Source organism: Sphingomonas sp., from assembly GCF_045810705.1.
Taxonomy (GTDB): domain Bacteria; phylum Pseudomonadota; class Alphaproteobacteria; order Sphingomonadales; family Sphingomonadaceae; genus Sphingomicrobium.
Window position 1 is genome coordinate 1 of the sequence record NZ_JBJMVI010000014.1, and the last position, 54,711, is coordinate 54,711.

The 54,711-nt window shown below is 65.8% G+C and carries 57 protein-coding genes and 1 tRNA gene (1 of these 58 only partly in view); 24 read left to right on the forward strand and 34 right to left on the reverse strand.

Annotated features, from left to right (window positions below; genetic code table 11):
* Positions 1-906: type I glutamate--ammonia ligase (gene glnA, locus ACJ8FR_RS06930; RefSeq protein WP_407827897.1), on the forward strand; the 906-nt coding region annotated here is incomplete at its 5' end.
* Between the two features lie 246 nt (positions 907-1,152).
* Here glnA and ACJ8FR_RS06935 read toward each other — a convergent pair.
* From ACJ8FR_RS06935 to ACJ8FR_RS06945, 3 genes are read right to left on the reverse strand one after another with little or no spacing between them, the layout of a single operon-like run.
* The gene (locus ACJ8FR_RS06935; protein WP_407827898.1) at positions 1,153-2,547 is read right to left on the reverse strand and encodes a hypothetical protein; all 1,395 of its coding nucleotides are present in this window, start codon (positions 2,545-2,547) and stop codon (positions 1,153-1,155) included.
* Positions 2,547-3,887: an MFS transporter gene (locus ACJ8FR_RS06940; protein WP_407827899.1), complete on the reverse strand. Its 1,341-nt coding sequence runs from the start codon at positions 3,885-3,887 to the stop codon at positions 2,547-2,549. Before ACJ8FR_RS06940 ends, ACJ8FR_RS06935 begins: the two co-directional genes overlap by 1 nt.
* Positions 3,835-5,250 carry an amino acid permease gene (locus ACJ8FR_RS06945; RefSeq protein ID WP_407827900.1) on the reverse strand — a complete coding sequence of 472 codons (1,416 nt, stop codon included), beginning with the start codon at positions 5,248-5,250 and terminating at the stop codon, positions 3,835-3,837. The genes ACJ8FR_RS06940 and ACJ8FR_RS06945 overlap by 53 nt, the downstream gene beginning before the upstream one ends.
* Positions 5,251-5,429: 179 nt before the next feature.
* Between ACJ8FR_RS06945 and ACJ8FR_RS06950 the strand changes: the two genes are divergently transcribed.
* Entirely contained in the window at positions 5,430-5,762 is a 333-nt protein-coding gene (locus ACJ8FR_RS06950) for a hypothetical protein (RefSeq protein ID WP_407827901.1), read from the forward strand.
* Positions 5,763-5,864: 102 nt separating this feature from the next.
* On the opposite strand, the gene ACJ8FR_RS06955 is transcribed toward ACJ8FR_RS06950, so the two are convergent.
* The 4 genes from ACJ8FR_RS06955 to ACJ8FR_RS06970 all read right to left on the reverse strand — a co-directional run bounded on the left by ACJ8FR_RS06955 (position 5,865) and on the right by ACJ8FR_RS06970 (position 12,788).
* Positions 5,865-6,272, reverse strand: a complete 408-nt coding sequence (locus tag ACJ8FR_RS06955; RefSeq protein WP_407827902.1) for an endonuclease domain-containing protein — start codon at positions 6,270-6,272, stop codon at positions 5,865-5,867.
* Between the two features lie 74 nt (positions 6,273-6,346).
* The gene (locus ACJ8FR_RS06960) at positions 6,347-10,519 is read right to left on the reverse strand and encodes a translocation/assembly module TamB domain-containing protein (RefSeq protein WP_407827903.1); all 4,173 of its coding nucleotides are present in this window, start codon (positions 10,517-10,519) and stop codon (positions 6,347-6,349) included.
* Complete coding sequence (locus ACJ8FR_RS06965; protein WP_407827904.1) at positions 10,519-12,513, reverse strand: autotransporter assembly complex protein TamA; 1,995 nt, start codon at positions 12,511-12,513, stop codon at positions 10,519-10,521. Before ACJ8FR_RS06965 ends, ACJ8FR_RS06960 begins: the two co-directional genes overlap by 1 nt.
* Before the next feature lie 65 nt (positions 12,514-12,578).
* Positions 12,579-12,788, reverse strand: coding sequence for a hypothetical protein (locus ACJ8FR_RS06970; RefSeq protein WP_407827905.1), 210 nt, complete (start codon positions 12,786-12,788; stop codon positions 12,579-12,581).
* A 110-nt stretch (positions 12,789-12,898) separates the two neighbouring features.
* Here ACJ8FR_RS06970 and ACJ8FR_RS06975 point away from each other — a divergent pair, with 110 nt between their 5' ends.
* Together ACJ8FR_RS06975 and ACJ8FR_RS06980 are read left to right on the forward strand one after the other, a co-directional pair.
* Positions 12,899-13,069, forward strand: a complete 171-nt coding sequence (locus ACJ8FR_RS06975; RefSeq protein ID WP_407827906.1) for a hypothetical protein — start codon at positions 12,899-12,901, stop codon at positions 13,067-13,069.
* Between the two features lie 55 nt (positions 13,070-13,124).
* Positions 13,125-13,574 (forward strand): hypothetical protein, encoded by a 450-nt coding sequence (locus ACJ8FR_RS06980; RefSeq protein ID WP_407827907.1) that lies wholly within the window; start codon positions 13,125-13,127, stop codon positions 13,572-13,574.
* A gap of 26 nt (positions 13,575-13,600) precedes the next feature.
* On the opposite strand, the gene ACJ8FR_RS06985 is transcribed toward ACJ8FR_RS06980, so the two are convergent.
* Complete coding sequence (locus tag ACJ8FR_RS06985; protein ID WP_407827908.1) at positions 13,601-14,248, reverse strand: helix-turn-helix transcriptional regulator; 648 nt, start codon at positions 14,246-14,248, stop codon at positions 13,601-13,603.
* 272 nt (positions 14,249-14,520) lie between these two features.
* On the opposite strand from ACJ8FR_RS06985, the gene ACJ8FR_RS06990 reads away from it, so the two are divergent.
* Positions 14,521-14,856 carry a hypothetical protein gene (locus tag ACJ8FR_RS06990; RefSeq protein WP_407827909.1) on the forward strand — a complete coding sequence of 112 codons (336 nt, stop codon included), beginning with the start codon at positions 14,521-14,523 and terminating at the stop codon, positions 14,854-14,856.
* On the opposite strand, the gene ACJ8FR_RS06995 is transcribed toward ACJ8FR_RS06990, so the two are convergent.
* Positions 14,853-15,404, reverse strand: coding sequence for a hypothetical protein (locus tag ACJ8FR_RS06995; RefSeq protein WP_407827910.1), 552 nt, complete (start codon positions 15,402-15,404; stop codon positions 14,853-14,855). The genes ACJ8FR_RS06990 and ACJ8FR_RS06995 overlap by 4 nt on opposite strands.
* Before the next feature lie 36 nt (positions 15,405-15,440).
* Positions 15,441-16,022: a DJ-1/PfpI/YhbO family deglycase/protease gene (locus tag ACJ8FR_RS07000; RefSeq protein WP_407827911.1), complete on the reverse strand. Its 582-nt coding sequence runs from the start codon at positions 16,020-16,022 to the stop codon at positions 15,441-15,443.
* A gap of 86 nt (positions 16,023-16,108) precedes the next feature.
* Here ACJ8FR_RS07000 and ACJ8FR_RS07005 point away from each other — a divergent pair, with 86 nt between their 5' ends.
* From ACJ8FR_RS07005 to ACJ8FR_RS07035, 7 genes are read left to right on the forward strand one after another with little or no spacing between them, the layout of a single operon-like run.
* The gene (locus ACJ8FR_RS07005) at positions 16,109-17,110 is read left to right on the forward strand and encodes a DNA topoisomerase IB (protein ID WP_407827912.1); all 1,002 of its coding nucleotides are present in this window, start codon (positions 16,109-16,111) and stop codon (positions 17,108-17,110) included.
* Positions 17,111-17,142: 32 nt separating this feature from the next.
* Positions 17,143-18,189, forward strand: a complete 1,047-nt coding sequence (locus ACJ8FR_RS07010; protein WP_407827913.1) for a mechanosensitive ion channel family protein — start codon at positions 17,143-17,145, stop codon at positions 18,187-18,189.
* Between the two features lie 47 nt (positions 18,190-18,236).
* On the forward strand, positions 18,237-18,692 hold the full coding sequence (locus ACJ8FR_RS07015) for a MaoC family dehydratase (protein ID WP_407827914.1): 456 nt from the start codon (positions 18,237-18,239) through the stop codon (positions 18,690-18,692).
* Between the two features lie 10 nt (positions 18,693-18,702).
* The gene (locus ACJ8FR_RS07020) at positions 18,703-19,878 is read left to right on the forward strand and encodes an acetyl-CoA C-acyltransferase (RefSeq protein ID WP_407827915.1); all 1,176 of its coding nucleotides are present in this window, start codon (positions 18,703-18,705) and stop codon (positions 19,876-19,878) included.
* Positions 19,879-19,904: 26 nt separating this feature from the next.
* Positions 19,905-20,687: a slipin family protein gene (locus tag ACJ8FR_RS07025; RefSeq protein WP_407827916.1), complete on the forward strand. Its 783-nt coding sequence runs from the start codon at positions 19,905-19,907 to the stop codon at positions 20,685-20,687.
* Between the two features lie 31 nt (positions 20,688-20,718).
* A complete protein-coding gene (locus ACJ8FR_RS07030) occupies positions 20,719-20,970 on the forward strand; it encodes a hypothetical protein (protein ID WP_407827917.1) in 252 nt (83 codons plus the stop codon).
* Complete coding sequence (locus ACJ8FR_RS07035) at positions 20,967-22,370, forward strand: MFS transporter (RefSeq protein ID WP_407827918.1); 1,404 nt, start codon at positions 20,967-20,969, stop codon at positions 22,368-22,370. The genes ACJ8FR_RS07030 and ACJ8FR_RS07035 overlap by 4 nt, the downstream gene beginning before the upstream one ends.
* On the opposite strand, the gene ACJ8FR_RS07040 is transcribed toward ACJ8FR_RS07035, so the two are convergent.
* Positions 22,367-23,596, reverse strand: coding sequence for a polyhydroxyalkanoate depolymerase (locus ACJ8FR_RS07040; protein WP_407827919.1), 1,230 nt, complete (start codon positions 23,594-23,596; stop codon positions 22,367-22,369). The two genes, ACJ8FR_RS07035 and ACJ8FR_RS07040, sit on opposite strands and share 4 nt — an antisense overlap.
* 107 nt (positions 23,597-23,703) lie before the next feature.
* Complete coding sequence (locus ACJ8FR_RS07045; RefSeq protein WP_407827920.1) at positions 23,704-24,657, reverse strand: hypothetical protein; 954 nt, start codon at positions 24,655-24,657, stop codon at positions 23,704-23,706.
* A 131-nt stretch (positions 24,658-24,788) separates the two neighbouring features.
* On the opposite strand from ACJ8FR_RS07045, the gene ACJ8FR_RS07050 reads away from it, so the two are divergent.
* Complete coding sequence (locus ACJ8FR_RS07050) at positions 24,789-26,573, forward strand: ABC transporter transmembrane domain-containing protein (RefSeq protein ID WP_407827921.1); 1,785 nt, start codon at positions 24,789-24,791, stop codon at positions 26,571-26,573.
* A 123-nt stretch (positions 26,574-26,696) separates the two neighbouring features.
* Here the strand turns inward: ACJ8FR_RS07050 and ACJ8FR_RS07055 are convergent, their stop codons facing one another.
* Positions 26,697-26,972, reverse strand: a complete 276-nt coding sequence (locus ACJ8FR_RS07055) for a hypothetical protein (RefSeq protein ID WP_407827922.1) — start codon at positions 26,970-26,972, stop codon at positions 26,697-26,699.
* 60 nt (positions 26,973-27,032) lie between these two features.
* On the opposite strand from ACJ8FR_RS07055, the gene ACJ8FR_RS07060 reads away from it, so the two are divergent.
* On the forward strand, positions 27,033-27,308 hold the full coding sequence (locus ACJ8FR_RS07060; protein WP_407827923.1) for a hypothetical protein: 276 nt from the start codon (positions 27,033-27,035) through the stop codon (positions 27,306-27,308).
* A 285-nt stretch (positions 27,309-27,593) separates the two neighbouring features.
* Here the strand turns inward: ACJ8FR_RS07060 and ACJ8FR_RS07065 are convergent, their stop codons facing one another.
* The gene (locus ACJ8FR_RS07065; protein WP_407827924.1) at positions 27,594-28,040 is read right to left on the reverse strand and encodes a hypothetical protein; all 447 of its coding nucleotides are present in this window, start codon (positions 28,038-28,040) and stop codon (positions 27,594-27,596) included.
* A 5-nt stretch (positions 28,041-28,045) separates the two neighbouring features.
* Complete coding sequence (gene phaR / locus ACJ8FR_RS07070; protein ID WP_407827925.1) at positions 28,046-28,567, reverse strand: polyhydroxyalkanoate synthesis repressor PhaR; 522 nt, start codon at positions 28,565-28,567, stop codon at positions 28,046-28,048.
* On the opposite strand from phaR, the gene ACJ8FR_RS07075 reads away from it, so the two are divergent.
* The 5 genes from ACJ8FR_RS07075 (at position 28,566) to argH (ending at position 32,582) form a co-directional block, all read left to right on the forward strand.
* Positions 28,566-29,636, forward strand: coding sequence for an alpha/beta hydrolase (locus ACJ8FR_RS07075; RefSeq protein ID WP_407827926.1), 1,071 nt, complete (start codon positions 28,566-28,568; stop codon positions 29,634-29,636). The two genes, phaR and ACJ8FR_RS07075, sit on opposite strands and share 2 nt — an antisense overlap.
* A complete protein-coding gene (locus tag ACJ8FR_RS07080; protein WP_407827927.1) occupies positions 29,633-30,217 on the forward strand; it encodes a DNA-3-methyladenine glycosylase I in 585 nt (194 codons plus the stop codon). Before ACJ8FR_RS07075 ends, ACJ8FR_RS07080 begins: the two co-directional genes overlap by 4 nt.
* 40 nt (positions 30,218-30,257) lie before the next feature.
* Positions 30,258-30,334: transfer RNA gene (locus tag ACJ8FR_RS07085), tRNA-Arg, on the forward strand.
* Between the two features lie 83 nt (positions 30,335-30,417).
* Positions 30,418-31,095 (forward strand): hypothetical protein, encoded by a 678-nt coding sequence (locus tag ACJ8FR_RS07090; protein ID WP_407827928.1) that lies wholly within the window; start codon positions 30,418-30,420, stop codon positions 31,093-31,095.
* Between the two features lie 77 nt (positions 31,096-31,172).
* On the forward strand, positions 31,173-32,582 hold the full coding sequence (gene argH / locus ACJ8FR_RS07095) for an argininosuccinate lyase (protein ID WP_407827929.1): 1,410 nt from the start codon (positions 31,173-31,175) through the stop codon (positions 32,580-32,582).
* On the opposite strand, the gene ACJ8FR_RS07100 is transcribed toward argH, so the two are convergent.
* The 5 genes from ACJ8FR_RS07100 to argC are packed head-to-tail and all read right to left on the reverse strand — an operon-like array spanning position 32,571 to position 37,684.
* Entirely contained in the window at positions 32,571-33,800 is a 1,230-nt protein-coding gene (locus tag ACJ8FR_RS07100; RefSeq protein WP_407827930.1) for an argininosuccinate synthase, read from the reverse strand. The genes argH and ACJ8FR_RS07100 overlap by 12 nt on opposite strands.
* Positions 33,800-34,651 (reverse strand): ornithine carbamoyltransferase, encoded by an 852-nt coding sequence (locus ACJ8FR_RS07105; protein ID WP_407827931.1) that lies wholly within the window; start codon positions 34,649-34,651, stop codon positions 33,800-33,802. The genes ACJ8FR_RS07100 and ACJ8FR_RS07105 overlap by 1 nt, the downstream gene beginning before the upstream one ends.
* Complete coding sequence (gene argB, locus ACJ8FR_RS07110) at positions 34,648-35,526, reverse strand: acetylglutamate kinase (RefSeq protein ID WP_407827932.1); 879 nt, start codon at positions 35,524-35,526, stop codon at positions 34,648-34,650. The genes ACJ8FR_RS07105 and argB overlap by 4 nt, the downstream gene beginning before the upstream one ends.
* Positions 35,523-36,683 (reverse strand): bifunctional glutamate N-acetyltransferase/amino-acid acetyltransferase ArgJ, encoded by a 1,161-nt coding sequence (gene argJ, locus ACJ8FR_RS07115; RefSeq protein WP_407827933.1) that lies wholly within the window; start codon positions 36,681-36,683, stop codon positions 35,523-35,525. The genes argB and argJ overlap by 4 nt, the downstream gene beginning before the upstream one ends.
* Positions 36,680-37,684, reverse strand: coding sequence for an N-acetyl-gamma-glutamyl-phosphate reductase (argC, locus tag ACJ8FR_RS07120; RefSeq protein WP_407827934.1), 1,005 nt, complete (start codon positions 37,682-37,684; stop codon positions 36,680-36,682). Before argC ends, argJ begins: the two co-directional genes overlap by 4 nt.
* A gap of 59 nt (positions 37,685-37,743) precedes the next feature.
* On the opposite strand from argC, the gene argR reads away from it, so the two are divergent.
* Entirely contained in the window at positions 37,744-38,199 is a 456-nt protein-coding gene (gene argR, locus ACJ8FR_RS07125) for an arginine repressor (RefSeq protein WP_407827935.1), read from the forward strand.
* Here the strand turns inward: argR and ACJ8FR_RS07130 are convergent.
* The 4 genes from ACJ8FR_RS07130 to ACJ8FR_RS07145 form a co-directional block, all read right to left on the reverse strand.
* Positions 38,191-39,396, reverse strand: coding sequence for a hypothetical protein (locus ACJ8FR_RS07130; RefSeq protein WP_407827936.1), 1,206 nt, complete (start codon positions 39,394-39,396; stop codon positions 38,191-38,193). The genes argR and ACJ8FR_RS07130 overlap by 9 nt on opposite strands.
* Positions 39,371-40,792, reverse strand: a complete 1,422-nt coding sequence (locus ACJ8FR_RS07135; RefSeq protein WP_407827937.1) for an MBOAT family O-acyltransferase — start codon at positions 40,790-40,792, stop codon at positions 39,371-39,373. Before ACJ8FR_RS07135 ends, ACJ8FR_RS07130 begins: the two co-directional genes overlap by 26 nt.
* A gap of 135 nt (positions 40,793-40,927) precedes the next feature.
* Complete coding sequence (locus ACJ8FR_RS07140) at positions 40,928-42,415, reverse strand: amidohydrolase family protein (RefSeq protein WP_407827938.1); 1,488 nt, start codon at positions 42,413-42,415, stop codon at positions 40,928-40,930.
* Positions 42,416-42,495: 80 nt separating this feature from the next.
* A complete protein-coding gene (locus tag ACJ8FR_RS07145) occupies positions 42,496-42,708 on the reverse strand; it encodes a hypothetical protein (RefSeq protein WP_407827939.1) in 213 nt (70 codons plus the stop codon).
* A gap of 177 nt (positions 42,709-42,885) precedes the next feature.
* On the opposite strand from ACJ8FR_RS07145, the gene ACJ8FR_RS07150 reads away from it, so the two are divergent.
* Positions 42,886-43,668, forward strand: coding sequence for a nucleotidyltransferase (locus ACJ8FR_RS07150; RefSeq protein WP_407827940.1), 783 nt, complete (start codon positions 42,886-42,888; stop codon positions 43,666-43,668).
* Positions 43,658-44,386, forward strand: coding sequence for a metallophosphoesterase (locus ACJ8FR_RS07155; protein ID WP_407827941.1), 729 nt, complete (start codon positions 43,658-43,660; stop codon positions 44,384-44,386). The genes ACJ8FR_RS07150 and ACJ8FR_RS07155 overlap by 11 nt, the downstream gene beginning before the upstream one ends.
* Here the strand turns inward: ACJ8FR_RS07155 and ACJ8FR_RS07160 are convergent.
* Genes ACJ8FR_RS07160 through paaI form a run of 8 tightly spaced genes read right to left on the reverse strand, consistent with a single transcriptional unit; the run spans position 44,383 to position 52,478 of the window.
* Entirely contained in the window at positions 44,383-45,573 is a 1,191-nt protein-coding gene (locus tag ACJ8FR_RS07160; RefSeq protein ID WP_407827942.1) for a dihydrolipoamide acetyltransferase family protein, read from the reverse strand. The genes ACJ8FR_RS07155 and ACJ8FR_RS07160 overlap by 4 nt on opposite strands.
* A gap of 15 nt (positions 45,574-45,588) precedes the next feature.
* A complete protein-coding gene (locus ACJ8FR_RS07165) occupies positions 45,589-47,646 on the reverse strand; it encodes a transketolase C-terminal domain-containing protein (RefSeq protein WP_407827943.1) in 2,058 nt (685 codons plus the stop codon).
* Positions 47,647-47,648: 2 nt separating this feature from the next.
* Complete coding sequence (locus ACJ8FR_RS07170) at positions 47,649-48,848, reverse strand: aromatic amino acid transaminase (RefSeq protein ID WP_407827944.1); 1,200 nt, start codon at positions 48,846-48,848, stop codon at positions 47,649-47,651.
* A 19-nt stretch (positions 48,849-48,867) separates the two neighbouring features.
* Complete coding sequence (locus tag ACJ8FR_RS07175; protein WP_407827945.1) at positions 48,868-49,941, reverse strand: 2Fe-2S iron-sulfur cluster-binding protein; 1,074 nt, start codon at positions 49,939-49,941, stop codon at positions 48,868-48,870.
* A gap of 8 nt (positions 49,942-49,949) precedes the next feature.
* On the reverse strand, positions 49,950-50,759 hold the full coding sequence (gene paaC / locus ACJ8FR_RS07180; protein WP_407827946.1) for a 1,2-phenylacetyl-CoA epoxidase subunit PaaC: 810 nt from the start codon (positions 50,757-50,759) through the stop codon (positions 49,950-49,952).
* A complete protein-coding gene (gene paaB, locus ACJ8FR_RS07185) occupies positions 50,759-51,043 on the reverse strand; it encodes a 1,2-phenylacetyl-CoA epoxidase subunit PaaB (RefSeq protein ID WP_407827947.1) in 285 nt (94 codons plus the stop codon). Before paaB ends, paaC begins: the two co-directional genes overlap by 1 nt.
* The gene (paaA, locus tag ACJ8FR_RS07190) at positions 51,040-52,020 is read right to left on the reverse strand and encodes a 1,2-phenylacetyl-CoA epoxidase subunit PaaA (protein WP_407827948.1); all 981 of its coding nucleotides are present in this window, start codon (positions 52,018-52,020) and stop codon (positions 51,040-51,042) included. Before paaA ends, paaB begins: the two co-directional genes overlap by 4 nt.
* Positions 52,021-52,052: 32 nt before the next feature.
* A complete protein-coding gene (paaI, locus tag ACJ8FR_RS07195; RefSeq protein ID WP_407827949.1) occupies positions 52,053-52,478 on the reverse strand; it encodes a hydroxyphenylacetyl-CoA thioesterase PaaI in 426 nt (141 codons plus the stop codon).
* 26 nt (positions 52,479-52,504) lie between these two features.
* Between paaI and paaG the strand changes: the two genes are divergently transcribed.
* Complete coding sequence (gene paaG, locus ACJ8FR_RS07200) at positions 52,505-53,284, forward strand: 2-(1,2-epoxy-1,2-dihydrophenyl)acetyl-CoA isomerase PaaG (RefSeq protein WP_407827950.1); 780 nt, start codon at positions 52,505-52,507, stop codon at positions 53,282-53,284.
* Here the strand turns inward: paaG and ACJ8FR_RS07205 are convergent.
* Entirely contained in the window at positions 53,281-54,237 is a 957-nt protein-coding gene (locus ACJ8FR_RS07205) for a threonine/serine dehydratase (protein WP_407827951.1), read from the reverse strand. The two genes, paaG and ACJ8FR_RS07205, sit on opposite strands and share 4 nt — an antisense overlap.
* 89 nt (positions 54,238-54,326) lie before the next feature.
* Between ACJ8FR_RS07205 and ACJ8FR_RS07210 the strand changes: the two genes are divergently transcribed.
* Positions 54,327-54,479, forward strand: coding sequence for a DUF3309 family protein (locus ACJ8FR_RS07210; RefSeq protein WP_407827952.1), 153 nt, complete (start codon positions 54,327-54,329; stop codon positions 54,477-54,479).
* Positions 54,480-54,486: 7 nt separating this feature from the next.
* On the opposite strand, the gene ACJ8FR_RS07215 is transcribed toward ACJ8FR_RS07210, so the two are convergent.
* Positions 54,487-54,711: the 3' end of a phosphotransferase family protein gene (locus ACJ8FR_RS07215; protein ID WP_407827953.1), read on the reverse strand. Its footprint extends 795 nt past the window's final position; only the last 225 of its 1,020 coding nucleotides appear in the window; its start codon lies off the right edge, out of view; it ends in the stop codon at positions 54,487-54,489.

Consider the following 54,711-nt stretch of genomic DNA (forward strand, 5'->3'; position numbering starts at 1 on the left):
CACAAAATCCCAAAAAGACCCACTTCCAATCTCGGCTACTTCCCGGTGGCGCCGGTCGACAGCACGATGGACATCCGCGGTGAGATGGTCTCGACGATGCTCGAGATGGGGCTGCCGATGGACAAGCACCATCACGAGGTCGCCGCGTCGCAGCATGAGCTCGGCCTCACCTACGGCAGCCTCGTCGAGACCGCCGACCGCATGCAGATCTACAAGTACGTCGTGCACATGGTCGCGCACGCCTATGGCAAGACCGCGACCTTCATGCCCAAGCCCATCGCCAGGGATAACGGCAGCGGCATGCACACCCACATGTCGATCTGGAAGGGCAAGAAGCCGCTGTTCGCGGGCAACGGCTATGCGGGCCTCAGCGAGATGGCGCTCTACTTCATCGGCGGCGTGATCAAGCACGCCCGGGCGCTCAATGCGTTCACCAACCCGACGACGAATAGCTACAAGCGCCTCGTCCCGGGGTTCGAGGCGCCCGTGCTGCTCGCTTACTCCAGCCGCAACCGCTCGGCCTCGTGCCGCATTCCCTACGGCGCGGGAGAGAAGGCCAAGCGGGTCGAGTTCCGCTTCCCCGACGCGCTCGCCAATCCGTACCTCGCATATTCCGCGCTGCTCATGGCCGGCCTCGACGGCATCCAGAACCGGATCCATCCGGGCGACCCGATGGACAAGAACCTCTACGATCTGCCGCCGCAGGAGCTGGTCAACGTCCCGACCGTCTGCGGTTCACTCCGCGAAGCCCTCGTCAGCCTGCAGAACGACCGCGCTTTCCTCACTCGCGGCGACGTGTTCAGCGACGACCAGATCGACGCTTACACAGAGTTGAAATGGGAAGAGGTCATGCGTTGGGAGACCACGCCGAGCCCGGTTGAATTCGACATGTATTATTCTTCGTAAAAAGGCGTAAACTACGTCTTTCGGGACGCCGATGGGGGGAACCCTCCCACCTTCCCTTTCCTCCCATCGGCATCGTCTCCATTTCGGATATTCCCTCCACATTTCCGCAAGTTGGCGGAGGATGGCCGAGCGCGGCTGGGACCCCACCGACTCATCTCGATGCGCCCGGCACCGCGGCTGCCCGAAGCCCTTACTGACGGCGCCTCGACCGCAACTCCGCGGCGACTTCGAGGGCTTCATAAAGCGCTAGCGGCGAGCGTAGATCGCGCCGGCCTTGTCGTGGGCGATCAGGCGCCACTCGGGCGACCGTTCGATCAGCCGGAGGAGCCTGCTGTCGTTGGGAAGCATGACCCACCGAATATCCCAGCGGCGGACGGCTTCGGCGAAGGCCTGGCCGTCGCCGTGCGCGATGCTCGAATAGCCGACGACCAGGTCGTCGCCGTACATGTCTCCCCGGCCATCGATATAAGGCCGGATGCCGGCAAGGATCAGCGGACCGCCCATCGAATAGCCGTTGAGCACATGCTCGGACCGTAATTCCGGCGGGATTGCGGCGATCAGCTTCCAAGGATTGGCATCATTGTCGGCCGGCTGGAGCGGCAAGATCGTACCGATGGCGACCAGCATGGCCGCTCCTCCAACCGCTACCCAGACGGACGGCGCATCGGCCGTATGCGCGCGCGCTTCCCGCGGCGCGAATCCCTGTGGGAGCAGGATCGCCGCGACGATCGCCAGCATGGCTTCGTGCCGCACCTGCAGCAGCGCCAGGCCAAGCAGCGCCGCCAGCAGCAGCCAGCGAGTCCAGCGCAGACGCGGCCGCTTCCACAGGATCAGGGCAAGGGTGACCGCCAGGACGCCGAAGAAGAACGGCGTGCGCCCGGGGGTCGCCGGCTGCCATTCGTCGATCAGCGGTAGCATGTGGAGCTGGGCGATGCGCAGCGGGTGAAGCACACCTTCCAGCCCGTTGCCGTTGATCAGGCAGGCCGCTGCGCAGGCCGCGCCGAACAACAACCACTGGCGAAGCGCGCGCGGCCTGTCCGGGGATGCGACCAGCGCTTCGAGCCCGAACGCGGCGGCGATCGCCAGGCCGATGACGAAGCTGCCGTGGAGGTTTGTCCAAAGCACCATAAGCAGCGCGGCGATGAGCGGCGGCGCGCGGTCCTGCTCGCGTGCCCGAAGCATCAGCCAGGTCCACAGTGCAAGCAGTGGCCAGGCAAGGACGTGCGGCCGGGCGAACAGCATCGGGACAAGCGCGAAATCCATCGCGACGATCGGCAGCAGCGCCGCCCGAACCCATCTCCGGGCATTGACGTAGACGATCGCATGCAGCATCATCAGCGCGGCGGTCACCAACGCCGCAACCCCGCCATAACCGGCGAGGCGGTACGCCCCGGCATAGAAGACTTCGGCGAGCCATTCGATCGGGACCCACGGCTTGCCGTACCAGGTGAAGGAGAATGGATCGGTCTGGGGAATTGCGCGGTGGTCGATGATCCACTGGCCGGTCGCGATGTGCCAGCTGACATCGCCGTCGTCGAAGATCGTCCGCGAGCTACCCAGCACCGCCGGGATGAGCAGCACGGCGAGAAGCATCGAGATATCGAGCCGGCCATTCCGCGGGACCGGTGCGGCGTCCGGCATCAGTCCTCCTCGATCCGGCTGGCGGTCCTGGTCTCGCGCATGCGGACGTAAGCGATGAGGGAGCAAGCCGCGAGCGCCGAGATGTAGATGTAGAACCAGCGTTCGTGGCCGATGCCCTTGAGCCACAAGGCGATATATTCCGCGGTCCCGCCGAACAGCGCATTGGCGATGGCATAGGGCAGCGCGACCCCGAGAGCCCGGATCTCCACCGGGAACATTTCGGCTTTGATGATGGCGTTGATCGAGGTGTAGCCCGTGACGATCACCAGCGCTGCCATGACCAGCGCGAATGCCGCCGCCGGGTCGTGCACATGCTCGAGGGTCGTGAAGATCGGATAGGTGAACAGCACGGCGCCGATGCCAAAGAAGATCATCAGCGGCCTGCGTCCGACCTTGTCGGAGATACGGCCCGCCACGGGCTGCAGGAACAGCATGGCGGTCAACGCGACCGTCATAATCCGGGACGCGGTCGCGCGGTCGAACCCGCTCGTGTTGGCGAGGAATTTCTGCAGGTAGATGGTGTAGGCGTAAAAGGCCGCGGTGCCGCCGGCGGTAAGCGCGAGCACCAGCAGGACCTCGCGCGAATGATGGCGCATCAGATTGGAGACGGTCGAACGCCGCCGGTCCGCTTTGACCATCAGCTTTTCAAAGCTGAGCGTCTCATCGAGCCGGCGCCGGATGAAGAAGACGACGATGGCGAGCAGCGCACCCGCGGCGAACCCGACGCGCCAGCCCCAAGCCTGCATCGCCGCCTCGCCGATCGTCGCCTGGAGCACGACGAGCAGCGCGAGCGCGGCAAGCTGGCCGCCGATGATCGTCACATATTGGAAGCTCGACCAGAAACCGCGCCGGTCGCGGTCGGCCATTTCGGACAAATAGGTTGCGCTCGAGCCATATTCGCCTCCGAGGCTGAGGCCCTGAATGATGCGCGCAAGGAGCAGGATCGCGGGAGAAAGCACGCCGGCGTTGGCATAGCCGGGCGCCAGCGCGATCATCAGCGAGCCGACGCACATCAGGGTGACCGAGAGCGTCAGCCCGGCCTTGCGGCCGCGGCGGTCCGAATAAACGCCCATCGCCCAGGCGCCGATCGGCCGCATAACGAAGCCGACGGCGAAGATTGCCGCAGTGTTCAGCAGCTGGGCAGTCGCGTCGCCCTTGGGGAAAAAGATCGGCGCGAAATAGAGCGCGAACGCCGAATAGACGTACCAGTCGAACCATTCGACGAGGTTGCCGGCCGAACCGCCGACGATGTTCCGCAGGCGGCGGCGGCGAGTGTCGCTGGTGCCCCTAAGCACCTGCGGCGCGCGAGCGCTCGGCGGCGCGGCTGCCGTAGATCGCATAGAGCACGAGCCCGATCACCTGCGCGGCGAGGAAGAAGATCTGCGTCCGGTTGGGCAGGCTGTAGAACAGGTAAAGACAGCCGAGAATGCCGCCCGATCCGACAACCCAGGGCAAAGGCGCGCGGAACTTGCGTTCCCTGTCAGGCTCGCGGCGGCGAAGCACGAGCATCGCCGAGCACACCGCGATGAACGCCGCGAGCGTGCCGGCATTGGCCAGAGCGGCGATGCTGGCGAGCGGGATCAGCCCGGCAAATACCGAGGTGACGATCGCCGTGAAAATGGTGATGCGGACCGGCGTCCCGCGCCGCGAAACGCGCGCAAGCGAGCTCGGCAGCAGCCCGTCGCGGGCGACGGTGAAGAAAATCCGGCTCTGGCCGTAAAAGAAGGCCAGGATCACCGTTGGTAGCGCGATCACCGCCGAAGCGCCGAGCACCCGCGCCGCCCAGGGCTGGCCGATGTCGCGCAGGATCAGCGCCAGCGGCTCGGCGCTGTTGGCAAAGCCGGTGGTGGCGACCGCACCAATCGCGACGGCGGCCACAGCCATGTAGATCGCAACGCATACCGCCATCGACCCGACGATCCCGATCGCGAGGTCGCGGCTGGGGTTCTTGGCTTCCTCGGCGGCCGTCGCAATCGCGTCGAAGCCATAAAAGGCGAAAAAGATGATCGCCGCCGCGGCCATCACGCCGACCTCGCTGCCCGATGCCCCCGACTTGGGAAAGCCGAACGGCATGAACGGATGGAAGTGCGAGGCATCGAACACCGGCAAGGCGACCGCGATGAACAGCGCGAGCGCCGCGATCTTGATCGCGACCAGGATGGCGTTGAGGGTCGCGCTTTCGCGCGTGCCGGCCATCAGCAGCCCCGCGACCACCCAGATGATGAAGATCGCCGGGAGGTTGAGGATTCCGCCGAGCGCGGGCCCCTGGGTCAACGCATTCGGCAGTCCGAGGCCGATCGAATTGAGGAAGCCCGCCGCATAGCCGGACCAGCCGACCGCGACTGCGCTCACCACCAACGTATATTCGAGGATCAAAGCGACCCCGATCATCCACGCGATCAGCTCGCCGAACACGACATAGCTGTAGGTATAGGCCGACCCAGACGCCGGGATCATGGTCGCGACCTCGGCATAGGCGAGCGCGGCGCAGGCGCAGATCGCGCCGGCGATCGCGAAGGACAGGATGACGGCCGGCCCCGCTTTTCCAGCCCCGACGCCGATCAGCGTCAGGATGCCGGTGCCGACGATCGCCCCGACGCCGAGCGCGACGAGGTGCGGCCACGACAGCGATTGCTTGAGCCGGTGTTCGGCGGGCATGTCCTCCCGCGCGACAACCGTCTTACGGACGTTCCAGTTCTTCATGTCCCCTCCCCGTCAGCCAAGCGTAACGAAGCAATCCAGCCGCGCAACCGGATTGCCGCGCCGCTGCGCGGCTCGCGCGAAACGCAGCGACCCACCGCGAGGCTTATGATACGTGGCCGGCGCGGCGTGTATGATTTGCGGATTCCGCAACAACGGGTCGCCGAAGACAGGAGAGACACATGCGTAAGCTCGTCACCTTGGCCGCCTTTACGATCCTCACTACTGGAATGAGTAGTTCTGCATTCGCTGGCGAGGTGACTGGCCAGACTGGCCAAAAAATTCGAACAGGGGCTCCAGCACACGCAAACTCAATATGTGCTTATTCGGGATTAGAGGATGGAACCACTCTCGTCAGCGTCGATGCAAACGGAAACATGACCTTCGTCTATGACACTCCCACCGGCCCGGGCATCGTGCAAACTCCGCATTCGGACGGCGGAATGATTCACGATCCGGGAATCCCTGGAACGGCGTGCCGTGGCTTCTCTAACCCGGAGAACCCCCCGCTATAAGCGCCGAAATGAAAGTCTTCCGCTTCGGCGGAGGCTTTCTTAGCCGTTGGTCTACCGCGGTCAGCCTCGCGAATTAATGTCCGCTTCCACCCAAAGCGGACGTTAGCTCGCGATCGGTCGTCTCGTCCTCCCCTCCCTGGAAGGGAGGGGCTCGGGGTGGGTGCCGCCGAGGCTCTCGGCGGCGCGCGCGAGGATCACCTCGACCGCACCGATTGGATTCTCCCGCACATCGCTGTTCCAGACGCGAAATACGGACCAACCCTGTTCAGCCAGCCACTGATCCCGCAGCAGATCACGCCTGGATTCTGCATGCTGCCCGCCATCGATTTCGACTACAAGCTTCGCCCGACGACAGGCAAAATCGACAACGTAGGGGCCGATCGGGAACTGCCGAGTGAACTTGGGGCGATAGCGCGACAGCAGTTCCCACACCTTGCGCTCTTCTCTTGTCGCGTTTGAACGCAGCGTGCGGGCGCGTTCAGTCACTCCGATTTCGACGCGGCGGGACATACTGCGAGCTTAGCAAAGCGCGCTTCGCGCACCCACCCCCCTACCCCTCCCTTCCAGGGAGGGGAGTTCAGCACTCAATAATCCTTGCTCACCCGCACGCTCGCGCTTGAGCGGCCAATGGTCGAGACGGTCGACAGCACCGAAAGCCAGCGCGTCATCTGATATTCGACCTGCGTCGCCGAATAGCCCTGCCCGTCGGTCACGACCTCGACGAACAATTTGCGGGTGATGTACTTGCCGGCGCCGATCGCGGTCTTTTGGCCCGTGGCGACGTCGGCCGGCACGACGCGCAGCCGGTCGAGCCCGATCGCGCGGCGCAGCGCATTGATCGGGTCGAGGCTGCCGTTGCCCGACTGGAACGCGGCGACTGCCGACGCAAGCTGAAGCGCCTCGGGCGCCGAGAGGTTGGTGATCGATGTGCCGAACAGGATGCGTGACAGGAGCTCGTCCTGCGGCATCGGCGGCGAGCTGGCGAAGGTGATCTCGGGCGTCAGGCCGGTTCCCGCGACGGTCACGCTCGCGTCGAGGCCCTGGACCGCGGCCACGGCGTGGATGTCGAGCAAGGGATTGGGCGGGCTCTCGTTGCGGAAGCGAATGACGCCGCGGTCGAGGCGGAAGATGCGCCCGGCAAAGTCGTAATTGCCCTGGACGAGATCGGCGCGGCCGGTGAAGCGCGGCTGGTCGGCCAGGCCGCCGATCTGCAGGTTGGTCGTCCAGCGACTGTTGATGCCGAGGCCGGTCACCTGGAGGTCGCTTCCAGCAAGCTTCAGGTTGAGGTGCCACGGGTGGAGCAGTGCGGGCTCGATCACGTCCTCCTCGTTGAGGCCCATCTCGCGAACGTTGAGTTGAGGAACGGCGGCGGCTGCCGTCGCGCGGCCGAGCTGGAAGCGGCCCTTGTTGAGCCTGAGGTCGCCCGAAATGACTCCGCCGTTCGCGTCGGACTTGAGCTGCAGCGGCCCGGTGACGCGGGCCGCGACGTCGTCGCGGTTGAGGAGCAGCGCCTGGCTGGCGTTGAACGACAGGTTGAGCAGGGTCTTGCCGCCCGAGAAGGTGACCGAGCCGTTGCCGGTGACGCTGCCGCCGCCGGTCGTCTGGCCGGTGATCCGGCTGAAGATCAATTGCGACCCGGAGAAGCGCGCCTGGCTTGCGACATGGTCGATTACCATGCCGGTCACCTGGCTTTCGAGCCGGCCGTCCTGCGTGCGCAGAGAACCGCGGATTTGCGGGTCGGCGACGCGTCCGCCAATGTCGGCGCCGACCGCCAGCGGGCCCGACATGTCGATCACCTCGCTGCCGGTCAGCCGCCACAGCGTATCGGCCGGACCGGCGTAGCGGAGCTGCGCGAACAGCGGCGCGTTCATCAGCTCGGCGACGAGAGGGCCATGGCCGAGCGGGCCGAAGCGCGCCTGGGCGCGGCCGACGATCGCGCCATCGCTCGCCGCGACCGCGCGAAGCCCGGCCTGGCCGCCGTTGACGATCGCGGCAATGGCGACGTCGATCGGCTTGGAGGCGAGCACCAGCCCGGCGCGGCTGAGGCCGTGAACCTTCAGGTCGAGACGGCCGGTGCGGTTGGTCTTCCACGCATAATCGAGACGTCCGGTCGCCGAACCCGACAGGTTGAGGTTGGGCCAGAACAGGTCGAGCACTTCCAGGGGCATCGCGCCGAGCTGGGCGTGCACCTCGGGGGCCGAACCGCTCCGTCCCGACACCGTCGCATTGCCGCCGGCGAAGCTGATGCTGGTCGGCGCCAACGCCCAGCCGTCCCCGGCGCGGGTCAGCACCGCGGCCTGGTTGAGGACCAAAGGCTGACGCTCGATGCGGCCGCTGCCGGTCAGGCGGATGGTGTCGGACGAAACGTCGGCAAGGGTGGAGAAAGCGAATGCGGCTCCCCGGCGGCCGGCGAAGGCTGCGCGGACCTGGCCGGCGCCGTTGACGAGCTTGGCATTGGCGGTCAGCCGCGCCAGGGTCACGGCCCCGGCTGAAATCCCCCGCGCATCGACGCTGCCGTCGACGGTCGTCCGGTCGTCGGCGAGGATGATGATGCCGTCGGCGCGGCCGCTTCGGACCGAGAAGGCGTCGGGGAAGCTGGCGTTATTCGCGGTCACATGGGCATCGATGCGCTGCGCTTGGCCGACGGGCGAGAAGTCGAGCGTGCCGCCGAGCCTGCCGTTGGCAAGCGTCAGCCGGCCGGTGAAGCCGCCCGGGTCCGAGCGGAGGTTGCCGCTTGCATGGGCGCCTCCCGCGTCGAGGCTCGCGACCGCGATGACCGTCGGCGCGTCGTGGGGCAGCAGGATCTGGCCGAGCGAAGTGAACGGCCCGAGCCGCGAGCCGCCGCTGGCCCGGTAATTGTATCCGGCAGGCGTCGGATCGAGCACGAGGCGCATGTTCGAGATGCCGAGCGTCTCGTTCGGGCTGGGCAGGAATATGTCCAGCTTGGGTCGCTCGATATGCCCATCGAGCACCAGCTTGACCGCGCCATATTTGGCCTGCCGCCCCACCCCGGTGATGTGGAAGGTGCCGTCCTTGAACCGCACGCCCGAAGCCGACAGCCGAAGCTTCGGCGAGCGGATCTGCATGTTGGTGAAATGGACGATCCCGTCATTGCCGCGCTCGAGATCGGTGGTCAGGGTCGGCAAGCCGCCGGTGAGCTCGCGGAAGAAGCTGTTGTCGAGCCGCCGCACCCAAGCCTTCGCCGTCCCCACCACGTGCGATCCGTGGTTGTTCGCGCCGGGAACGACATGAAGGTCGGTGACGACGTCGACGACGCCGAGGCCGGGGATCAGGTAGCGCTGCATCGCGCCGGAGAGCAGCACGTCGAAGCGGCCGGTGACGAGGTCGATCAGCAGCGAGATCTTGCCGGTCCATTTGGCACTGGTGAGCTTGAGCCCGTCACCGCGTACCAGTTTGGGCGTGATCGCCAGCCAGCCTTCGATCACGGGGTTGGCGAGCATCGCACCGGCGACGTCGCCGACGCCCGTGATCGCTTTGGCCGCGAGCCTGATCGGAACGCGCATGGGCCACGGGGTCAGGCGCCCCCGGCCCTCCGCGTGCAGGCCGGTGAAGCCATTATTGTCGAACTGAACGAAATCGGACGTCAGCCGGTAGGAATAATCGGCGGTCGCGAACGGCCCGTCGAGCGTCCACACCATCCGCACGGACTTGCCGGTCATGTTCGTGAACAGCGCCGGCGGTTTGAGGAGGTCGATGCCGAGCCGGAGCGCGCGATAGCGGTTGCCGCCGAGGTCCAGCGTGCCCTTGGCGGCCGCGCGCAGCTCGGGCGAGGATGCACTCAATTGGCCGTCGAGCAGACGATCCTTGAGCGTGGCATCGCCGCGGATCGTGACGAGGGGGACGGTCAGGCGCTGGAACTTGCCGGCGAGGAATTGCGCCGGCGCCCATTGGCCCTGGAGCCGGTAACGGCCGGAATCGACGCCAAGCGCCATCCGCGCGGTCGGACGGCCGGACAGGTCGAGCGCCGCGGTGCCGCGCCAGCGCGTCCAGCTGCCCTTGCCGCCGATCGCGAGGCTGAGCGATCGGCTGGTTCCAATCAGCGCGGGGACAAGGCCGTCGGCGGGCGCAATGACGCGCGCGCCGATGTCGAACCTGTTGCGGTCCGGCTCGGCGTCGAGATGGAAGGCGATGCGGTCCCCGCCATTGTTGATCAGCGCCGCAAGCTCGACGAGCGCGCGGCCGCTGCGCACCTCGGCCTTGCCGCGCACGCTGCCGCTGCGCGGCTTGCCGCTGACCTGCGCGCCGATGTCGAGGCGGTCGATCCTGAAGTCGCCGATGTGGACGTCGAATCCCGGGAGGATCGGCCCCTTGCGGGTCGTCGGCTTGAGCCTGGGCAGGCGGATCAGCGTCGCCCGCTCCGCCGTCAGGCTGTCGACATCGAGCTTGTTGTCGAGCCACGCGCCGGGGCTCCAGTCGAGCTTGATGTTGGGCGACGTCAGGAACACGCCACGGCCGTCTGCGATCGTCACGTTCCGAAGCTGCGACTTGCCGAAGATCGAGCCGTCGATCCGCCCGATGCGGATCCGGAGGCCCGAGGCGGTTTCGAACCGGCTCAGCTGATCGACGATGAAGCGGTGCCCCGGCGCACTGTCGAGCAGCACTACGAGGCCGGCGAGCAGGAACAGGAGCGCGACGAACAACGCGAACAGCTCGTTGAGCAGGCGCCGCCCCCAATCTGGCCGGAGCCGACGGCGCGACGGATCGTCGGTGCGGCTGTCGATCGCGGCCTCGGACATCAGAAGGCCTGGCCGAGCGAAACGGTCACGGCGAACGGCCCGTCACCCTTTTGACGGTTGAGCGGCACGCCGACGTCGACGCGGATCGGGCCGAAGCTCGAGTAATAGCGCGCGCCGAGCCCCGCGGCGTAGCGCCAATGGCCGAAATCGGGCCGCGCCGACGAGGTCAATGTCCCGCCGTCGAAGAAGGGCACGACCCCGAAATTGCCGCCGAACTGGTTCAGGCGGACGCGGGCTTCGAGTGCGAATTCGGCAAGCCCGCGGCCGCCGATCGGGTCGCCGTCCAGGTCCTTGGGACCAAGCTGCTGGTAGCCGTAACCCCGCACCGAACCGCCACCCCCGGCGTACAAGCGGCGCGAGGGCGCGATGTTGAACAGGCCGGCACCGAAGATCGTGCCCAGCCGGATCCGGCCGGCGGCAACGACGTGGTCGGAGATCGGGTGGTAAGCGCTCGCGTCGATCTGCGCGCGGCCGTAGCTGAAATGCCCGCCGTGGAACGAGATTTCCGGGCTCAGCCGCCCGCTGAGGCGGAAGCCGCGCGTCGGGTCGAGCAGGCTGTCGCTGCCGTCATAGCCCAGCGCCAGAGGCACCGCCGCGATCAGGAACCGCCTTGTGTCCTTGACGCCCACGCTGCTGAACACGCCGCGCTCGATCGTCCCGAGCCACTCGCCGCCGTACGACCAGGTCCACGGCTTCTGCCAGATGAAGTTGCTCTGCCGCTCGATATATCCGGCGAGGTCGATCGTCTTGGCGGTGTAGGCCGCGAACTTCTGGTGCGAGGCCGAGAACTGCAGGTTCAAGGTCTGGTCGCGCTGCAGAAAGTTCGAGCGGCGCACCTGCACGCCGAGCAATTGCTCGCTCGTGCCGGCAATGCCGCGAAGCGTCAGCGCTCCTTCGGGATTGAAGAAGTTGCGGTCGGTCCAGCTCGCTTCGATGCGCGCGCCCTGGCCCGTTCCGTAGCCGAGCTCGCCGGCGATGGTGTGTGACGGCGCGGGCTCGAGGCGGACGTTGAGGTCCACCGTTCGCCCGCCGTCGACCGGCACGACCTGGATGTCGGCGTTGGCGACGAGGGTCGTCGCGATCAATGCGCGGCGGAGATCGTCGACCTTGGAGCGCCGAAATGGATCGCCACGCTTGAACCGCGCGATCAGGCCGACATGGCTGGCGCTGAACGGCGGCCGGCCGCTGACCCGGATCGCGCCGAAGCGCGCGATCGGGCCTGGATCGACCGGCAGCGTGAGGGTTGCCAAGTGCGTCTGGTGGTTGACCTCGACGTCCTGCTCGCCAAGCTTGGCCTGCGCATAGCCTTGTTCGCCGAGCGCGGTGGTGAGCGCGAGGCCGGCAGCGATGACATCGCCCGCGATCACCGGGTCGCCGGCATTCACGGCGAAGGTCGCGCGCAACCGCTTTGCCTCCGCCCCTGCCGCATCGAGCCCCGGCAGATCGACCGACGCGAAGCGATATTGCGGCCCCGGATCGGCGGTAAGGACGACGCTCAGCGCATCGCCGAGTTTCTCGGTCCGCGGCTCGACGGCGGCATCATAATAGCCCTGGGCGCGAAGCAATTGCGTGAGGAGGTCGGCGTCGGCGCTCGCGCGGCGGCCGATCTGCGCCGCATTGGCCGGATCCTTGCGCTCGGCTTCCAGCGCCGACTGCGCGCGGAAACCGCGGAGCAACTCTTCGGCGTTGCCGACGGGCGCCAGGCCCTCGACCTGAACGGTGTAGCGCATGTTGCCGGTCGTGACCGCGGCCGTACGTCCTTTGCGCTGCGGCGCTGCCGGCGTGGCGGACGGCGGAGCGGTGTCCTTGGCATCGAGCCCGGGCCAGGCGACGCCGAGGTCGGGCAGCGGCTCGAGCGGCGCGTTGGGGTCGAGCTCCGCGGCATCCGGCGGAGCGGGCGCGACCTGCGCGAGCAATGGGGTCGGGAGCAACGCCGAGGCGGCGGCCGCGCACAGCAGGCGTGCGCCTGTGACCTTGAAACCCCGCCCACTCATCCAGATCGAAGCCTTAACCAGCGCACCTGAACCGCGCCAGTATGTTCCGTAGCTGTTCGAACGGCTTAGTGGACGGTTCCAGTGACCTCGTCGCTGCTCAGCGTGGCGATCACCCGTTCGATCTGCCGCCAGTGGCAAAAGCGCGCGACATTCCCGTCGTCGCGGCTGCGCTCGGCGCGCACCGCCGCCTCGAAGCCGGCGTCATCGCCGAAGCGGTCGATCAATTCGGCAGCATCGGCGAGCGTCGAGCGGCCGTGGATGAAAGGGCTGTCCATGGCCCAGGGTTTAGCGCGTTCGCGTTTCCCGACTGCGGACGATCGTCGTCAACGGCGCGTTGACCATATTGCTTGGCTTTCGAGCCGGCGGCCTGCAAGGGCCCCATGCGATGCGTGACCGAACCCGAGCCGGCGGCTGCTTCCTCACCTTATGCATCCTCGCCGGGTTCCCGCTCGGCCTGGCGATCGGCAATCCCATGAAGGGCATACTTATCGGCACCGGAGTAGGGATCGCGCTCGCGGTGCTCACGTGGCTGATCGACCGCAAACCTCGGAGCTGATCTTGACCTCGAAGCTGAGTTAGCCTTCACCAGAGCGGTGGGGGGCAGTCGCGTTATGACTTCCAGAATCATTTTGGCCGCTCTGGCTTCGTTGCTCGCTGCGGCAGCTCCTGCTCCAGTTGCTGATGATACCGTGATGCTCACCACTCTCGGCTACGCGATCGGCGAATCCCTTCTTGTCACTCACATGGCCGTGGGTACGCTGGCCGATGCGGTCGGGACCAAGACGTACACCGCCGAGCAAGCTACGAGCTTCGTCGATACCTACATCAACATCACCCAGGGAATGCGCAAGCAGATGACCAAGCTGGCCGGCACCGGTTTGAGGAAGGACGATGCGCAGTTCGTGCAAGACGCTATCCGAACGGCGGACGAGGTTGTTGTGGAAAGTAATGACCTCAAGAAATACATCGCCAGCAAAAGCCAGGCGGACGTCGAAGCTTATGCCAACGACCGGAAGCAGGCGCTCAAGGAAATCAAGGCGCTGGTCGGCATCAAGGACTAGTCAAACCGGAATCGCGGTCGAACGGGCTAGAGAATCCGGCGGCCGGCCCAAATCACCCGGCCGATGCAGTTGATCTCGCCAAGGCTGCAATCGGGCCAATCGGGATAAGCGGGGTTGTCGGACTGGACCGTGACGCGGCGGGCGATCGGGTTGAGCGCCAGGCGCTTGACGACCAGGGCATCGTCGATCCGAAGCACGTAGATGCCGTCGCGCAGCCGCTCCGCCGCGTCGCCGAGATCGACCAGGATGTCGTCACCCGCGTTCAACGTCGGCGCCATCGAATCGCCTTCGACCCGGACCAGCGACAGATTGGCCGCCGCAGTTGGAGTGAGGGCTTTCAGCCAGCGCTCGTCGAACGCGAAATAGGGCTTGCCGAGTTCCTCGGTCACGACCGCGCCGGGGCCGGCGGAGACCGTCACCGGGTGACGGTCGACGCTGATCAGGCCGTCATTCGCCCGTCCCCCCTCCGGTGGACCGCCGAGCAGAGCTTCGGGGATCGCGAAATAGCGGGCGAGCTTGCGCCGCTCCTCCTCGCCGAGCCTCCTCGGCACGCCGCGGCGGACGAATTGCTGGATGTAGGCCGGGTTGCGCCCGAGCATGCGCGATAGCCCGGCAAAATCCTCGCCGCGCTCGGCGCACAGCCGTTCAACGACGAGGCGGGGATCGTTCACCATTAATACGTCCTTAGTAGTGGTAGGAAAATTCCTAGACAAGTAGGAATTGCGTTGGGAGGTATGCGCAGCCGAGTCGCGAGGATTATAAGGACACGACAGGTGAATTTGCTCAGAGAAGTGGAAAAATTCCTACGCCGAAATGAGACTGCTCCTACCCGTTTTGGTCGCGAAGCCGTCGGCGACCCGCGCTTTGTCTTCGATTTGCGCAACGGTCGCGACCCGAGGCCGCGAACCGTTGAGCGCGTCCTCGCTTATCTCGAAGCCGGTGCGCAATGAACCGTCTAGCCATTTCCCCGGCGGCGTCCGCACTGCTTCGAGTCCTGACCGCCCGAGCGGGCGCGAGCCGCGATAGGATTTTACTCAGCGATATATTGTCGGTCGACTGGCGCTCGCTGACCTTTGCCGGCGAACGCCACGAGATCGAGCTGCGCGTTGCCCGGCCGGACTCGTTCGCGCTGGCCGAACGGATGTGCGCCGGCCTCGAGGATGCGGACTTCAGCATTCCGGGAATCATCGTTGCGGACATCGCCGTGGTCGGCTCGCCCGAACGCGAGCTGGACGGATCGACGACCGTGACGATCGAGGCCCTGACCGTTTCCGCGGACTAACCGAGTGACCGCCTCAGTTCGGCAAGCGCATCCGACAGCGCTTGGGCGGCGTCGGCCGGCGCTTCCACGGGCGATGCCCCGACGTGACCGGCGATGCGCGACTGGAGCTGGCCCGGGGTAGGCATTGCGGCGCGGTCGAACAGGCGGACGACGCGTGCGTCGGAATCAATCTCGGCGAGAATGTCGTCGAGCAGGAGCGCCTCGCTACCATCGAGGCGATCTGCGTCGGTGAGGACGAGCTCATCCTGCGGCCGCAGCCGGTCCGCTTCGGTGAGCACCAGCTCGTCGGTGGGCTCGAACATATCCAGCTCGACAGGCTCGAAGGCCGTCAGATCGAAGCCGGCGTGGCGCGAGCCTATGTGCTCCATAAGGCGGCGGCAGGGCAGATAAGCCAGCGCCCCCGCCCCCGCCGCACAGACGCCGGCCTCGGGCTGAACGCCGAGCGTGCCGAGCAGCCCGTATCCGGCGTAGGCGACGGCGGCCGCGAGCAATGCCGAAGCACCGCGCTCGGCGCCGGTCTCGATCCGTTGAATCAGTCCCGCGTCCATCGCGCAAACTGATAGCGGAAATATGTTTCCAGTCCGTTAGGCGGGAACCTCGCGCGGATGGGAGATGGTTTCGACCTCTGGCATGTCTTCAATCAGGTCGACGAGAGCCGCGGTGAACGCCTCGACATCGTCGGGCTTGCGGCTGGTGACGATATTGCCGTCGGTGACCGCGGCCTCATCGACGACGGTTGCGCCGGCGTTGCGCAGGTCGGTGCGGATCGAGGGCCAGCTCGTCGCCTTCCTGCCGCGAAGCAAATCGGCCTCGACGAGCAGCCACGGGGCGTGGCAGATCGCGCCGATCGGTTTGCCCTGCTCGTTGAACGCCCGAATCAATGCGATGACGTTGCCGTGCACGCGCAAAAGATCGGGGTTGCGCACCCCGCCGGGCAGGATGAGCGCGTCAAAATCATCGGCATTGGCATCGTCGACGGTGAGGTCGGGACGGATTGTCCGCCCGGGGTCGTCGTGGACGGTCGCCTGGATCGGATCGAGCTTCAACGAGGCGAGCACGACCTCGGCGCCGCGTTTCTGCAGGATCTCGCGCGGACCGAACAGCTCCCATTCCTCGAAGCCGTCGGTGGCGACGATGAGGATTCGCGAATCGGGAATCAAAGGCATGGGGGTAACTCCTTGGCAATAACAGGAACTCGCCCGCCCGCCGCTCGTCTATGCGCTCCGATGACCCGAGTGAAGCGTGAAGCGCCATGTTGAGGCACAGCAGCGACAGCGAACCGGGCTACACACGCAAGCGGAAGGGCCGCTACTGGGCCTATTACGACGGCGACCAACGAGTCACGGAGCGCGACACGATCGAACGGCTGAACGCGATCGCCCTTCCCCCAGCCTATAAAGACGCCTGGTTCTGCAAGGATCCCGACGGACATCTCCAGGCGACCGGAATCGACGATCGCGGGCGCAAGCAATATCGCTATCATCCGGAGTTCCGCGCCCAGGCCGAAGCGAGCAAGTTCGCCGGCCTTGCACAATTCGGCAAGGCGCTGCCGAAGGTCCGCCGCAAGGTCGACAGGGACTTGAGGAAGCGCGAGCTCAGTCGGGACAAGGTGGTTGCCGCGGTCGTCCGCCTGCTCGACGAGGATTACCTGCGCGTCGGCAACGAGGAATATGCGAAATCGAACAAGAGCTATGGCGCGACCACGCTGCTCAGCCGCCAGGTCCAGGATGACGGCCGCAAGGTGAGGATGCGGTTCAGGGGGAAGAGTGGGATCGAGCAGGAGGTGACGATCACGGATCGTACACTTCGCCAGGTCGTCCGCCAGCTTCAGGAGCTGCCGGGCCAGGCGCTGTTCCAGTACGTCAACGGCGATGGAAACCCGCACCCGATCACCTCGACCGAGGTCAACGACTACATCCGCGAGGCCAGTGGCGGCGACTTTACCGCCAAGCATTTCCGCACCTGGGGCGCGACCGTCCTGGCGTTCGAGCAGATGCTCGACAAGGCCGACAACGCGCGGATCAGCGTCAAGACGATGATCGAGCCGGTCGCCGAGGCGCTCGGCAATACCGTCGCGATGAGCCGCAAGGCCTATGTCCATCCGGCGCTGATCGCGGCGGTGAAGGACAATCCCCGCGACCCGCTCAAAGGTCTGGAGCGGCCCCGAGCGCGCAAATGGATGTCCTCGTGCGAGGTCGCGTTGATTCCATTCCTCAACAAGCTGGTGAGAAAGACGGGCAAGGCCGCCGCTTGATTGCGCTCGCCGTGCCCGCCAAAGACGCACCCATGGGGGTGGATCATCTGACCAGCTGGTTCGACGCCAATCGCGACGGGCTGATGACCGGCGTCGTCGTCGGCGTCGTCATCGTCGCCCTGATGCTCATCCTTCGCGCCTATGGCGAGCGGAGCGTGCGCCGCGACCCGCTCGGCACCGGCTGGCGCGCGGTGATTGGACGGGTGCTGGCCAGGACCGGCATTGCCTTCATGGTCCTCGCCGCCGCCGACGTGGTCGCGACCTATGCCGACCTGCCGCACAAGGCGGCGCGGCTGATCGACATATTGTTCGTCATCGCTTTTGCGATCCAGGGCGCGATCTGGGGCCGCGAGCTGATCCTCGGCGTGATCGGCCGCAAGGTCGCCGAGGAAAATGGCTCGGGGCCGCTCGCGAGCGCTATGGCGATCATCCGCGTGCTGGTCAGCGTCGCTTTGTTCAGCATCGCCGGAATCCTGATTCTCGACAACGTCGGCGTGAACGTGACCGCGCTGGTCGCCGGACTCGGCATCGGCGGCATTGCCATCGGCCTCGCCGCGCAGGGCATCTTCTCAGACCTGTTCGCGGCGCTGTCGATCCTGTTCGACCGGCCGTTCAAGAAAGGCGACACGATCCGCTACGACGGGAGCACCGGCACGGTCGAGCGGATCGGGCTCAAGACGACCCGGCTGCGTTCGATCAGCGGCGAGCAGTTGATCATGGCCAACACCAAGCTGCTCGAGCGCGAGATCCATAATCTCGCCCAGGCGAAGGCACGGCGGATCACCATCTATCTTGCCGTCGGGGGCGATACGTCGGGCGCAGCAGTGGGCAAGGTGGCCGACGCTGCCGCGGAAGCTGTTTCCGCGCAGAAAGGATGCAAGCTGGTTCGTTGCGGCCTCGTGGGGGCCGGTTCGGGCGCGCTCGCTTACGATCTGGTCTACGACGATTCGACGGCGAGTGCCGACGCGCTTGCCGGCAACCGGTCGGCAATCCTGCATGCGCTCATCGACCGGCTTGGCGCCGCCAAGCTGGTGCTCGCCCGCGCCTCCGACCAGCCGCCCGCGCCGCTGCCCTTTTAGGCGCGTCACCCCATTGCAGTCCTATTCACACGCCTGCAAATAGGGGCATGCCGATCGCTAGCTTCGATGAGATCCGCGCCCGTGTCGGCAGCGAGGTTGGAGTCTCGTCCTGGTTGACGATCGATCAGGCGCGGATCGACGCGTTCGCCGAGGCGACCGACGACCGGCAGTTCATCCACGTCGATCCTGCCGCCGCCGCGCGGACGCCCTTCGGGGGCACGATCGCGCATGGGTTCCTCACGCTCTCGCTCCTCTCGCGAATGGCGGCAGACGCGATGCTCATCTCCGAAGGGGTGAAGATGTCGGTCAATTACGGGTTCGACCGCATCCGCTTTCTTGCCCCGGTCCGCTCGGGCAAGCGCGTTCGCGGCCGCTTCACGCTTGACTCGGTGGAGGAGAAAGCGCCGGGGCAATGGCTGTTTCGTCACACGGTCACGGTCGAGATCGAGGGCGAGGACAAGCCTGCGCTCAGCGCGGCCTGGCTCGGCCTGATATTCACCTAAGGAGACTGGAATGCGCGACGCGGTGATTGTTTCGACGGCCCGGACGGGCATCGGCAAGGCCTATCGCGGGGCGTTCAACGCGACGCCCTCGCCGACGCTCGCCGCGCACCCGATCCGCGCGGCCGTCGAGCGCGCCAGGCTCGACCCGGCGGAGATCGACGACGTAATCATGGGCGCGGCGCTACAGCAGGGCGTTCAGACCACGATCGGGCGCACCGCGGCGCTCCGCGCCGGCCTGCCCGTCGAGGTGTCGGGCATGTCGATCGACCGCCAGTGCGCGTCGGGGCTGATGGCCATCGCCACGGCCGCAAAGCAGGTGATCGTCGACCGCATGGATGTCGTCGTCGCCGGCGGCGTAGAAAGTATCAGCCTCGTCCAGACCGGAGAGATGCGGCTGGGGCCGGACCCGGAGCTGTTGAGCATGCACAACGGCGTCTACATGCCCATGATCGACACCGCCGAGATCGTCGGCAATCGCTACGGCATCAGCCGCGAGCGGTGCGACGAATTCGCGCTGCGTTCGCAGCAGCGCACCGCCAAGGCCCAGGCCGAAGGCAGGTTCGACGACGAGATCATCCCGGTCACCGCGAACATGGCGGTGAAGAACAAGGAGACCGGCGAGGTCTCGATGAAAGAAGTGACGCTCACCAAGGACGAGGGCAACCGGGCGCAGACGACGCTCGAGGACCTCGCGAGGCTCGATCCGGTGCGCGGTCCCGAGAAGATCATAACCGCGGGCAATGCGAGCCAGCTCAGCGACGGCGCGTCGGTCAGCGTGGTGATGGAAGCCTCGCTCGCCGAAAAGCGCGGGCTCGAGCCGCTTGGCCGATACATGGGCATGGCGGTCGCCGGCACCGCTCCGGAGGAGATGGGCATCGGCCCGGTGTTCGCCGTGCCCAAGCTGCTCAAGCGCTTCGGCCTCACCGTCGACGACATCGGCCTGTGGGAACTCAACGAGGCGTTCGCGGTCCAGGTGCTCTACTGTGTCGACACGCTCGGCATTCCCGAGGACCGCCTCAACGTCGACGGCGGCGCGATCTCGATCGGCCATCCTTACGGCATGTCGGGCGCGCGCCTGACCGGACACGCGCTGATCGAGGGCAAGCGCCGGGGCGTGAAGCATGTGGTCGTCACCATGTGCGTCGGCGGCGGAATGGGCGCGGCTGGGCTGTTCGAGGTGCTATAAGGGCTGCCGTGCCGCAGGAGCTGACCATGATCCCCACCTACATCGTCCTCGGTGTCGCCCTGCTGTTCCTGCTGGTCAGCTCATTGAAGAGCTTCGGCATCAATCAGGAATATCAGCGCGGCGTGCTGTTCCGCCTTGGGCGGCTCGGGCCGATGAAAGGGCCTGGCTGGTATTGGCTGATCCCGTACGTCGACCGGGTCGTTCGCGTCGACATGCGGACCATCACCTATCAGCTCGAAACGCAGGAGACGATCACGCGCGATGGCGTTGCCGTCAGGGTCAACGCGGTCCTGTGGTTCCGCGCCGATTCCGCGGTTCACGTGGTGACGTCCGTGGAGAATTGGATGTCCGCCACGGTCCAGGCCGCCGAGACCGCGCTTCGCGACGCGATTGGCCAGAGCGAGCTCGACCAGATGCTGAAGGATCGCCTGTCGATCAACAAGCGGATGCAGGACCTGTTGCGCGAAGCGTCGATGAAATGGGGCGTCGAAGTCGATTCCGTGGAGATCAAGGACGTCGACATTCCCGAGCAGATGCAGCGCGCCATCGCCAAGGAGGCCGAAGCGATCCGCGAAAAGCGCGCGCGGATTATCCGCGCCGAGGGCGAGCAAGAGGCGGCGACGAAGCTCTCCCAGGCAGCCGACACGATCAGCGCATCGCCGGGCGCGCTGGAGCTCAGGCGCCTGCAAACCCTCACCGAGATCGGCGTCGAGCACAACAGTACGATCATCGCCATGCTTCCGGTCGAGCTGGTCCACGCCGCGCGCAAGATCGCCGGGCTGCCGGCGGCCGAAACCGAAGCGGGCTGAGCGGGTTAATCGCCGAACAGGAGGTTCCCCAATGCCCGAATCCAACCGCCCGCTGGTCGAACGTATCGCCCGAGTGCTCGCCGGCGCCGCCTTCAGCAGCAACGCCGAGGGCAGCGACCCGTCGGCCGGCGAGAAGGTCGACCTGGCCTGGCACGAACATGTGAACCAAGCCCTGGCCGTGCTTCACACCGCGCGCGAGCCGGACGAGGCGATGGCCGCCGCGGGCGACGAGGAGGTGTGGCGGAACATGGTCGAAGCCGCGATCGCCCAGCACGTCGATTGAGCCCGCGCGACGCCAGCGACGGGGCGCGAGCGCGCAAGGCGGACCCGCGCTGGACGCTCCTTGCCTGCATCCTGGCGTCGAGCCTCTCGTTCGTCGACGGATCGGTGCTCAGCGTGGCGTTGCCCGCGATCCGCGAGAGTTATGGCGCCGGGGCACAGGACGTGCAGTGGGTCGTCAACGCCTACCTCCTGCCGTTGTCGGCACTCCTTCTGCTCGGCGGCGCGCTCGGCGACCATTTCGGGCGCCGGCGGTTATTGCTGATCGGGACGAGCATCTTTGGCGCGACGTCGCTGGTCTGCGCGCTCGCTCCGAGCCTGCCGGTGCTGCTCGCGGCGCGCGCCGCGCAGGGTGTCGGCGCGGCCTTGCTCCTGCCCAACAGCCTCGCGTTGCTCAATGCCGCCTTCTCGGGGCCCAAGCGCGGCCGAGCGGTCGGCATCTGGGCGGCCGCCGGCGCAGCGGCAGCGGCGATCGCGCCGCTGATCGGCGGCTGGCTCGTCGGCACGGTCGGCTGGCCGGCGATCTTCTACATCAACCTACCGCTGGCGCTTGGGGCGATCCTGCTCGCGCTGCGGTTCGTCGCCGAGAGCCGGGAACCGGGCGCCGGCCGCACCGATTATGCCGGCGCGCTGCTCGCCACGGCCGGCCTTGGCGGCCTGACCTATGCGTTGACGTTGTGGTCGGCGACGCGGCACTTCACCAATGCGGCGCTGGCAGCGCTTGCGGCGGGCCTGGCCTTTCTCGCGGCTTTCATGTTCGTGGAGTATTGGCGCGGGCAACGCGCGATGATGCCCCTGACCCTGTTCAGGGGCCGCTGCTTTTCCGGCCTGAACCTACTCACCTTCCTGCTTTACGGCGCGTTCGGTGCGGCGATGCTGCTAATCCCCTACGTGCTGATCACCAGCGGCGGCTATTCGCCGGTCCAGGCCGGCCTTGCGATGCTGCCGCTGCCGGTGCTGATGACATCGATCTCGCCGACGATGGGCGGGCTTGCGGCAAAGATCGGGCCCCGGGCTCCGCTGACAGTCGGCCCGCTGATCGTCGCCGGCGGAATGATGCTTTCAAGCCTGGTCTCGTCCGATAGCAGCTATTGGACGGGCGCCTTTCCGACCATCCTGGTCATGGCCCTGGGAATGACCATCGCGGTCGCGCCGTTGACCGCCTCGGTGCTCGGCTCGGTCGAGGAGAAGCATGTCGCGATGGCGTCGGGCTTCAACAGCGCGGTCGCGCGCACCGGTGGACTGATCGCGACCGCCCTCCTAGGCTCAGTACTGGCGAGCAAGGGCGAACGGCTGTTCGCCGGGTTTCACGCCGCGATGTTCGTGTCCGCCGGGGTAGCGGCGCTTTCGAGCCTGGTCGCGCTGACGATGCTAGGCGGTATCAGGATGAAAAAAGCCGCCTAGCTATTGGCGGCGATGAACTTCTCGACGACGGGCGCGATCTTCTCGCGCCATTTGCGGCCGTTGAAGATCCCGTAATGACCGACGTCTTTGGCCATGAAATATTGCTTCTTCGCCTGCGGTAGCCTGGTCGCGATGTCGAGCGCGGCCTTGGTCTGGCCGATCCCGGAAATATCGTCGCGCTCGCCTTCGATGGCGAGCAAAGCGGTGTCACGGATCGCCGCGGGATCGACAACCCGGCCGCGGTGCTCGAGCTGGCCGTCGGGGAGCAGGTGGCGCTGGAACACCACGTCGACAGTCTGGAGATAGAATTCCGCCGTCATGTCGCAGACCGAGCGATATTCGTCGTAGAACTGACGCGTCGCATCCGCCCCTTCCTCGTCGCCGACCACGAGATGCTTGAACATCTCCCAATGGCTGATGAGGTGCGAGCCGAGGTTCATGGTCATGAAGCCGGCGAGCTGGAGGAAGCCCGGATAAACCTTCCGTCCGGAGCCGGGGTAGATCACGGGCACCGTCGCGACGACATTCTGCTCGAACCAGGCGAACGGCCGCTGCGTCGCGAGCGTGTTGACCGCCGTCGGCGCCTTGCGCGTGTCGATCGGCCCGCCCATCATGGTCAGGGTCTTGGGACGCCACGGGTTCTTGTCCTGATTCATGAGCGCGGTCGCGGCGAACGCGGGAACCGCCGGCTGGCACACAGCCAGGAGATGCGGCCGCTGGCCGGTCCTGGTGCCGATCAGTTCGAGGAACTGAACCAGATAATCGATATAATCGTCGAGGTCGAAGGTGCCTTCGGACAGCGGCACCATCTTCGCGTCCCGCCAATCGGTGATGTAGACGTCGTTATCGGGCAGAAGCCGTTCGACCGTTCCCCGCAGCAGGGTCGCATAGTGGCCCGACATGGGTGCCACGATCAGCAGCGGTCGCCCGGATTCGGCGTCGACCTTGCGGAAATATTTAAGCTGTCCGAACGGCTTGCGAAGGACGATGTCCTCGTCGACCGCGACAATTTTCCGCCCGACCTTAGTCTCGATGATCCCGAATTCGGGCTTGCCGCGCGGCGCGGAGGCGTGGGCGAAGACCTCGAGGCTCGCCGCGACCATCGGTCCCATCGAGCTGTAACCCCAGGGATTGGCCGGATTGTTGAGCCAGCCGGCTCCAAGCCCGGCTAGCTTGCTCGCACCTGCGAGAAAGGAGCGCTGGACCTCATAGGCGTCGTAAAGCATTCAACCTCGCAAAAAGCGCTACCCGTCGAACGGATGTGGCCCCGCTTTGCCCCGCTGGCAAGTTTATGTTGCAGTGCGGTAGGTGGCGCCGGTTGGCGGGCGCTGGCTCAGGAGGCGGTTTCGAGCTCGCCGGCGGTCTGGCGCGGCGCAGTTTCAGGTGATCGCACGGCCTCGCTGTCGACGCTGGTGCGATCCGCGGGAAGAACCTCCACGACCTCGACGATCCGGTAGCGCTCGGAGAGAACCTCGTGGTCCGGGCCATAGGAAGTCTCGAAATCAACCCGGCAGCGCAAGGCGTCACCGGGTCGGATGTCGAGCTCACGGCGATAGAATTTGTCGAGCAGCGTGCCCGGCTCGCTGTTGACCAGTGTCCGCGTACCGCCATGCTTCAGCTGCCACTGCCCGGTCGCCTGATAGTCGGGCATCTCGACCACGAAGATCATGTCGGCCGAACGATTGGTGAGCTTGCGCGCTTGCAACAGCGCGCGGGGCTCGGGAATCGTCTTGCCGAGGTCGAGCTCGGCCGAGCCGTTGTTGCTGCTGATCCGGACCGAAGCGCCCGCGCTCAGTCCAGCTTTCGCCTTCTGCCAGGCGGCAATCGCGTTCACCAGGTCGGCCGACGAGGGCAGCACCGGGTTCGCGGACGTCGTGATCGAGGTCCCCCAGGCAAGCACGCGGATCGCCTGCTGGAGATCGGACAGCTGGTGCGTCGACGAGCCGTCCATCCAGGCGATCATCGCGAGCATTCCGCGCGCGAGGAATTTGAGCACGGAAGCCTCGTCCTCGCCCCGGGTCCCCGAGGCGCGCACGCGAAGCCACATCGACAGGCTGCGCCGTGCCACCTCCTCCAATACCGCAACCGTTTCGATCTGGATTGGCGCCGGCCCGGCCAGTGCGCGATAGGACGCCTCGACCGCATCCTTGAACCGTTGGACCTGAGCGACCTCGGGCGGCCGTCGAGCCGCCCCGTCGGCCATCACCTCCACGACGACGTCGCTGTCGGTCAACTCGGCGAGGAGGTCGCTGAAGCCCGGCCGCTGTGCAGTCTCTTCCGAAGGCATTGGGAACTCGCCTCGATTCGTTAATTCGCCATTTACTACGCTGCGGCGGGCCCGACGCAACCACTTCGAGCGGCGCAAGATCAGCCAAAGGGCATTTGAGGCGAAGGCGGACGGCTGTTAGTGGGCGGGCCATGGCCATCAATTCCGGCAACCGCCCCAAGGGCCGCTCCGTCCGAAGCCTGCGCATGGTGTGGAGCTTTGCGACCCGCTACCCCGGGCACATCGCGGTCGCGGCGCTCGCGCTGCTCATCGCCGCCGCGGCGACCTCCGGCGTGCCCTACGCGTTCAAGCTGATCATCGACAAAGGCTTCGCGGCCGGCGCTGGCACCCGCAGCGATATCGCGCGCTGGTTCGAATATCTGATGGTGCTGGTCAGCATCATGGCGCTGGCGACGGCGGTGCGCTTCTATTTCGTCTCCTGGCTCGGGGAGCGGACGGTGGCCGACATCCGCCTTGCGGTGCACCGAAATATGCTTCGCATGTCGCCCGGATTCTTCGAGGAGAACCGCCCGGCCGAGATCACCTCGCGTATCACGGTCGACACGACGATCATCGAGCAGGTCGTCGGGACCACCGCATCGGTCGCGCTGCGCAACCTCGTGACCGGCATCGCCTGCATCGCGATCCTGTTCGCGCTGGCGCCCAAGCTCGCGGCGCTGATGCTGCTCGGCGTGCCGCTGGTGATCGGCCCGATCGTGTTTCTAGGGCGCCGGGTGCGCGCGGTGTCGACCCGCGGCCAAGACCGCATCGCCGACGTCGGCACCGTGACCAGCGAAGTGCTCGGCGCGATGAAGATCGTGCAAGCCTTCAACCAGCAAGGCCGCGAGGCCTCCCGCTTCGGCGCGGCAGTCGAGCGGGTGTTCGCGACCGCCAAACGGCGGATCTTCCTCCGCGCGATCATGACCGCGGTCATCATCTTCCTTCTGTTCGGCGCGATCATCTGGATCATCTGGCAGGGCGCGATCGATGTCGCCGCCGGCCGGATGAGCGGCGGCACGATCGCCGCGTTTGTCCTCTACGGCGGGTTGCTCGCCGGTGCGTTCGGTGCGCTGTCGGAGGTTTACGGCGACCTGCTCCGGGCCGCGGGGGCTTCGGACCGCCTCGCCGAATTGCTCACAGCCGAGCCCGAGATCAGCGCGCCGGCCAACCCGGTAAAGCTTCCCGAGCCGCCGCTCGGGCAAGTCACGTTCGAGCATGTGACGTTCCACTATCCGACCCGGCGCGAGACTTCCGCGCTCGAAGACTTCAGCCTGACGGTCCGGCCGCGCGAGCGCCTCGCGCTGGTCGGCCCGTCCGGCGCGGGCAAGACGACAATCTTCCAGCTGGTCGAGCGCTTCTACGACCCTGACGCCGGAAGCATTCTCCTCGACGGAGTCGATTTGAAGGATGCGGACCCTGCCGACGTCCGCCGGCGCATCGCGATGGTGCCGCAGGAGACGATCATTTTCGCCGCGTCAGCGCGCGACAATCTGCGCTACGGCAATTGGGACGCGAGCGAGGACGAGCTGTGGCAGGCGGCGCGCGATGCCAACGCCGAGGACTTCCTGCGCGCGCTGCCCGAAGGTCTCGATACCTACATGGGCGAAGGCGGCGCTCGATTGTCAGGCGGCCAGCGCCAACGCATCGCGATCGCACGGGCGCTGCTGCGCGATGCGCCCTTGCTGCTGCTCGACGAAGCGACGTCCGCGCTCGACGCGGAAAGCGAGCGGCTGGTGCAGGATGCGCTCGACCGGCTGATGGAGCAGCGGACGACGATCGTCATCGCGCACCGCCTGGCGACAGTCCGCGCGGCCGATCGAATTGTGGTGATGGATGGCGGACGGATCGTCGAGGAGGGCACGCACGCGACGCTCAGCGGGCGCGGTGGCCTCTATGCGCGGCTAGCGCGCCTGCAGTTCGAGGACCGGGCCGCCTAGGCGTTCGCACCGCCGCCGGTCGGCGTACCGCCGCCGCCAGAGGTTCCGCCGCCACGGCCGCGCGAACTCGTACCCCGCGGACGTGACGATGTGCTGCGTTTGCGGGTCGCCGTTCTGCGAGGCTTAGCCGCTCCCGTCGTGCGTTTCGCCGCCGGTTTGCGCGCGCCGCTGCTGCGCGTCTTTGCCGCCGTGGCCGAGCGCTTCGCCGCTGGTTTGCGGGCGGCCGATGAGCGGCTCGCGGCGCCAGCGGAGGATCTCGCGCGGGTTGAAGTCGATTTCTTCGCGGTCGCGCGCTTCGCCGTCGAGCGCTTCGCCGGGGACTTGCGCGCGCCGCCGCGGCGCGTTGACGGCGACGAGGCCGACCTGGTGCCAGCGCTCGCACTGCCCTCGGCCGTCCATTTGCCGGACATGACGCGCTGGGCGGCTTCGGCGACCGCCTCGGCGATCAGCGAACCGAGCTTGGTCGCGCTGGCCATCACATTGCTTGCGGCCTGGGATGCGGTGTCGGCGGCGTCGAGACCGGCGTCGCGGATCGCGCGGCGCGCCTTCGGGCTCGCACTGATCGCGGCGGCAGCGGCGGCAAGGCCCGCAGCAAGCATTTCCTTGCTCATTGCCGCCTTGGCTAATTTGTCGACAGTATCACTGCCTGAAGAAGAACTCGAAGATCCCTTGCGTGCGGATTTGGCCATCGCTTCAATCTCCCTCCGTTGCGGAAAAGACACTTCAAGCCCGTAACGGTTCCCGAATGAACCCGGAAGCCGGATTCAGATATGTTAAAGGGCACCGCCGCGCAGTGCAGCGGTGCCCTTCGACATGGTCAGCGGCCGAAGGTGTGGCCGTTCGTCAGCAATTACGGCCTACGAACACCCCTCTCCGACCTCTGTGCTGAACCATGAGACATCGGATCACCTCCTTTCGCTGCGTTGAAGCCGAGGGAAAGATGAGTCTTAATTCGCCGAAGCGCAAGACTTGTATTCGCGTGAATAATCGGCACACTCCGCCGCTTCGCGCCGCGTGCCGTCAGACGCGGCAATCCTCGATCACCCGCGCAACCTCCGCCCAGGGCGGGACGACGAGAGGCGGCTGCGTGCCGATGGTGAACGCGACACGCCCGCGGCTCGAGGCGATGGCGTCGAGCAAAGGATCAAAGGCGCCAAGATCAACCGCCAGCCGGCCCGTCGGCGGGTTGAAGATCGAGGCGGTGCTTTGGGTCCGCGAGCTCGTCCAGATATTGATGAAGGGCGCAGCCGCGGACGCGGGTCTGGAAATGGTGACGCGCCGCGTTGCACGTGCGCAATGGATCCACAGCTGCGGACTGCCGGCCAAGTTCGCGAACACTGCCTCGGTCCCATCGGTGGTGGGGGCATACGTCCAATTGCCGGCGATCGGGGTTGCGGTGCTGAAATCCTGTGCATGAAGGGTCGACGCCGCAAGCAGCGCGAACGCCGCGGCAAACCTGAATCTCACGATTGTCAGCGGCTCAGCTTGTCGACTTTGGCCTGGAGCGCGGCAAGCTCGGCCTTCAGCTGGTCCATATCGCTGCTCGTGGATTTGGGTCCGACCTTGGGCTTGCCGCCAAAGGCCTGGGCCGCATCCTCGAACATCGCCATGTTGCGCTTGGCGAGATCGGCGAAGACGTTGGCTCCGAATGCATCCTTGACCGCGCTCTGGTTGCGCTGGAACGCGTCCATCGCGGCCTCGAGATATTGCGGCACGAAATTCTGCATCGAGTTGCCGTAGAGGCCGATCAGCTGCTTCAGAAAATTGATCGGAAGCATCGTCGTTCCGCCGCGCGCTTCTTCGTCAACGATGATCTGGGTCAGCACCTGGCGCGTGATGTCATCACCGGTCTTGGCGTCGACGACCTCGAACTCGCGGCCGTCGCGCACCATTTGCGCAAGCCGGTCGAGCGTGATGTAGGTCGAGCTTTCGGTGTCATAAAGGCGCCGGTTCGCGTACTTCTTGATCGTCACCTTGCCCGATGTCTTGGCCATGCAAAATTCCCCAACCGCGGACGGCGACTTACTACCGGAGCATCCTGCACTGCAACATGAACGCGCGCCAAGGCCGCTGCCGCTGTTTCTCGAATTGGTACGCGAGGTGTCGGCGCGCGACCGGAAGATGGCCGCAGAGGCGCTAACCGGCTTGCGCGCCTATGAGCAGGCACCGCGGCGCCAGCGGCCACCGCCGAAGCCGGAGATCGCGCGAGTCCGCGGTGCAACATTGCGCGACCATGGCGGCGAAGGGGCCCGGGCGGTGCTGGTGCCGTCGCTCATCAATCCGCCCCGGATCCTCGACCTCGACGAGCAGGCTTCGCTGACGAGCGCGATTGCGCGAATGGGGCGGCGCACATTGCTGCTCGATTGGGGAGAAGCGGATCAGCGCGGGGAGCTGTCGGTGACCGGGCACATCGAGGAATTGCTGCTGCCTTTGCTGCGCCGCATCAGCGAGCCGCCGGCATTGATCGGCTATTGCCTCGGCGGGACGATGGCGATTGCGGCGGCGAACCTAGCGCCGGTCGAGTGCGTCGTCACGCTCGCCGCGCCGTGGAACTTCAAGCGCTATCCGCAGGCTTCGCATGCCGCATTGCAGGACATGTGGCGACATTCGCAGGGCGCGGCGAAGAGCCTGGGTGCGCTGCCGATGGAAGTCTTGCAGGCGGCCTTCTGGTCGCTCGACCCGGAACGAACGGTGAGGAAATTCGCGGAGTTCGGGCGGCTCGACCCGGTGAGCGCCGAGGCGCGCCGCTTCGTCGAGCTGGAAGAATGGGCCAACGAGGGCGAGCCTTTGCCTTATCCGGCGGCCAAGGAGCTGGTCGAGGAATTGTTCGGCAAGGACCTGCCCGGCTCGGCCGCATGGCAGGTCGCCGGGCGGCCAGTGTCCGATCAGCTAGCGGTCCCGGCGCTGCATCTCACCGCCGAACGCGACCTGATCGCGCCGCCGCAGACTGTGGCCTCCGGCGAAATCGTCGCCATTCCCTCTGGTCATGTCGGAATGATCGTCGGATCGGCACGGGCCCGGCTTCGCGTCGAATTGGAGGCCTTCCTCAAGGAGCAGCCATGAATGCGCCGAAGCAAAGATGCGAATGGGTCAGCGGAGCCGATCCGCTGATGGTCGAGTATCACGATCGCGAATGGGGCCTGCCCATCCACGACGATCGCAAGCATTTTGAATTCCTCGTGCTCGAAGCGGCTCAGGCTGGGTTGAGCTGGTCGACGGTCCTCAAGAAGCGCGAAGGCTACCGCCGGGCTTTCAGCGACTTCGACCCCGAAAAGGTTGCGCGCTACACCGATAAACGAATTGAAAAACTGCTGCTCGATCCGTCAATCATCCGCAATCGGATGAAGGTTGGCGCCGCCGTACGCAACGCACGTCGGTTCCTTGCCGTCCAGGAGGAGTTCGGGAGCTTCGACGCATATGCCTGGCGCTTCGTTGACGGCCACCCCAAGGTCAATCGCGCCAAGACAACGAGCGACATTCCAGCGACGTCACCGCAGTCCGACACCTTCAGCAAGGACCTCAAATCCCGCGGCTTCGGCTTTGTCGGTTCGACGATCATTTACGCCCACATGCAGGCGGTCGGGATGGTCAACGACCATTTGGTCGATTGTTTTCGGTACCGGGAGGTTCAGCGGCTCGCCTAGCCTTGCCGCTAGGAGATGGCGTCGCTAAGTCGCCCCTCACGCACCCGTAGCTCAGCTGGATAGAGCGCTGCCCTCCGAAGGCAGAGGCCACAGGTTCGAATCCTGTCGGGTGCGCCACTCTTCCGAATGTGCGATTTCGTCAGGTCCTGATTAACTGCAGGATCAAGGCACAATGTTGAGCGACCGATGGGGGAAGCGCGATGGACATTCACCTGCCCAAGCCGCTGCATGGCTGGCGCCAATTCATGGGCGAAGTGGGTGTCATTGTTCTCGGCGTCCTCATCGCAATCGGCTTTGGGCAGATCGTCGAGCAAATTCATTGGGCCGGCGAGGTGCGCGCGGGGCGATCCGCGCTAAAGACCGAAATGCAACAGCCTAACCGGGTTTTTGCCTACCGCGTCGCGGCCCAACCATGCATCGCTCGCCGGCTGGACGAGATCAACACACTGGTCGAGCAAGCGGCGAAGCACGCGCCCGTGCCGCGCGTCGGACCGGTGATACCCGACATCGGCAATGCGCTTAACGACAATGTTTGGGAGACCTACCGCGCCTCGCAGACGCTTGCCCATTTCAGCGACGATGACCTGGGGTTGCTCGGCGTCTACTACACCCAGCTAGGGAATATTCGGCGTTTCGTGGGCGAAGAAAACCGCGACTGGGGCGTGATCGGGGTGCTTGAGGGTGACCCGGCGCGTCTGGGACCAGTGGACATCGCGGGCATCCGCATCGCTATCCAGAATGCGCGTTTCGACAATTCAATCATTGCCGCAATAGCTGCTGAGGAGCTGGGTTATTCGCAGCGCTTCGGAGTTTCTCCCCCGAAGGCTAATTCCAGCCGCCTCAAGGAGGTGTGCGCGCCGCTGCGCGTGACGGCTTGAACGGCCGCGAAGAAAGGCGCGGCAGTCGCGTGCGCCAGCGGTTTGACCCCCACCCTCGCGCATGGCAACGCGCCGTCATGGGCGACGAGCCACCTTCCGAGCGCAATCCACAGCGGACATGGGGCGGCCGCTTCGGGACGAAGCCAGCCGAGCTGATGACGCGCATCAATGCGTCGATCGGCTTCGACAAAAGGCTGTGGCGCGAGGATATCGCCGCCTCCAGAGCCCACGCCGCGATGCTGCGCGATCAGGGCATCATCGCCGAGGCCGACGCGGCGGCAGTCCTCGAAGGGCTCGACCAGATCGTCGCGGAATATGAGCGCGACGGTGTGCCGGAGCAGCTCGAGCTCGAGGACATCCACATGACCGTCGAGCACCGCCTCGGCGAGCTGATAGGCCCCGCGGCCGGGCGGCTGCACACGGCTAGATCGCGCAACGACCAGGTCGCCACGGACTTCCGATTGTGGGTGCGCAATGCGTGCGAAGAAGCAATCGACGCGATTCGCGCCCTGCAGCGCGCACTCGTCGAGCGCGCGGAGAAGCATGCCGAAACGGTGATGCCCGGCTTCACGCATCTGCAAGTCGCGCAGCCGGTGACGCTCGGTCATCATTTGATGGCCTATTACGAGATGCTGCGGCGTGACGTGTCGCGCTTCACCGACGCGCGAGCACGCATGAACGAGTGCCCGCTCGGCTCGGCCGCGCTCGCCGGCACCGGCTTCCCGATCGACCGCCAGGCGACAGCCGATGCGCTCGGTTTTGAGCGGCCGACGGCGAACAGCCTCGACAGCGTCTCCGACCGCGACTTCGCCCTCGATTATCTATCGGCGGCGGCACAGTGCGGCCTGCACTTGTCGCGCCTCGCCGAGGAGCTGATCATCTGGGCCAGCGCGCCATTCGGCTTCGTGAAATTATCGGACCAATTCTCAACGGGCTCGTCGATCATGCCGCAGAAGCGCAACCCCGACGGGGCCGAGCTGGTGCGCGGGCACAGCGGGCGGATCATCGGGGCGCTGACCGCGCTGATGGTGACAATGAAGGGCCTGCCGCTCGCTTATTCGAAGGACATGCAGGACGACAAGGAGCCGGTGTTCGAGGCCCGCGACCTGCTGATCCTGTCGCTGGAAGCGCTCGCTGGCATGGTCGAGACGGTGGATTTCGAGGCCGAACGGATGCGCGCGGCGGCGGCGCAAGGCTATTCGACCGCGACCGACCTTGCCGACTGGCTGGTGCGCGAGGCGGACGTGCCGTTCCGCGAAGCGCACCACATCACCGGGCGCGCCGTCAAAGCGGCCGAAGAGCACAACTGCGACCTCGCCGATCTTCCGCTCGACGCTCTTCAAGCTATCGATCAGCGGCTCGACGAGCGCGTATTCGACGTTCTCAGCATCGATGCTTCAGTGCGCAGCCGAACGAGCTACGGCGGGACCGCTCCTGAGCGCGTCCGTGAGCAAATCGCAGCGGCGAAGGAAGCGCTAGGACTTTAGCCGCCGCGCCCGTTGCGCCAGCGTGCGCAGCCGCAGCGCATTCAGCCGGATGAAGCCCGCCGCATCGCGGTGATCGTAGTTGCCGCTGCCTTCCTCGAAGGTGACCAGGTCCTGGTCATAGAGCGACTCCTCGCTCTCGCGGCCGACGACCGTCGCATTCCCTTTATAGAGCTTCATGGTGACGCGGCCGCTGACATGCTCCTGGCTCTTGTCGATCGCCGCCTGGAGCATCTCGCGCTCGGGCGCGAACCAGAAGCCGTTGTAGATCAAGCTCGCGTAGCGCGGCATCAACTCGTCCTTGAGGTGCATCGCGCCGCCGTCGAGCGTGATGCTTTCGATCCCGCGATGCGCGGCGAGGAGGATCGTGCCGCCAGGTGTCTCGTAAACGCCGCGCGATTTCATTCCGACGAAGCGGTTCTCGACCAGGTCGAGCCGGCCGATGCCATTGTCGCGGCCGAGCTGGTTGAGCTTCGTGAGAAGCGCCGCAGGTGATAGCGTCTCGCCGTCGATCGCGACGGGATCACCGCGCTCGAAATCGATCGAAATCACGGTCGCTTTGTCAGGTGCGTTCTCAGGCGAAATAGTGCGCTGGTGGACATATTCCGGCGCTTGGGCGGCCGGGTCCTCGAGCACCTTCCCTTCCGACGACGAGTGCAGCAGGTTCGCGTCGACGGAGAAAGGCGCTTCGCCGAGCTTGTCCTTGGCGATCGGAATCTGGTTCTTCTCGGCGAAGTCGAGCAACTGCTCGCGGCTCTCGAACTCCCATTCCCGCCACGGCGCGATGACCTTGATGTCGGGCTCGAGCGCATAATAGCCGAGCTCGAAGCGGACCTGGTCGTTGCCCTTGCCGGTCGCACCGTGACAGACGGCATCCGCTCCGACCTGACGCGCGATTTCGATCTGGCGCTTGGCGATCAGCGGCCGCGCGATCGACGTGCCGAGCAGATAATCGCCCTCGTACTGCGTGTTGGCGCGGAACATCGGGAAGACGAAGTCTCGGACGAACTCCTCGCGCAGATCGTCGATGAAGATGTTCTCGGGCCGGACTCCGAGCATCTCGGCCTTGGCCCTGGCCGGCGCGACCTCCTCGCACTGGCCGAGGTCGGCGGTGAAGGTCACCACCTCGGCGTCATATTCGGTCTGCAGCCATTTGAGGATGATTGAGGTGTCGAGCCCGCCCGAATACGCGAGCACGACCTTCATTTTCTTGTTCGCCATCAGCCTTCCAAGATCCAGAGCATGGCCCCGCGCGCGGTGTGCATCCTGTTCTCGGCCTGGCGCCAGACCGCCGAACGCGGGCCATCGATTACGGGCGCGGTGACTTCCTCCCCGCGACGCGCGGGCAGGCAGTGCAGGAAGCGCGCATTAGGGGCCAGCGCCATCAGCGCCTCGTCGACCTGGTACGGCTCGAACAAAGAGCGGCGTTCCTCATTGTCCTCACCGCCCATCGACACCCAGACGTCGGTATAGACGATTTCCGCGCCTTCTACGGCCTCGGCGGGATCGATGACCTGCCGAACGTCGGGCGCATTGCCGAGCCCATGACCTTCGGGGCTGGCGATGGTGAACTCGGCACCAACCAACTCGCAGGCTTCGGCTAAAGAGCGCGACACGTTGTTGCCCTCGCCGATGAAGGCGACTTTAACGCCTTTGAGGCGGCCGAGCAGTTGTTTGACTGTCAGCAGGTCGGCGAGCGCCTGCAACGGATGGTCCGTTCCCGAGAGCATGTTCAACACCGGCGCGGCGTTCACCCGCGCCATTTCCTCGAGCAGGCCGTGGTCGAACACGCGGCCCGCAATGATCGCATGGTAGCAAGCAAGCGTGTGCGTCACGTCGGCCACGCTCTCGCGTGAGCCGATGCCGAGCTCGGCCGGCTGGAGATAGACCGGGTGCCCGCCGAGCTGCGCTACCGCCAGCTCCATCGAGTTGCGCGTGCGCGCGCTCGGCTTCTCGAAATAGAGCGCGACGCCCTTGCCTTCGAGGATGCGCGGATACGGCTGCTCCGAGGCAGCGAGAATCCACTCGAGATCGCCTGCAGTCAGGTCGCGGATCGACAGCAGGTGCCTCACCAGCTCTTCTCCTTGCGGACCATGGTCCCGACGCCATGATCGGTCAGCAGCTCGATGAGCAAGCTGTGGTGCACCCGCCCGTCGATGATGTGGGCGAAGTTGACGCCCTGGTCGACGGCGTCGGCACAGGCCTGGAGCTTCGGGATCATGCCCTTGCCGACGCTCTCATGCACAAGCCGCTCGCGAAGCTCGGCGGACGTCAGGCGCGGGATCAAGCTGGTCTCGTCCTTCGCGTCCTCGAGCAGGCCCGGGACGGCGGTGAGATAGACGATCTTTTCCGCGTTCATGGCGACGGCGATCGCCCGCGCCGCCTCATCGGCGTTGACGTTGTAGGGCTGGCCTTCGGCGTTCGCTCCGACGGTCGAGATGACCGGCGTCAGTCCGTCGTCGAGCAGGCGGTGGATCAGCTCGGCGCGAACGCCGGTGACATTGCCGACGAAGCCGAGCTTCGGATCGGCCGGCGTCACCGTCAGCAATCCTGCGTCCTCGCCCGAAACCCCGACCGCGACCGGCTCATCGCCCGCCTGGCTGTTGATCGTGGCGACCAGGTCGCGGTTGATCTTGCCGACCAGCACCATGCGGACGATTTCGAGCGTCTCGGCATCGGTCACGCGGAGCCCGTCCTTGAACTCGGGTTCCTTGCCGACGCGGCGAAGCATGGTGTCGACCTGCGGCCCGCCGCCGTGCACCAGCACGCAACGCACGCCGACGCTGCGCAGCAGCAGCACGTCCTGCGCCAGCGCGAGGTCGCTTTCGCGGTCGATCGCGGCGCCGCCGAGCTTCACCACCACCGACTTGCCGGCGAACTGGCGGATGTAGGGCAGCGCCTCGACCAGCACGGTCGCGATCTCGGACGGCATGAGAACGATCTTCATGAGGTCTTGCTATTCTCTTTGATGTAGCCGGGGCCGAGGTCGATCCCAATCATCTTGGCGCTGCCGTGGCCTGCCCCGAGATGGACTTCGATGTCGACCTCGTCGCCCATCATGTGCTCGGCGAGCGCCGTCCCGTCATGGTCGATTGCGACGCCGCCGGCCGCGACGACGATCCCGCCATAAGCTACGCGCGACTGGGCGACGCTCATGTCCACGCCTGCTGACCCTGCCGCCGCCATTAGCCGGCCCCAATAAGGATCGCCGCCGTACCAGCTGCATTTGACGAGGTTGTTCTCGACGATCGACTTGGCCGCGATCCGCGCTTGGTCGTTGGTATGCGCCCCCGTGACGGTCAAATGGGCCATGCGCGTCATCCCTTCCGCGTCGCGCGCCATCTGCATCGTGAGGTCGCGGCAGGCGGCAAGCACGGCGTTGGTAAACTCGTCGTGATCGCACTTGCCGCGCTTGCCCGAGGCGAGCAGCATCGCCGTGTCGTTGGTCGAGGTCGCGCCGTCGACGTTCAGCGTGTTGAACGTCGCATCGGACGCCGCCTTCAGCGCCTTCTGCATCAGCGAGCGCGGAACGTCCGCATCGGTGGTCAAAAAGGCGAGCATGGTCGCCATGTTCGGCGCGATCATCCCGCAGCCCTTGGCCATTCCGCCAAGCGTGAACGTCGAGCCTTTGATCACCACCTCCTTTGCCTGGTGATCGGTCGTCAGGATCCCTCGCGCGGCGTCGTGCGCGCCTTCGACGGACAGCTTTTTCACGAGCCTGGGTACGTGAGACAGGATCGGATCCATCGGCAGCGGCGTTCCGATGATTCCGGTCGAGCAGACCAGCACGTGCGAATTGGCGATGTGGAGCGCTTCGCCTGTCGCCGCGACCATGAGCTGGGCATTCTTGTACCCGGCCGCGCCGGTCCCGGCATTGGCGTTGCCCGAGTTGACGAGAACCGCGGCCGCCTGCCCGCCGTTCGCCTGCAATGTCGCTCGGCCGAGCTCGACAGGCGGAGCAGCGAACTTGTTCTGCGTGAATACCGCCGTGCACGGCACCGGCCGCCGGTCCTCGGTGGCGATCATCGCCATGTCGAAGCGCCGTTTCTTGATTCCGGCGTGGAGGCCCGACGCGACGAAGCCTTCGGCAGCAGTGACGCTCACGGGTACACTCCGACGGTGGTCAGCCCGGCGTCTTCATCGAGTCCGAGCATCAAATTGGCACACTGGATCATCTGGCCGGCCGCGCCCTTGCCGAGATTGTCGAGCGCCGAGAGCGCGATCACGCGTCCGGTGCGCTCGTCGTAGCGGGCGGTCAGCTGAACGCCGTTCGAGCCGGTCACCCACTTCGTGGCCGGAGGCTGGTCGGTGACATGGATGAACAGCTCGTCGGCATAAGCCGCGCGCAGCACCTCGAGCGGATCGCACGCGGCCGGCGCCTCGCCGTAACAGGTGGCGAGGATGCCGCGGGTCATCGGCACCAGGTGCGGGGTGAAAAGGACCGTGCCGTCGATCGCCATTTCCATTTCGGCCGTGTGACGATGGTTGAGCAGGCCGTAGGCGGTGAAGCTGCCGTCGACGGCGCTGAAGGCGGTGGATTCCTTGGCTTCGCGGCCGGCGCCGCTGACGCCGGAGGCCGCATCGACGATCAGACTATCCGGCTTGAGCAGGCCGGCGTCGACCAAAGGCTTGAGCGCGAGGATGGCCGCCGTCGCGTAGCAGCCGGCAGCAGCGACGGCCTTGGCGCTCTTTATCGCGGCCCGGTTGAGCTCGGGGATGCCGTAGACGAAGCCAGCGAGCAGCTCCGGCGCCTCGTGCGCGTGGCCGTACCAGCGCTCGTAGGTGGCCGCATCGTCGAGCCGGAAGTCTGCGCCAAGATCGACGAAGGGAATGTTCCTGTCGAGGATCGTTGCGGCAATGCCCTGACTGTGTCCATGCGGCAGCGCGGCGAAGACGAGGTCGACGTCATCGAACGTGCCGTCGAATTTTTCGATGACGGCGTCGGGATAAGCGGCGGCCAAGTGCCGATGCACCGCGCCGAGCGGCTGCCCCGCCTTGCTCTCGCCCCACAGCTTCGCGGGCGCGAGCTCGGGATGCGCGACTACCAGCCGCAGCAGCTCGCCGCCGACATAGCCTGAGACTCCAAGGATGGCCGTCCGAATCATGAGAGGCGCGGCTATCGCCGTATTTGCATATTTATGCAAGTATGTGCATATTCATGCGCATGACCGATTTGAAGGAACGCAGGCAGCGAACGATCGCGGAGCTCATCCGTTCGAACGCGCTGTCGAGTCAGGAAGACCTTGCCGACCGCCTTGGTTCCCTCGGCTTCGCAGCGACCCAGGCCACAATTTCGCGCGACCTCGAGCAACTGGGGGCGGTCAAAATCCGCCGCGATGGTCAGTCTAGCTATGCATTGCCCGAAACGGCGCGAAATGCGCCGTCCCCGCGCCTCGCCACCGTCCTCCGCGATTGGGTCCAGTCGATCGAGCCGGCCGGCACGATGGTCGTGATCAGGACTCCACCCGGCTCGGCGCACCTGGTCGGCGTCGCCCTCGACAACAGCGATCTTTCGGAAATCGTCGGCACGATCTGCGGCGACGACACGATCTTCGTCGCGTGCCGTTCGGTCGCCGAAGCGGCGGCGCTGTCGTCAAAGCTCGGCGGCGAGCTACAGTGACGCGATATTCTGCGGCACGCAGTCGGCGCGAGCGAGCGGCTTGGGCGCGTCGGCGCGCAGCTTCAGGCGCGGTGTGAGCTCCACCAGGCGCCGAACATAAGCGTCGGTGAACACGGCCGCGCATTTGCGGCTGAGATGCGAATATTCGGGAATCGCCAGGTCCTGAGCCTGCGGCAGGTCGTCAGTGTGGATGCCCTTGGCATTCGCCCCGGCCAGAAGCCGATCCCAACCGAGGTTGCGCGGAAGGCTATGGTCCTCATTCACGCGCAGCTGCGGGGCGGAGGGAGGTCGAATAAAGATGACATCGCCGCCCCGGGCGCGGATCCGCCGCACCGCCTCGGCGCTGTGCGCGATGACCCGTTGGACAACGAACGGTGGAATCGTCGGCCCCTTGAACCCGTGCCATGCATAGCGCGCATGCGTCTGCAGGTAGCCGGGTTTTTCGATCTGATCCCACATGAAATATTGGCGGCCCGAAGAGACTTCCGAGAGCTTCCAAACATCGTCATATGGGCTGTCGGCACCCTTGCGCCAGCCGTGGTCGAACCGCGGCAGCATCAGGCTCAGCCGGTGGTCCGAGTCCATGAATGCCAGATAATTCTGCAGCCAACGGTCGAGCCACAGGCCCGTAAGCTGCGAAGGTTTGCCATTCTTTTCATAGTTGTGAACGGCGGTGGCCGCGAGGCCGATTCCGGGCCGTCCGAAATAGATCACATCCGCCATGCCCACGATTAGAAGGCCATGAAAGTTCGGGTCGTTGGCGAAATGCTCGAGCAAGGTTCGGCTGTTGGTGCCGACATGGCTGACCTGCACCGGCCGCACGCCGGTCATCGCCTGAAACCGGGCGAGGTCGGTGTCGAACAGGATCCGGCTGTCGCCGACGATCGCCACCTGAGCGTGGTCGGCGGCACGGCGCGCCTCCCCCCAGGCCTGCGGGCTGTCGTCGATGTCCCCGGCGCGCAGGCCGAGATTCATCCGAGAGTTCCACTCCCACGCAGCTGTCATCAGCGTCACGGCACAGAATACCGACACGCCCATCTTGACCCACGGACGCGTCGGGATGTCACGCGTCGGGACCGGCTGCGCCTGGCCGGGGCGGTTTGCCGCAGTCTGCCGAAGCCCAGCCGGAAGCGCGCCCTCGCGGACGCCGCGGACCTCGGCCTTGTGCGCCTCAGAATGCGAAATAGATGAAGGCACTGCCCTGCCCCTGCTCGACGATGACTGCGAACAGCAGCATCGTCCAAATGCCCGCGATCGCGATCGATGGCGTGCGCTCGACCACCGCTTCGAGCGTAGTGTTGCGCATCGCCACGTGGGTTGCGAAGATGCCCGAGACGATGACCATCGCGATGATCATTGGCCCGTAGGCGATCAGGAGATCGGGTTTGTCCTGCATGCCGGCCATTCCCTTCAGCACCAGGCCGGCCCCCGCGAACGTCTTCGCGCGGAAGAAGACCCAGGTGACGTTGACGAGGAGAAACGTCAGCAGCGCGAGCCCGAGGATCGACGTCCGCCCCGGCGTGAAGCCCCTGAAGCGTCCCTTCAGCCAGCGTTCGATCGACAAATAGAGCCCGTGCAGCCCGCCCCAGACGACAAAGGTCCAGTTAGCACCGTGCCACAAGCCGCCAAGCAGCATCGTGCCCATCAGCGCCGCATAGGTCCGCGCCTGGCCGTGCTTGTTTCCGCCCAACGGAATGTAGAGATAGTCCCGTAGCCAACTCGACAGCGTGATGTGCCACCGGCGCCAGAAGTCCGAAAAGCCGACCGCGCCGTACGGGAAACGAAAATTGTCCGGCATCGCGAAACCGAGGCACAGAGCGACCCCGATCGCCGAGGTCGAATAGCCAGCGAAGTCGCAGAAGATCTGTCCCGCGAAGGCGAGCGTCGCGACCCAGCTGTCGAGCATGCCGGGCATCTTTCCGGGTGCGTCGTAAACCGCTTCGACCACCGGCGCGAGGAAGCCGTCGGCGAGCACCACCTTCTGGAATAGGCCGAGGGTCAGCAGCGCGAGCCCGAAAAAGATCTGGTTGGTCCTGGCCTGCCGCGGCTCGTCGAACTGCGGGACGAGCTCGGTCGGGCGCATGATCGGGCCCGCCACCAGATGGGGGAAGAAGGTCACGAACAGCGCATAATTGAGGAAGCTCCCCGCCGGCGCCGAGCGCCTGAGGTACACGTCGAGCGTGTAGGACAGCGTCGCGAACGTATAGAAGCTTATCCCGACGGGGAGCACGATGTCCCAGCCGGGCGGGTGATAGATGATCCCGAGCGAACCGGCGATCGTCACGAAATTGCTCAACAGGAAGCCACCGTACTTGAAGTAGCCGAGCATGCCGAGGTTCACGACGACGCTGGTCAGCATCCACATTTTGCGCGTCCGCTCGCGCTTGGCCCGGACCATCCATTGCGCGGCCCACCAGTCGACCACGGTCGAGACCCACAGCAGGATCACGAACGGTGGGTTCCACGCGGCGTAAAACAGATAGGACGCGATCATCAGATTGATCTTCTTCTGATGCCACGAGAAGAAGGGCGCGTAGTGAAGCGCCATCACGATCGCGAAAAAGACCAGGAAGGTCAGCGAATTGAAGATCATCGGACGCCAATTCGGCGTGCCGTCGCCCCGACATTCATCCAGCGCCCCCGCTGCTGTACGCACCCGGCCGCCAAGGACTCAGCGGCTCGAAGGCGGTGAGGTTACACTGCGGTTAACCTGGCGCAAGTCAAAGGATCAATACTCGCCGAAGCGGCCCTTCACCGACTGGATCAGCTTGGCGCTGTCATAGCCGACGCCGTCCTTGAACACGAGGATCACATTCTCGACGTCGTTGATGTTCATTGCCGGGTTGCCGTGCACGATGAACAGGTCGGCATTCTTGCCCGCGGCGATCGAGCCGATGCGGTCCGTCAGCCCGAGATAGGTCGCGCCGTTGAGAGTCGCGATCTTGATCGCCTCGAGCGGCGTGAAGCCCGCCTCGACAAGCAGCTCGAGCTCGCGCTGGTCGCCGAAGCCCGGAATCACGCCGCCGTTACCGGTCGGGTCGGGCCCGGCGAGCAATAGCCCGCCCGCCGCGACGAACCGCCGCTCGAGACCCAGATCGTTCTTATACCCGAGGGCGGCTTTATCGCCCCGCGGGGTCCCGGCACGGCTGGCGGTCAGGTTGCGCAGGTAAAGATAAGATTCCTTCGCCTGCGGAGTCAGCACGTCCATCTGGCGGGCCTGCAACGGCGCGTGAAGCGGCACGCCCTGCTCGAACACCGGCAGCGTTGAGGTCAGCGCGACGTGGCGGTCGACCAGCAATCTGATCAATGCATTCGCCTGCGGGCTGCCCGGCGTCATCGCCTCGATCGTCGGATTGCCCACCGTGTCGGGGCATTTATCGAGCTGCTTGCCCGGATCGAGCTGCGTGTTGACGAAGAACCCATGCTCGAGATTATCGATCCCGAGCGCGACCGCCTCGGGATATGAGACCGAGCAAAGGTGGCCGGTGAGTTTCAGCCCACGCCGGTGGGCTTCCTTGATCGCAGCGCCGAGCTCGGCGCGCGAAATGTTCATATAGGCCTTGAATGAGTTCACCCCCTGATCGGCCCAGAAGGCGACCTCGCGCCGGGCGTCCTCGGGCGAGGTGATCTGGTGGTTCTGGATGAAGAAAGCGCCCGGCCCTTCGAGATACGGGCCGGTCACGTCGAGGTGCGGCCCGACCAGATGCCCGGCGTCGATCTCTCGCTTCAACGCGAGGTCGGTGTATGGCTCGACGCTACCGGTCGTCCGCATCGTGGTCACGCCGTTGGCGAGGTACAGCCGGGGCGCGCTGAAGGTCATTTGCGGAACGATGATCGGCTGCTCGGAATGGCCCGCCGCATCGATGTTCGGCCGCTGCAAATAGAACAGATGATTGTGCATGCCGACAAGGCCCGGCAGCGCCGTTTGGCCGGTACCGTCGAGCGTCCGATATCCGGCCGGAACGGGCGCGCCGGGCGGCAATATTGCCGCGATCTTCGCGCCGTCGATCAACAAGGTCGCGCCCTCGATCGGCGCCGCACCGGTCCCGTCGATAATCCGCAAATGCTGGATCGCGATCTGTCCCGCCGGGACATGCACGTAAGGTTGAACGTCAGGGCCCAGCTCGGCCGCCGGCGGCGCGAGCACGGGCGCGGCGGCCAGAGCGGGTGCGTAAGCAAGGACGGCCGCGGCGGCGGCAAGCAGGCGCCAGTTCATTCGGAGCGTTCCTTTTGTCGACGCACGTTCGCTAGCACGCAGCGCCCACAGCGGAAAAGCGCCCAATCCAAGGTTCCGATCTAGCGGATCCGGACGCTGGCCAATTCACTCTCGAGCTGTTCGACGAGCTCGGCGACCGGCTCGCCGAGCGGCCCGGCGTCGACGCGGCGACCGTGTTCGAGCACGCCTCGCCAATGGTTCATCGTGTCCTTGTGGACCGGCCGCCCGCGCCAACGGCGGGCGCTGACTATCGCGGACATGAGGTTGGAGCGGATGCTGCCTTCGATCTTCATGCTCTGCTCCGCAAGTGTAAGCGGGAGCACAGGGAGTCTCTCAGCCGCGCGACAGCCTACGGGACAGTTATTCGCGCGATGCGATGTCCCTAGCACAGGTCGCCCACACGACCTAAACGGGGGTGCCGAGGCGGTCGCGGCAAGGGAACCGCCCGTCACCCCTCCCGTTTGAGCGGCGTGGACAATGTGCACACCCTGGAGCGCAAGGCCCCGCTGATCAAGCCGCCGCCGGTCGCGGAGGCCTTCTATTCCGAGGTCCTGCAACTGATGGCCAAGTCGGAAATCCCGTTCCTGGTTTCCGGCACCTACGCGCTGGCCAGCTACACCGGGATCGACCGGCCGACCAAGGACGTTGACGTCTTCGCCAAGGCCGGCGACGCGCTGAAAATGCTCCATTATTTCAAAGAACACGGGTTTGACGTCGAGATTGTCGACGAGCGCTGGCTATACCGAGTGACGCGCGGCGAGCTGTTCGCCGACATCATCACGAACATGCCAACGGTGACGACTCACGTCACCGACGAGTGGTTCGTCGGTGCGCCCGAGGCCGAGCTGTTCGGAGCAAAGGTGAGGCTGGTCCCGCCGACGCAGTTCATCTGGTCGAAAATCTTCGTCCAGGATCACCACCGTTACGACATGGCCGACGTCGCGCACATGATCCTGAAGTGCCATGACGCGGTCAACTGGAAGCAGCTCCTGAGCCACATGGAGCTCTACTGGGAGGTGCTGCTGACGGCGCTTCTCAATTTCCGCTTCGTCTATCCGAGCGAACGCCACGTGATACCGCGCTGGTTGATGGACGAGCTGCTCGAACGGCTGCGCGACCAATATGATGTGAAGGGACCCGGCAAAAAGGTGTGCCGCGGCCGCATCTTCTCGCCGCGCGACTATGCGATGGATGTCGAAAAGTGGGGCTTCTCTGACGCGGTCGGCAATCTCGAAGAGCAATATGGCGAGTAGCAACGGCCCGCTGCGCATTGCGGCGATCGGCGACCTCCACGTCCAGGAAGACAGCGTCGCGCCCTATCGCGAGATGTTCACGGAGATTTCCAATCACGCCGACGTGCTGCTGCTGTGCGGGGACCTCACTAATTTCGGGAAGACGACCGAGGCCGAGATCCTCGCCGACGACATCAAATCGTGCTCGGTTCCCGTGTTGGGCGTACTCGGCAACCACGATTACGAGTGCGGCCAGCCGGAGAAAGTCGTCGAAGTTCTGCGCGGCGCAGGAATGACCATACTCGACGAGCAGGCGCACGAGATCGACGGCGTCGGCTTCGCCGGGGTCAAGGGCTTCATGGGCGGCTATGGCCGCGGCGAGCTAGCGCCATTCGGCGAGCCGATCGCGAAGCTCTTCGTCGATGAGGCGATGAACGAAGCGCGCAAGCTCGAAAACCAGCTACGAACCTTGCGCACCGAGCGCAGCGTCGCGGTGCTGCATTACTCGCCGATCGAAGGCACGATCGAAGGGGAGCCGCAAGCGATCCACCAATATCTCGGCTCGCAGCGCCTGTGCGATCCGATCGATCGCTTCGACCATGTGAAGGCGGTGGTGCACGGCCACGCTCACCACGGCACCTACGAAGGCCGCACACCGCTGGGCAAGCCGGTCTACAATGTCGCGCAATTCGTGCTTCGCGAGAAGTTCGGCAGGCCTTACGCGCTGCTGGAGGTCTAGGCTCGCGGCCAGCCTTCAAGGATTTCGACGAAGCGCGTCAGCCAGGCGTTGGTCTGGTGCCCGTCGACGACGCGGTGGTCGATGGTCAGCGTCACATAGGCCATCGGCAGGATGAGCATCGCGTCCTCTCCGTCCACTTCGCGCACCACCACGCGCTTCTCGAGTTTGCCGACGCCGAGGATCGCGGCCTGGCCCTGGTGAAGGATGATCGGCGCGGCGAGCAGCGAGCCCGACACGCCGTGGTTGGAAATGGTGAAGCTGCCGCCGGCAACGTCGGAGCGTTCGAGCTTGCCGTCGCGGGCGCGGCGGGTGAGGTCGTCGAGCTTTGCGCCGATTTGTTCGAGGCTGAGCGAACCAGCGTCCTTGACCACCGGGACGACTAGGCCCTTCTCGCCGAGCGCCGTGCCGACGCCGATGTCTATGGTCGGCGAGATCGCAATCCGGTCCTTTTCCCATCGGCCGTTGATCGCCGGCGCGACCGACATCGCTTGGGCCGCCGCTTTGACGATGTAGGCGGTGTAGCTGAGCTTCTGCCCGCGCGCCGCCATCGCCGCCTTGTGCGCCGCGACGGCGGAGAAATCGGCCTCGAATACGGCGGTGACATGCGGCTGTTCCGCGACGGCGCGGGCCATGTTTTCGGCGATCGCCAGGCGCATCCGGTCGTGCGGGATGTCCTGCGGTGAGAATTGCCGTGGCTGAGCGGTGGCCGGTTCGCCGACGCTGACCACGGTCGCGGAGGCAACCGCGCGATCGACGTCCTCGCGCGTGACGCGGCCGTCACGGCCGGTGCCGTGGATGCGTGACGCGTCGATCCCGTGCTCCAGGCATGCGCGGCGGACGGACGGGCTCAGGCGCGTTTCATGATGCAGACTGTTCCCCGGCGAAGGCCGGGGCCCAGGCTCCTCTTGTTTGAGCTGGACCCCTGCCTTCGCAGAGGTACGCGCAGTGCCAACACCGTCCGTCTCGATCCGTGCCAGCAGCGCGCCGGGCACCGCCTCCGCGTCCGTATCGAGGATGATCTCGGCGAGCACCCCCGCGGCCGGTGCCGGAACCTCCTGCGTGACCTTGTCGGTCTCAAGCTCGACCAGCGGATCGTTCTCCGCGACCGCGTCGCCGATCTGCTTGAGCCAGGCGCGGACGACCGCTTTGGTTCCTTCCTGCTCGTCGGGAACGCGAACTTCGATCATTTGGCCTCGATCACGTCAAAACCCCACCAGCCGCTCGATCTCGGCGCGGATGCTCGCCGGGCTCGGCAGCGCCCACTCCATCAGCTTCGGGTGATGCGGGCTCGGGATGTCGGGCATCGTCACGCGGGCGACCGGCGCGTCGAGGTCGAGGAAGGCCTCGTCGGCAATCACCGCGGCGATTTCCGCGCCAAAGCCGCCGGTGCGGAGGTCTTCGTGGACGATCAGGCAGCGGCGGGTGCGGCGGACGCTGTCGAGCACCATCTCACGGTCCCACGGCATCAGCGTCCGAAGGTCGATCACGTCGGCGCTGAAACCCTCGGCCGCGGCCTCGCAGCGCGGCACCATCGCGCCCCAGGTGACGATGGTGATCTGATCGCCTTCGCGCGTCTTCTTCGCACGGCCGAACGGCAGTACGAACTCGTCGCCCGGCCACGGCCGCCGCGCCCAGCTGTCGTCGAGCATCGCGCGATGCTCGAAGAACAGGACAGGGTCATTGCCGCGGAGGCTTCCGCGCAGCAGCCCGACGGCGTCATCCGCGTTCGACGGCACCGCGACCTTCCAGCCCGGATTATGGACGAACTCGACCTCGTTAGTCATCGAGTGCCACGGGTCGCCGCATTTGAAGAAGCCGCCCGGCACGCGCAGGACCATCGGCGCGGCGAAGCGGTTGTTGGTGCGCCAGCGCATCGTCCCGCAATCGTGGATCTGCTCGGTCGCCGGCTCGGCATATTTGCGGAACTGGATCTCGGGGACCGGCATCAGGCCGGCGAGCGCCATGCCGACCGCGCGGCCGACGATGCCCTCCTCATTCAGCGAAGTGTCGAATACCCGCTCGACGCCAAACTTCTCTTGCAGGCCCAAGGTCACCGCGTGGACTCCGCCCTTGGGGCCGACATCCTCGCCGAACACCAGCAGTCGCGGGTTGGCTGCCAGCTCCTGGTCGAGCACGCGACGGATCGCGGTGACCATGTTGAGGCGCTGGCCTGCGCCGGCCGCCTCGTCGGTCGAGGGCGGCGGCGCGTACCCGCCGTTCCACAGGCCGCCGACCTGCTGCAGCTCGCCTTCGTAAAATACGTTCCTGGTCACGTTCTCGGGGGAAGAGACGCCACGTGCCTCGGCTTCGGCGACCGCGGCCTGGACCTGCCACGCCGTTTCTCGCTCCAGGTCCGCCCAGGCATCGTCGCCGACCTGTCGCTTGGCACAGAAGGCTTTGAGCTTGGGCAGCGGATCACTCGCCCATTCCGCCTCGACCTCGGCCTCGCTCTTGTAGGTCTGGGTGTCCTGGAAGCTGTGGCCTTCGAGGCGGGGTACGGTCAGCCGCAGCATGGCGGGCGTCCGCTTCGCGCGCACATGCGCCACGGCCTCGTGAATCAGGCGCGACGCCTCCAGCGGGTCGGTGCCGTCGCCGTTGAAGATCGTCAGGCCGGAGAAGCTTGCGAGGTTGGCGGCAATGTCCTTGCCCGGCGTCTGATAATCCGACGGGACGGATATGCCGTAGCCATTGTCCTCGATGTAGATGAGCAGCGGCAATTGTTGAGTCGTGGCAATAGTTAGCGCCGACCAAAATCCCCCGGTGGCGCAACTCGCGTCGCCCCCGAGCACCACGGCAATCGCGTCTTCCGGTCCCTCTTCCAAGACCTTGCGTTTGTAGGCGATCGCCTGCGCCCAGCCGGCGGCCGGCGTATATTGCGCGCCCACCCCGCCGCACATCGGCAGCGCGTGGGCGCCGCCCGGGTTCGGATAATTGAACACGACGCCGATATCGCGCCCGTCCGAATAGCCGCCGGCAAGACCCATGCCCGACCCGAGCGCATCGGCAAGCGGAACGCCGAGCGCGAGGAGCAGCGGCCGCGATCGATAATAACCGAACGCCCCGTCGCCATCCTTGAGCTGAAGCCCCAGCAGCACCTGCGCCATGTCATGGCCGCGCGCGCTGAACTGGTAGAGGATCTTCCTGGCCGGAACGAGCTCCTGCTCCTCGATCCGGTCCATCTCCCGGCTGGTCAGCACCAGCCGCGCGACCTCGCGCCAATCCACCTCTGCGGAGACCCGGCCCGGGTCGCGATCAGCCACGGTCAGTCGTCCATCGCCCCGACCACGGCGGCGATAAATCGGTCGATCTGCCCGTCGCTGAGGCCGACTACGTTGAAGCGGCCGCTGTCGGCCATGTAGATCGCTTCGTCCTGCCGCAGCTTGAGCACTTGCTCCTTGCTCAGCGGCAGCATGGAAAACATTCCGAACTGGCGTCCGATGAAGGCCAGCCGCGGGTCGGCGGCGGCGATGCGCTGACGGACTGCATTGATGCGGTCGCGCATCGCGGTGAGCTCGACGAGCCAACGCGCGCGAAGCTCAGGGTCCTCGAGGATGATGTGAACCGCCGCGGCGCCATGATCGGGCGGCATCGACCACATCTCGCGCGCGCGCTGATAGACGTGGGCCATCGCGGTCCTGGTCGCGTCGACCGACCCGGTCTTAACGAACAGCGACCCGACCCGGTCGCGATAGACGCTGAAATTCTTGTCGCAGCTTTGCGCAATCACGACCTCGTCGCAGGCGTCGAGCATCAGCCGGACGCCGAATGCATCCTCGTCGAGTCCGCGCCCAAATCCCTGGTACGCGATGTCGATCAGCGGCATGAGACCGCGATCGACGACCGCCTCCACGACCTCGCGCCACTGGTCTTCGCTGAGGTCGGCGCCAGTCGGGTTGTGACAGCATCCGTGAAGCAGCGCGACATTGCCGGGCTCGGCATCGCGCAGCGCGGCAATCATGTCCTCGAAGCGGATCGCGCCCTGCCCGCGCTCGTAATAGGGATAGTCGATCCGGCCCAGCCCGACGGCTTGGATGATCGGCGGGTGATTGGGCCAGGTCGGCGTGCCGACCAGCACCCGCGCCTGCGGGTTCGCCGTGGCGATCAGCTCGAACCCGAGCCGCAGCGCGCCGCATCCGCCCGGCGTTTGAAGGCCCGCGATGCGATCGTCGCCGGCATGATGACCGAGCAGGACCGGGCGCAGCAGCTCGGCGAAGCGCTTGTCGCCCGCGCTGCCGAGATAGGCCTTGGTCACTTGCGTATCGACGAGGCGCTGCTCGGCTTCCTTCATCACCTTGAGGATCGGCGTATTGCCCGCGTCGTCGCGGAACACGCCGACGCCGACGTCGATCTTTTCGGGCCGCGGATCGGCGTCGCACAGGGCGATCAGCGAGAGCAGCGAATCGTTCACAACGGGCGGAAGATCGGCGAGGCCTTTCGCCTTCGCGTGGGTCTGCGTCAGCATGGAAACGCGATTAGCGAAGTCACGCGTCGTAATCCACTGCGACGCCGTCGCCCAACGGGACGGACTGGCAGGTGAGGACGTAGCCGTCGGCAACCTCTTCATCGGTTAACCCGTAGCGCGCGGCCATCTCGACCTTGCCCTTGGTGACCTTTGCGCGACAGGTCGCGCACACGCCGGCCTTGCACGCGAAGGGAGCGGGAAGCCCCGCGGCGCGGGCGCTGTCGAGGATGTTACCGGCGGTGAAGGGCACGCGCCGCGTGCGGCCATCGAGCGTGACCGCGACGGTGACGCCTTCCGCCTGGCTCTGCAGCTGCGCGATTTCCTGCGCCACGGCCTCGGGCGGTCGGTCGGCGGTGAAGCGCTCGATATGGATGCGCTCCTTTGCAATATTGCGATCGAGCAAGGCACCTTCGGCGGCATCCATCATCGGACCCGGGCCACAGATGAACCAGCTGTCGACCTCGGCCGCGTCGGGCACCAGCGCGGCAATCGCCTCTTCCAGCCGCTCACGATTGAGCATGCCGTTGAACAGCTCGATGTCCTGCTCTTCCTGATCAAGGAAGTGATAGATTTCGAGCCGGTCGAGATGCTTGTCCTTCAAGCCTGCCAGCGCTTCGAGGAAGATGACCGAACTGCTGTCGCGATTGCCGTAAAGCAGGGTGAAGCGGCTGTGCGGCTCGTCATGCAGCAAGGTCCGGATCAGCGATATCACCGGCGTGATTCCCGAGCCTCCGGCAATGCCGACCAGACGGCGCCGTTGCGCCGTATCGAAATTGCACGTGAAGCTGCCGTGGGGCGGCATGACATCGATCATGTCGCCGGGCTTCAGATGATCGCCCGCCCAATTCGAAAAGAGCCCGCCGCCGATGCGCTTGACGGTCACCATCCAGTCGCCGTCAGCGGGCGCGGTGCATAGCGAGTAATTCCGCCGCACTTCCTCACCGTCGATGATTGCGCGCAGGGTCAGATGCTGGCCGGCCTTGAACGCGAAGCGCGTCCGCAGCTCGGCCGGGATTTCGAAGCGGATCGAGTTGGCCTCGACGGTCTCGGAGACCACGTCGGCGACCCGGAGCGCGTGGAAATGCTCGGCCACGCCGGCGCCTACCAGGTCGCGTCGGGATAAGTGCGCGGCAGGAACTGCATCACCGCGAGCAAATGCCCGAGATGCTCGCTGTGGTGGCCGCGGCGTCCGCCGAGGATCGGGCGCTGATCGGCGGGCGCTTCGAGCTGCGCGTCGGCGAGTATTCCGCCAATCGCCAAACGATATTCCTGCTCGAACTGCGGCGGATCCGGGGCGACGCCAGCATCAATCGCCGCCTGCAGCGTCTCGTCGACCTCGAACAGCTCGGGGACGAAGCGCCAGCACCAATCGAGCCCATCGGCCATGCGCCGGGCACTTTCCTCGGTCCCGTCGCCGAGCCGCACCGTCCACTCGCTCGCAAGATCGCGGTGATAGGCGACTTCCTTGACCGCTTTGTGCGCGAAGTCTGCGAGGAATTTGTCGCTCGACTGCGTTAGCCGCTGCAGAAGCATGTGCTGCCAGGTCGTGTAGAGCAGGTGCCGTGCGATGGTCTGCGCGAAGTCGCCGTTGGGCTGCTCGACCAGCAGGCAGTTCTTGAAGTCGAGCACATCGCGGTGGAAGGCGAGCCGGTCGCCGTCACCGGCCTCGCCCAGCAGCAGCGTCGCCTGGCCGATTTGGTCGAGCGCGAGGTTGGCGAGGCTGATGTCGACCTCGAGCACTGGGCCGTGCCCGCACCATTCGCCGAGCCGCTGGCCGAGCACCAGAGCGTCATCGCCGAGGCGCAGGAGATAATCGTAGTGTGCGGGATCGCGTTCGCCAGCCGCGGGCGCGTCGAACGCACCCGCGCCGGTCGCTCCCTTCGGCACATCGATCGGCGGCAACGACGCCATCAGATGTGCTTCACCTCATCGGGGATGTCGTAGAAGGTCGGGTGGCGGTAGATCTTGCTTTCCGCCGGCTCGAACAGTTCGCCGGCCTGGTCAGGATCGGAGGCGACGATCTCGGCCGAGGGCACGACCCACAGGCTCACCCCTTCCATCCGCCGCGTGTAGGTATCGCGTGCGTGGGCGAGCGCGAGCTCCGCGTCAGGAGCATGAACGCTGCCAACGTGGCGATGAGCGAGGCCACCCTTAGAGCGGACGAATACTTCCCAGAGAGGCCAGTCACTGCTCACGCCGCCTTCCTTGCGCGGCGCTTGGCTTCATGCGCCGCAGCGGCCTCGCGCACCCAGGCGCCATTGTCCCAAGCCTCCCGGCGCGCCTTCATCCGTTCCTTGGCGACCGGGCCTTCGCCGCGCACGACGGAATAGAATTCCTCCCAGTCGACCGCACCGAAATCGTAACCACCCTTCTCCTCGCTCCACTTGAGGTCGGCGTCGGGCACCTTGAGGCCAAGGAAGTCCGCCTGGGGAACGGTGATGTCGACGAACTTCTGGCGAAGCTCGTCATTGGTCTCGCGCTTGATGCGCCAGCGCATCGACTGCGCGGTGTTGGGGCTGTCCTCATCGGGCGGGCCGAACATCATCAGGCTCGGCCACCACCAGCGGTTGAGCGCGTCCTGCGCCATCCTTTTTTGCTCCGGCGTGCCGTTGGCGAGCGCGATCATGATCTCGTAGCCCTGGCGCTGGTGGAAGCTTTCTTCCTTGCACACCCGCACCATGGCGCGGGCGTAGGGGCCGTAGCTTGTCCGCTGCAACGGCACCTGGTTCATGATCGCCGCGCCGTCGACCAGCCAGCCGATCGCGCCGATGTCGGCCCATGTCAGCGTCGGGTAATTGAAGATGGTCGAGTATTTCGCCTTACCCGAGTGCAGCGCCTCGATCATCTGCTCGCGGCTCGTGCCCAGCGTCTCCGCGGCGCAATAGAGGTAAAGGCCGTGCCCCGCCTCGTCCTGCACCTTGGCGAGCAGGATCGCCTTGCGCCGCAGCGATGGCGCGCGCGTGATCCAATTGCCCTCTGGAAGCATGCCGACGATCTCCGAATGCGCATGCTGGCTGATTTGCCGGGTGAGCGTTCGGCGATAGGCCTCCGGCATCCAGTCCTTGGGTTCGATGAACTCATCGGCCGCGACCCGGGCCTCGAATGCCTCGAGCAGCTTCGGGTCCTCGAGATTCTCGATCTTGGCGGTCTTCTGAAGCTCGGTCGTGTACATGGTGCGCGATGTAGTCCGAAGGGGCTTAACGTTCAAATCTCGACGACGGCCCCACCCAACGTCCGCGAATAGCCGGTGAACTCGGCGACGGTGCGGCCGTCGACGGTTCGGACAGCGACGCGGGTCACGCCCGCCCGGCCCTCCCGCGCCACTTCCTCGGCCTCAGCAACCAACGTCTCGCCCTCGGCGACCTTGTCTAGGAAGACAATCGAGGCCTGCGCCGCGACGCTGGCATAGTTGGCGCCGTTGCAGACGTAGGCAAAGGCCGTGTCGGCCAGCGCGAAGATCATGCCGCCATGGGCGATTCCGTGGCTGTTGAGCATGTCCGCGCGAACCACCATCGAGATACGCGCATAGTCCGCCCGCGCTTCCTCAATCGTGATGCCCCATGCTGGGCCGGTGCCCTCGCCTGCAAGCATTTCATGCGCGACCCGGTTCGCGAGTTCGTTTGCGTCCACGCCCCCTCCTTCGCTAGGCGAACGGCATGGCTTACGAGACCATCGACTTCAAGGCGGATGGGCCGATCGCCCGGATTACCCTCAACCGTCCCGATCGGCTCAACAGCTTCACCGCTCAAATGCACGGCGAGCTGCGCGATGCACTGGCTAGCCTCGGCGATGCGAGGGTCGTCGTTCTGACCGGCGCCGGGCGGGGGTTCTGCGCGGGCCAGGATCTCAACGACCGCGCCGTGCCTCCCGGGGAGACAGTCGACCTCGGCGAGACGGTCCAGCAATGCTGGAACCCGCTCATCCGGACGCTGGCGTCGCTGCCGCAGCCCGTGATTGCGCGCGTGAACGGCGTCGCCGCGGGTGCAGGCGCGAACATCGCGCTCGCCTGCGACATCGTCGTCGCGGCGAAGTCCGCCAAGTTCATCCAGAGCTTCTCGGCGATCGGGCTGATTCCCGACAGCGGCGGCACCTGGGCGCTGCCCCGGCTGGTGGGTCAGGCCCGAGCGCTCGGCCTTGCTCTGACCGGCGAGCCGCTTCCGGCCGAGAAGGCCGCTGACTGGGGCCTAATCTGGAAAGCGGTCGAGGACGATGCGCTGGACGCGGAGACCGACGCCATCGCCAACAAGCTCGCCTCGCTTCCGCCGCTCGGCCTCGCCGCGATCAAGGATATGATCCGTTCGAGCTGGCGATACAGCCTCGACGAGGAGCTCGAGCGCCAGGCGGGCGCAATGCGCCGCCTGGGCTTCACCGATGATTATCGCGAAGGTGTCGCCGCCTTCCTCGAGAAGCGCGCGCCGAACTTCACTGGCCGCTAGGCGGCGACGAGCTCGGCGAATTTCGCGAGGTCGATGTTTCCGCCCGAGACGACGCAGACAATCGGCCCGTCGCCTGCCTTGCCGGTCAGTGCCGCGGCCAGCGCCAGCGCGCCGGCGCCTTCCGCAATTACCCGTGCCTTCTCGCCGATTAGCCGCATCGCCTGACGGGTCTCGTCGAGCGTGACCGTGATCGCACCATCCACCACCGGCTCCATGCGTTGCCACATGCGGGCCGTGACGCTCTGACCACCTGCGCCGTCGACGAACGAGGCCTGCCAATCGGGAAACTTGCTCGGCCCACCCTCGCCCAGCGAATATGCGTAAGGCGCGGCGGTTTCGGGCTCGGCGCCGATCACCGTCACTTCGCTTCGCAGCGCCTTCACCGCGCTGCCGACGCCTGTAACCAGCCCGCCTCCGCCGATCGCCGCGATCACCGTTCGCACCTCGGGCAGGTCTTCGACAATCTCGAGCCCCATGGTTCCGTGGCCGGCGATGAAATCATGGTTGTCGAACGGATGGACGAACGTGCCGTCCATGCCCTCGAACGCGTGCGATTCGGCCGCGCGCCACGCGACTTCATAGGACACCGGCACGATCTTGGCGCCAAGCGCGCTCATCCGGTCGAGCTTGGTCTGCGGCGCGGTCTCGATCGCGACGATCGAACAGGGGATTCCAAAGGCGCGCGCCGCGTAGGCGACGCCCTGTCCGGCATTGCCCGCGCTGATCGTCCAGACCCCGCGGGCACGTTGCTCATCCGTCAGCCGCGCGACCGCATTGGTCGCGCCGCGGATCTTGTAGGCGTTGGTCGGCTGCAAATTCTCGAGCTTGAGGTAAATCTCCACCGCCCCCGGAAGGTCGAGCTTGACCAACGGTGTCCGCAAGACCGTGCCGGCGATGCGCTTCCGGGCGTCCTCGATGTCGCCGAGCGTAATCGGCCGGACGGGTTCGATCATTAGCTTCCCTCCCACGGGCGGTTCACCGCTGCAACCCTCCTCGCTGTCCGTTCGTTGCGCTCGGCAAACAACCACAAGAGGAGAGAGTCGTGAGCCTGATTATCGTCATCATTCTCATCCTGCTGCTCGTCGGCGCAGTGCCGCGGTGGGGCTACAGCAGGGGCTGGGGCTACGGGCCGTCCGGGCTCCTTGGCCTGATCCTGATCGTCGTCGTGATCCTGCTCCTGATGGGCCGCCTCTGACGAGCGTTTAGGCTCCTGCTTTCACGGCGAAGCTCCACGCAGCGTTGGCCAGCATCGGCACGCGCTGCGCCATCTCGGCCGCCTTGGCGTGACTTGCGGTGCCGTCGATCACACGCTTCTTGATGCCCTGGACGATCCCGGCGAGGCGGAACAGATTGTAGGCGAAATACCAGTCTAGCTGGCCGCTCACCGGCACGCCGGAGCGCGTCGAATAGCGCAGGACGATTGCGTC

What these genes read in the sequence shown, in the direction of transcription:
- ACJ8FR_RS06935 (WP_407827898.1), bottom strand. Translation starts at nt 2,547, where the DNA reads ATGCCGGACGCCGCACCGGTCCCGCGGAATGGCCGGCTCGATATCTCG.
- ACJ8FR_RS06940 (WP_407827899.1), bottom strand. Translation starts at nt 3,887, where the DNA reads ATGCGATCTACGGCAGCCGCGCCGCCGAGCGCTCGCGCGCCGCAGGTG.
- ACJ8FR_RS06945 (WP_407827900.1), bottom strand. Translation starts at nt 5,250, where the DNA reads ATGAAGAACTGGAACGTCCGTAAGACGGTTGTCGCGCGGGAGGACATG.
- ACJ8FR_RS06950 (WP_407827901.1), top strand. Translation starts at nt 5,430, where the DNA reads ATGCGTAAGCTCGTCACCTTGGCCGCCTTTACGATCCTCACTACTGGA.
- ACJ8FR_RS06955 (WP_407827902.1), bottom strand. Translation starts at nt 6,272, where the DNA reads ATGTCCCGCCGCGTCGAAATCGGAGTGACTGAACGCGCCCGCACGCTG.
- ACJ8FR_RS06960 (WP_407827903.1), bottom strand. Translation starts at nt 10,519, where the DNA reads ATGTCCGAGGCCGCGATCGACAGCCGCACCGACGATCCGTCGCGCCGT.
- ACJ8FR_RS06965 (WP_407827904.1), bottom strand. Translation starts at nt 12,513, where the DNA reads ATGAGTGGGCGGGGTTTCAAGGTCACAGGCGCACGCCTGCTGTGCGCG.
- ACJ8FR_RS06970 (WP_407827905.1), bottom strand. Translation starts at nt 12,788, where the DNA reads ATGGACAGCCCTTTCATCCACGGCCGCTCGACGCTCGCCGATGCTGCC.
- ACJ8FR_RS06975 (WP_407827906.1), top strand. Translation starts at nt 12,899, where the DNA reads ATGCGTGACCGAACCCGAGCCGGCGGCTGCTTCCTCACCTTATGCATC.
- ACJ8FR_RS06980 (WP_407827907.1), top strand. Translation starts at nt 13,125, where the DNA reads ATGACTTCCAGAATCATTTTGGCCGCTCTGGCTTCGTTGCTCGCTGCG.
- ACJ8FR_RS06985 (WP_407827908.1), bottom strand. Translation starts at nt 14,248, where the DNA reads ATGGTGAACGATCCCCGCCTCGTCGTTGAACGGCTGTGCGCCGAGCGC.
- ACJ8FR_RS06990 (WP_407827909.1), top strand. Translation starts at nt 14,521, where the DNA reads ATGAACCGTCTAGCCATTTCCCCGGCGGCGTCCGCACTGCTTCGAGTC.
- ACJ8FR_RS06995 (WP_407827910.1), bottom strand. Translation starts at nt 15,404, where the DNA reads ATGGACGCGGGACTGATTCAACGGATCGAGACCGGCGCCGAGCGCGGT.
- ACJ8FR_RS07000 (WP_407827911.1), bottom strand. Translation starts at nt 16,022, where the DNA reads ATGCCTTTGATTCCCGATTCGCGAATCCTCATCGTCGCCACCGACGGC.
- ACJ8FR_RS07005 (WP_407827912.1), top strand. Translation starts at nt 16,109, where the DNA reads ATGTTGAGGCACAGCAGCGACAGCGAACCGGGCTACACACGCAAGCGG.
- ACJ8FR_RS07010 (WP_407827913.1), top strand. Translation starts at nt 17,143, where the DNA reads ATGGGGGTGGATCATCTGACCAGCTGGTTCGACGCCAATCGCGACGGG.
- ACJ8FR_RS07015 (WP_407827914.1), top strand. Translation starts at nt 18,237, where the DNA reads ATGCCGATCGCTAGCTTCGATGAGATCCGCGCCCGTGTCGGCAGCGAG.
- ACJ8FR_RS07020 (WP_407827915.1), top strand. Translation starts at nt 18,703, where the DNA reads ATGCGCGACGCGGTGATTGTTTCGACGGCCCGGACGGGCATCGGCAAG.
- ACJ8FR_RS07025 (WP_407827916.1), top strand. Translation starts at nt 19,905, where the DNA reads ATGATCCCCACCTACATCGTCCTCGGTGTCGCCCTGCTGTTCCTGCTG.
- ACJ8FR_RS07030 (WP_407827917.1), top strand. Translation starts at nt 20,719, where the DNA reads ATGCCCGAATCCAACCGCCCGCTGGTCGAACGTATCGCCCGAGTGCTC.
- ACJ8FR_RS07040 (WP_407827919.1), bottom strand. Translation starts at nt 23,596, where the DNA reads ATGCTTTACGACGCCTATGAGGTCCAGCGCTCCTTTCTCGCAGGTGCG.
- ACJ8FR_RS07045 (WP_407827920.1), bottom strand. Translation starts at nt 24,657, where the DNA reads ATGCCTTCGGAAGAGACTGCACAGCGGCCGGGCTTCAGCGACCTCCTC.
- ACJ8FR_RS07050 (WP_407827921.1), top strand. Translation starts at nt 24,789, where the DNA reads ATGGCCATCAATTCCGGCAACCGCCCCAAGGGCCGCTCCGTCCGAAGC.
- ACJ8FR_RS07055 (WP_407827922.1), bottom strand. Translation starts at nt 26,972, where the DNA reads ATGGACGGCCGAGGGCAGTGCGAGCGCTGGCACCAGGTCGGCCTCGTC.
- ACJ8FR_RS07075 (WP_407827926.1), top strand. Translation starts at nt 28,566, where the DNA reads ATGCAAAATTCCCCAACCGCGGACGGCGACTTACTACCGGAGCATCCT.
- phaR (WP_407827925.1), bottom strand. Translation starts at nt 28,567, where the DNA reads ATGGCCAAGACATCGGGCAAGGTGACGATCAAGAAGTACGCGAACCGG.
- ACJ8FR_RS07080 (WP_407827927.1), top strand. Translation starts at nt 29,633, where the DNA reads ATGAATGCGCCGAAGCAAAGATGCGAATGGGTCAGCGGAGCCGATCCG.
- ACJ8FR_RS07090 (WP_407827928.1), top strand. Translation starts at nt 30,418, where the DNA reads ATGGACATTCACCTGCCCAAGCCGCTGCATGGCTGGCGCCAATTCATG.
- argH (WP_407827929.1), top strand. Translation starts at nt 31,173, where the DNA reads ATGGGCGACGAGCCACCTTCCGAGCGCAATCCACAGCGGACATGGGGC.
- ACJ8FR_RS07100 (WP_407827930.1), bottom strand. Translation starts at nt 33,800, where the DNA reads ATGGCGAACAAGAAAATGAAGGTCGTGCTCGCGTATTCGGGCGGGCTC.
- argB (WP_407827932.1), bottom strand. Translation starts at nt 35,526, where the DNA reads ATGAAGATCGTTCTCATGCCGTCCGAGATCGCGACCGTGCTGGTCGAG.
- argC (WP_407827934.1), bottom strand. Translation starts at nt 37,684, where the DNA reads ATGATTCGGACGGCCATCCTTGGAGTCTCAGGCTATGTCGGCGGCGAG.
- argR (WP_407827935.1), top strand. Translation starts at nt 37,744, where the DNA reads ATGACCGATTTGAAGGAACGCAGGCAGCGAACGATCGCGGAGCTCATC.
- ACJ8FR_RS07135 (WP_407827937.1), bottom strand. Translation starts at nt 40,792, where the DNA reads ATGATCTTCAATTCGCTGACCTTCCTGGTCTTTTTCGCGATCGTGATG.
- ACJ8FR_RS07140 (WP_407827938.1), bottom strand. Translation starts at nt 42,415, where the DNA reads ATGAACTGGCGCCTGCTTGCCGCCGCCGCGGCCGTCCTTGCTTACGCA.
- ACJ8FR_RS07145 (WP_407827939.1), bottom strand. Translation starts at nt 42,708, where the DNA reads ATGAAGATCGAAGGCAGCATCCGCTCCAACCTCATGTCCGCGATAGTC.
- ACJ8FR_RS07155 (WP_407827941.1), top strand. Translation starts at nt 43,658, where the DNA reads ATGGCGAGTAGCAACGGCCCGCTGCGCATTGCGGCGATCGGCGACCTC.
- ACJ8FR_RS07160 (WP_407827942.1), bottom strand. Translation starts at nt 45,573, where the DNA reads ATGATCGAAGTTCGCGTTCCCGACGAGCAGGAAGGAACCAAAGCGGTC.
- ACJ8FR_RS07170 (WP_407827944.1), bottom strand. Translation starts at nt 48,848, where the DNA reads ATGCTGACGCAGACCCACGCGAAGGCGAAAGGCCTCGCCGATCTTCCG.
- paaC (WP_407827946.1), bottom strand. Translation starts at nt 50,759, where the DNA reads ATGGCGTCGTTGCCGCCGATCGATGTGCCGAAGGGAGCGACCGGCGCG.
- paaA (WP_407827948.1), bottom strand. Translation starts at nt 52,020, where the DNA reads ATGTACACGACCGAGCTTCAGAAGACCGCCAAGATCGAGAATCTCGAG.
- paaG (WP_407827950.1), top strand. Translation starts at nt 52,505, where the DNA reads ATGGCTTACGAGACCATCGACTTCAAGGCGGATGGGCCGATCGCCCGG.
- ACJ8FR_RS07205 (WP_407827951.1), bottom strand. Translation starts at nt 54,237, where the DNA reads ATGATCGAACCCGTCCGGCCGATTACGCTCGGCGACATCGAGGACGCC.